Raw genomic sequence first — 56,233 nt, forward strand, 5'->3', positions numbered from 1 at the left:
ACCAACGGCACGGTCAAGACGCTCGATCAGCTCAACACCAAGCTTCAGGCCAACAACCTGACGGCGACGATCGACGCCAACGGCCTGCTGACGGTCTCGACCACCAACGACTACGCGTCCTCGACCATCGGTTCGAGCGCCGCAGGTGGTGCGATCGGCGGTACGCTGACTTCGTCGCTGACGTTCTCGACGGCTTCCACCCCCGTCCAGGATACGGTTGCTCAGACGGCGCGTGCCAATCTGGTGTCTCAGTACAACAACATCCTGAACCAGATCGACACGACCTCGCAGGACTCCTCGTTCAACGGTGTCAACCTCTTGAACGGTGACCAGCTCAAGCTGGTGTTCGACGAAACCGGCAAGTCGAACCTCAGCATCACGGGCGTGACCTACAACTCCAAGGGTCTGGGCCTTGCTGCGTTGACCAGCGGTGTCGACTTCATCGACAACTCCGCGACCAACAAGGTGCTGTCCAACCTGAACGCGGCGTCGAGCACGCTGCGCTCGGAAGCTTCGAGCCTCGGCTCGAACCTCTCGGTGGTGCAGGTTCGTCAGGACTTCAACAAGAGCCTGATCAACGTGCTGCAGACCGGTTCGTCCAACCTGACCCTGGCCGACACCAACACCGAAGCGGCCAACAGCCAGGCGCTGTCGACCCGCCAGTCGATCGCGGTCTCCGCGCTCTCGCTGGCCAACCAGTCGCAGCAGAGCGTGCTGCAGCTGCTCCGCTAACAAGCGGACGACATCGCAAGACGACTACGGCGGCGGGGCTTCGGCCCCGCCGCTTTCTTTTTGTACCGGCATCCAAGTGCCTTTCGGCGAGGTGGAGAGGATGCGTTCGGATGCAGCCAATTGCTCACTCTGAGTTATGGTTGACAAGTCGCAAATGCCTCGCCGCTTCACCAAAAACCATCATGCAATCATGACGATATGACCGAGCACGCTCTTGCTCCGAACGCGGATATGGTGAATCCGGGCAAGGACTGCCGCGACACGCTTCATGCTTTGTTAGCCGTCTGCGTTCACCGTCCCGGCATCGATTAATCCTAATCGAAGTTTGTTTGTTGCGTTGCGTACCAGAAGGGTAACACTCAATGTCCGGTATCGTCCTCTCTTCGTCGGTTCGTCAGAACCTGCTCTCCCTCCAGTCCACCGCTGATCTTCTCGCCACCACACAGAGCCGTCTGTCGACCGGCAAGAGCGTCAACTCGGCCCTGGACAATCCCACCAACTTCTTCACCGCACAGTCGCTCGACAACCGCGCCAGCGACATCAACAACCTGCTCGATGGCATCGCCAACGGCGTGCAGGTGCTGCAGGCGGCCAACACCGGCCTGACCTCGCTGCAGAAGCTGATCGACAGCGCCAAGTCGATCGCCAACCAGGCGCTGCAGACCACGGTCGGTTACTCCACCAAGTCCAACGTCTCCACCACGATCGCCGGTGCGACGGCGGCCGACCTGCGCGGCACGACCAGCTTCGCCAGCGCGACCGCGAGCAGCAACGTGCTGTATAACGGCACGGCCGGCGGCACCACGGCGGCGAACGGCACCACGACGCTCGGCGCCACCATCGGCACCTTCACGGGCACCGCCGGAACGGCCGGCGATGGCACCACGGCCCTGACCGGCGCCATCACCCTGATTGCGACCAACGGCACGACCGCCACCGGCCTGCTCGGCAACGCCCAGCCCGCCGACGGCGACACGCTGACCGTGAACGGCAAGACCATCACCTTCCGCTCGGGCTCTGCTCCAGCGTCGACTGCGGTTGCGTCCGGTTCGGGCGTCAGCGGCAATCTCGTCACCGACGGCAACGGCAACACCACGGTCTATCTCGGTACCGCAGGCACTCCGGCTGCGACCGTCAGCGATCTGTTGACCGCGGTCGATCTCGCCAGCGGAGTCAAGACGGCATCCATCACTGCCGGTGCTGCGACGCTCGCCACCAGCTTCAACCAGACCGCTTCGAGCGTTGGTGCGGGTGCCGTCACGCTGAAGAGCTCGACGGGTGCGGATCTGAGCGTTACCGGCAAGGCCGACCTGCTCAAGGCGCTCGGTCTGACCTCGTCTTCGGGTGCAGGCAATGCCAGCTTGAACGTCAACCGGACTACGACCGCGGGCTCACTGGGTGCGACCATCGCGGATGGTTCGACGCTGAACGTCGACGGTCACGTCATCACCTTCAAGAACGCGCCGATCCCGGGTTCGACCGGTGCTCCGAGCGTTGCGAGCGGCTTCGGTGCGAGCGGCAACGTTCTCACGGACGGCGCCGGCAACTCGACGGTCTACCTCCAGGGCGGCACGATCAACGACGTGCTGAAGGCGATCGACCTTGCCACCGGCGTGCAGACCGCGACGGTCAACGCCAACGGCACCGCGACGCTTGCGACCGCCACCGGCCAGACCAACTCGTCGATCAACGCCTCGGGTCAGCTCAAGATCTCGACCGGCGTCAATGCCGATCTGTCGATCACCGGCACCGGCAACGCGCTCAACGTGTTCGGCCTCGCGGGCAACACCGGCAACGCAACGGCATTCTCCGCCGCCCGCACCTCCGGCATCGGCGGCATTGCCGGCAAGACCTTGACCTTCTCCTCCTTCAACGGCGGCACGGCGGTCAACGTCACCTTCGGCGACGGCACCAACGGCACGGTCAAGACGCTCGACCAACTCAACACGAAGCTCACCGCAAACAACCTCGCGGCGACGATCGACGCCAACGGCTTGCTGACCATCACCGCGTCCAACGACTACGCGTCTTCGACGCTCGGCTCGACGACCGCCGGCGGTGCGATCGGCGGCACGCTGACTTCGGCGCTCACGTTCTCGACGGCTTCCACCCCCGTCCAGGATGGCGTTGCCCAGACGGCCCGTGCGAACCTGGTGGCTCAGTACAACAACATCCTGAACCAGATCGACACGACCTCGCAGGACTCCTCGTTCAACGGCGTCAACCTCTTGAACGGCGACCAGCTCAAGCTGGTGTTCGACGAGACCGGCAAGTCGAGCCTGAACATCACCGGCGTGACCTACAACTCCAAGGGTCTTGGTCTCGCTGCCCTGACCGTCGGCGTCGACTTCATCGACAACGCCGCCGCCAACAGGGTGCTGACCAATCTGAACGCGGCGTCGAGCACGCTGCGCTCGGAAGCCTCGAGCCTCGGTTCGAACCTCTCGGTCGTGCAGATCCGTCAGGACTTCAACAAGAACCTGATCAACGTGCTGCAAACCGGCTCGTCCAACCTGACCCTGGCCGACACCAACGTCGAGGCGGCCAACAGCCAAGCGCTGTCGACCCGCCAGTCCATCGCGGTCTCCGCGCTGTCGCTGGCCAACACCTCGCAGCAGAGCGTGCTCCAGCTGCTTCGCTAATAAGCGGCTGAAATTACTAAATAAAACCGAGCGGCGGGGTCATTTGCCCCGCCGCTCTTTTTTGCGTCCGGAGGCGGGCAGGGGCGTTCACCGGCGGTTAACCCTATCGATTAAACCGGCGTTAACCATACTTTAAAGGACACCTCCTAAAACTGGACAAAAGCCCGCTTTCGAGACCGCGCGGCCGATTCGTATCCGGTTCAAGAGGAAGACTCGCCAATGTCCAACATCGTTCTCTCGGCGTCCGTTCGCCAGAACCTGTTGTCGCTGCAGTCGACGGCCGACTTGCTGGCCACGACGCAGGAGCGGCTGTCGACCGGCAAGAAGGTCAATACCGCGCTCGACAATCCCACCAACTTCTTCACGGCGCAGGGGTTGGACAACCGGGCGAGCGACATCAGCAACCTGCTCGATGGCATCAACAACGGTGTCCAGGTGCTGCAGGCCGCCAATACCGGCATCACCTCGCTGCAAAAGCTGATCGACAGCGCCAAGTCGATCGCCAACCAGGCGCTGCAGACCACGGTCGGCTATTCCACCAAATCCAACGTCTCCACCACCATTCCCGGCGCAACGCCCGCCGACCTGCGCGGCACGACCTCCTATGCGAGTGCGACCGCCAAGAGCAACGTGCTCTATACCGGTGCAGCCGGTGGCACGACCCCGGTCACCGGGACTGCGGCGCTCGGCGCGTCGCTCGGCTCGAGCGCCGGCACCTTTACCGGCACGGCAGCGCTTGCCGCCGACGGCACCACCGCACTCTCCGGCACCGCCACACTGGTCGGCACCACCGCATCCACCACATTCGGGAGTGCGCCTGCGGATGGCGACACCATCACGGTGAACGGCAAGACCATCACCTTCCGCACCGGCATCGCTCCGAGCACGCAACCGACCGGCTGGGGCCTTGATGCCAGCGGACACATTGCCACCGACGGCAACGGCAATTCGATCGTCTATGAAGGAACGGCGGCTGCGCCCGGGGCGACCGTTAACGACGTCCTCACCGCGATCGACCTCGCCAGCGGCGTCAAGACCGCCACGATCAGCGCGAGCGCGGCGACCATCGCGGTCAGCGGTTCGGCGGGTCCCGTCGGTACGCTTCAGGTGGCATCGTCCATCACCGGCGGCCAGGTCACGCTGAAGAGCTCGACCGGCGCCGATCTGAGCGTGACGGGCAAGGCTGACTTCCTCAACAAGCTCGGTCTGACCGCGGCGACCGGCGCAGGCAATGCCGCCGTGACCGCGAACCGGTCGACGACCGCCGGCTCGCTCGGTTCTCTCGTTCAGGACGGCTCGACCCTGAACATCGACGGTCACACCATCACCTTCAAGAACGCGCAGACGCCGCAATCGGCGGCGAGCGTCACGTCGGGTGGCGTCAGCGGCAACATCGTCACCGACGGCAACGGCAACTCGACGGTCTATATCCAGAGCGCGACGCTGACTGACCTGCTCAACGCGGTCGACCTCGCCACTGGCGTCAAGACCGCGAGCATCTTCAACGGCGCGGCGGCGCTGTCGACCACCGCGGGCCAGATCCCGTCGTCGGTCAACAGCAGCGGTCAGCTTGCGCTCTCCACCGGCATCAACGCCGATCTCTCGATCACCGGCACGGGCAACGCGCTCAGCGCGTTCGGCCTCAGCGGCAATACGGGAACGGCCACCGCCTTCACCGCGGCGCGAACCTCCGGTGTTGGCGGTGTCAGCGGCAAGACTCTGACCTTCTCCTCCTTCAACGGCGGTACGCCGGTGAACGTCACCTTCGGCGACGGCACCAACGGCACCGTCAAGACGCTCGACCAGCTCAATGTGCAGCTTCAGGCCAACCACCTGACGGCGACGATCGACGCCAACGGCGTGCTGACGGTCACCACCGTCAACGAATACGCCTCCTCGACCCTTGGCTCGACTGCGGCGGGCGGCGCGGTCGGTGGTACGCTCACCGGCGTGCTCGCCTTCACCACCGCGCAGCCGCCGGTTCAGGATCCCGTCGCGCAGACGGCGCGTTCGAGCCTGGTCAGCCAGTTCAACAACATCCTGGCGCAGATCGACACGACGTCGCAGGACTCGTCCTTCAACGGCATCAACCTGCTCAACGGCGACACGCTGAAGCTGGTCTTCAACGAAACCGGCAGCTCCACGCTCGGCATCAACGGCGTCGTGTTCAACGCGGCCGGCCTCGGCCTCAGCAATCTCGTTCCCGGCACGGACTTCATCGACAACGGTGCCACCAACAAGGTGCTGGCCAGCCTGAATGCCGCCTCGAGCAGGCTGCGCTCGGAAGGATCCTCGCTCGGTTCGAACCTCTCGATCGTGCAGGTGCGTCAGGACTTCTCCAAGAACCTGATCAACGTGTTGCAGACCGGCTCGTCCAACCTGACGCTCGCCGACACCAACGAGGAAGCGGCCAACAGCCAGGCGCTGTCGACCCGCCAGTCGATCGCGGTGTCCGCGCTGTCGCTGGCCAACCAGTCGCAACAGAGCGTGCTGCAGCTGCTCCGCTAATCTCGCAGCGCAAGATCGCCACACGATATATCGCGGCGGGGCTAACGCTCCGCCGTTCTTTTGAGGGAGATCGCTAAGACAAGATTAGCTGAGATCGACACGCATCACGCGAGCGAGTTTACATCGTGCGTGCGTGGATCTAGCGTTGCGCTGACGAAGAGCTCCGCGACCCGTAATTATCCGGAGTGCTTCCAAGCACACATGTAAGCAAATCTTAAGCGGTGCTGCCTAGGGTTGGGAAAGAAATCCTTAAGCGCGTCCAACGCGCTAGGTAACCTCCAGGGTGTGATTGATGTCGAACTCCGCTGCCTCGGCTTACGCGCGCGTTGCAACGACCACTGCATCTCCTCGCGACATCGAGGCGCAGACCCTGCTCAAGGCCGCGAACAAGCTCCAGGATGCGGTGAACAACGCCGATCCGCTCAGCGAGCAGACCATGCAGGCGCTGATGTTCAACCGCAAGCTCTGGACCATCTTCCTGAGCGAGGCGATGCGCGACAACAATCCGCAGCCGATCGACGTCCGGCAGAAGATCGCCAACATCAGCGTGTTCGTGCTGAGCCAGACCGCCGCGCTGCAGATGAGCCCGCAGTTCGATCACTTCCGTCCGCTGATCGAGATCAACCGCAATATCGCTGCGGGCCTGTCCGGACGGCCGTGACGAGGACTCGTGATGGTCGGCGTCGCGAGCATCTTTCGCGCCCGCGCATAGATCGAACGTTCTAGCGAGTGCCTCGGGCCAGCCGCCGTCACAGCGGCGGCATCTCACAATGTGAGCAGGTGCTGATCAACGCCCCGTCGCTTCGCTTCGGCAATACGACGCTCACGCGCCGGTCAGGCGCAGACCAGGAACATCGTCGCCGATCCCGCCACGCTCAATACGCGATCGTCAGGCGCTGACGTCGGTGCTGAGCGGACGCGAGGGCTCGGACTTCATGTCCATTGCATGGAAATAGGCCCGCCGGCGCAGCATCGCTTCGTCGGGGAACTGGTTCACCACCGCGTCGGTCCTGTCGTTGACGACTTGAAAGACGAAGGATGCGGCCGCCTGGTCGAATACGACCTGGCGCGAGACGTTCTCGTGGTTCGGCAGATCGTTGCGCACGGGCGCGCTCGTATCCGCCGCGGCGACCGTCTGGTTCACCGGAAGATCGGTTTGCACAGCCTCGTTCGCCGCCGCATTGGACGTCGTTACGATCTGCACGGGTGCCGGGATCCCCACCGGCCTGATGCTGAAATCTGTACTCATGGCAGCCTCCTGGTTGCCTAACGTGAGTCAAATCCCAACCCCTCTAATAACGCAACCATGGAACACCAGGACTGAAGACCCGGTAAGGAAACGTGACTAACCGCGCGACGATTTCGCCGCGCGGATTTTCGTAAAATTGTCGCTTGTTTTGTGTGCGCTCAGAGCGAGCGGCTGACCGCGAGCGGTGTGATGTGACGCGGACCCGGAGCTGCGCGGCGACCTGCGGCCGTATAGGTGTTCGGCACGTTGCGCTTCTGGATCTCGGCATTGACGCCGCGCACGACGCTTTCGGAGACCGCGTGCGCGGTCGCGAGCACGGTGAGATTGACCTGGAGCATCGCGCGGAAGGCATCGTGGTGGCGATGCAGCGTCGAGAGCAGCTCCGGCGCGGACTTCGCGAGCTGCGCCTGGTTCGCTTTTAACTGGCTGACGGCGCCGACATAGTTTCGCGACAGCTCCTGCTTCTTGCTCTCGAGCGTCATCGCCTCGCGGACCTTGCCGGCGCGAACGAGCTCGGTCTCGCGCTCGATCAGTCCGAGCAGGGCGCTCATCGCGTCCATCAGGTCTTCTGCGAGCTTGCGCGCCTCGGTGCTGCCGGGCGCGGTGTTCGGGCGCTGTTGCATCGGCTGACGTGAGGCGTTGAAATGGTTCATCTCGTTTGACCTTATGCCGTGCGGATCGTTTTCGCCTGCTGCATGATGAGGGTGCGGTAGACTTCGGTGGCGACGCCGACGCCGCCGGCCTTGGCGAAGTTCTTGGAATATTGCTCGGTCAGCATCGAGCGCCACACGCCGGTGCCGGGCGTGTCGCCGAACGGGCCTTCGCCCTTCAGGCCCGAGGTCATCTGCGAGAACATGCTGTTGAGGAACATCGCCTCGAAGTCGGTGGCGGTCTTCTGCGCCCTGGCCTGCTGCTTCGGCGAGACCTTTTGTAGCGCCGCAGCGAGCTCGAAATCGGGCCGGCCGTTGCGGCTCTCGACCGAGAAAGCCGAGGAGGTGGCGAGGCGAGGGATGTTGATCGTGCTGGTCTGCATCACATCACCTCGATGTCGGCTTCGATCGCACCGGCGGCCTTGATTGCCTGGAGGATGCTGATCATGTCGCGCGGACCGATGCCGAGGCCGTTGAGGCCGTCGACGAGCTGCTGGAGCGAGACGCCGTCCTTGACGACGGCCAGCTTCTTGCCGTCCTCCGTGACGGTGACGCTGCTGCGCGGCGCGACCACGGTGCGGCCGCGCGACAGCGGGTTGGGCTGGCTCACCTGCGGGCTCTCGGAGATGGTGACGGTGAGGTTGCCCTGCGCGACCGCGACGGTGGCGACGCGGACGTCGCGCCCCATCACGATGATGCCGCTGCGTTCGTCGATGATGATCTTGGCGGCGAGATCCGGGTCGACCTGGAGCTGCTCGATCTCGGTGAGAAAGGCGACGACGTTGCCCTTGAACTCGGGCGGGACCGAAAGCTGCACCGTCGAGGGATCGATCGGCTCGGCGGTCTTGACGCCGAGATAGTCGTTGACCGCGGCCGCGATCCGTTTGGCGGTGGTGAAATCGGCGTTGCGCAGCGCCAGGCGCACGTTCGGCAGCCGATTGAGCGCGAACTCGATCTCGCGTTCGATGATGGCGCCGTTGGCGATGCGTCCCACGGTCGGAACGCCGCGCACGATCTTGGCCGCCTCGCCCTCGGCCTGGAAGCCGGATATCGCGAGCGAGCCCTGCGCCACCGCGTAGACATTGCCGTCGGCACCTAACAGGGGGGTGACGAGCAGGGTGCCGCCCTGGAGGTTCTTGGCATCGCCGAGCGCAGAGACGGTGACGTCCATGCGCGTGCCCTGGGTGGCGAAGGCCGGCAGATTGCCGGTGACCATCACGGCTGCGACGTTGCCGGTGCGGATGGTGGCGCCGCGGATGTTGACGCCCATGCGCTCGAGCATCGCCTGCAGCGACTGCTTGGTGAAGGGGATGTTGTTGAGCGTGTCGCCGGTGCCGTTGAGGCCGACGACGAGACCGTAACCGATGAGCTGATTCTGCCGCACGCCTTCGATATTGGCGAGGTCCTTGATGCGCGAGGTCGCAGCCGCCGGCGCGAGCGACAGCATCAGCGCCGACAGCGCCGCGCAGGCCACCCCAACAATCCTCACCCAACGAACGCTTGGCATCCTCTGCTCCCCAAGGATCCTCAAAAGGCTCCTCAAATCGGAAGGACCTGCACGACACTCCCATGACGAGCTGGTCCGGCGCTGTCCTTGCGAGGGCTGTGCCAACCCGGGCGGCGTGGATAGGCCGCTGAATAGGTTGAATAAATCTGTTTCGAGCGGTGTCAGCGGGCGTTGTCCCTGAGGAGCGAAACTGCCGCCTGTCGGCAGATTTTGCCGGGCCGTTTACGCGCCGTTAACCATAAGACGGCGAAGGTGACGGCAGTGATCACCCGGATTCCTTCCGATGCGCATCTACGGACCGAACGGCACGACGCTTGGAACGCCGGCCAGCCAGGCCAGGCGGACCGGCTCCGGCACCTTCGTGCTGCCCGACACCTCGTCGGCGCAGGAGACCCGGAGCGCTGCCGCACCAAAGGCCGCCACCAACATCGACGGGCTGCTGGCGCTGCAAGGCGTCGAGGAGGACCCGGTCGAGCGCCGCAAGCGCTCGGTCGTCCGCGGCAGGACCGCGCTCGACGTGCTCGACGATCTCAAGATGGGGCTGTTGGCCGGCAATCTCGACGCCTCGACCGTGATGCGCCTGCGCGATGCTGCGGCGAACCTGAAATCATCCTCCGGCGATCCCGGTCTCGATGCAGTGCTCTCCGAGATCGAGCTGCGCGTCGAGGTCGAGCTCGCCAAGGCCGGACGGGCTTAATCAGACAGGCTGTCGTCGCCCGGCTTGACCGGGCGACCCAGTATTCCAGAGACAGTCATTGTAGAGTCGAGAAGCCGCGGCGTACTGGATGCCCCGGTCAAGCCGGGGCATGACAGCGGAGGTTTGGGGTGCGGAGTGCGCTCCCGCGCGCGCCTACGCCGCTTCCTCCTTCTGCTGCGTGTCGTAGCGGCGCTGGGCGGCGAGAACGTCTTTCAGATTCTGCTCGGCCCAATCGCGCAGCGGATCGACTGCGCCGGCGAGCGTCAGCCCGAGCTGCGTGATCGAATACTCCACCGTGACGGGAACGGTCGCGATGGCATGGCGCCTGATCAGCCCGTCGCGTTCGAGCGATTTGAGAACCTGGCTCAGCATCTTCTGCGAAATTCCTTCGATCGTGCGGCGCAACTGATTGAAGCGCATCGGCTCCTCGCGCAGCAGCAGCAGGATAAGCACCGCCCATTTGTCGCCGATGCGATCGAGAATCTGGCGGGTGGGGCAGTTCGCTGCATAAACGTCGGGTTTCATCGTCGGTCCTCGAAATCCGTTTTCGTCGCTCGCGGTGCGCGTGGCGGTTACCCTTGCGTAATCAGGTAAGCACAAAGTGCTCTCTTAACACCAGCATTCTTTGCGATATCTAGTCACTGTTAGTTACCATAGAAGCAAAGGAGCCTTCCATGAAAATCGCAGTTGCCGGCGCCTCGGGTCGGGCCGGGTCGGAAATCACCAAGGAACTGTCCCGCCGCGGCCATGCGGTCACGGCCATCGCCCGGAACCCCGAGAAGATCGCGGCCCTGCCGAACGTCACGCCGACCAAGGGGGACGTGCTCGACCAGGCGGGGCTTGCCAAGCTGTGGGCCGGGCACGACGTCGCCGTGAGTTCCGTGCACTTCCTGGCCAGCGATGCGCGGAAGCTGATCGGCGCGGCGAAGGACGCCAGGGTTGGTCGTTACCTCGTCGTCGGCGGCGCCGGCAGCCTCGAGGTCGCACCGGGCGTGAAACTGGTCACGACTCCCAATTTTCCGGCCCAATACAAGGCGGAAGCGGAGGCGGGCTCGGTCTTCCTCGACCTGCTGCGGCAGGAAAAGGAGCTGAACTGGACCTTCATTTCGCCGTCGGCCCTGTTCGTCGAGGGGGAACGCACGGGCAAGTTCCGCCTGGGTACCGACCAGCTTCTCGCAGATGCGAACGGCAAGAGCTGGATCAGCTTCGCCGACTACGCCATTGCGCTCGCCGACGAGATCGAGCGGCCGGCCCATCTGCGGCAGCGTTTCACGGTCGGTTACTAGGCTTTCGGCCGCTCCCGGGCCCTCCAGGATAAACCTTCCTGTGCAAGGGCTTGGGGGCGCCGATCGGACGGTGAGGGAAATATTGTCTGTCACAGGTGGCCGCTATATAAGGCCCCGCTCAGCGGACTTCGTTCCGTTGCGCGAGTCGTTGCTTAGACAGATAGGCCGCCCTTGGAAAAGTTGAAAAACTACCGACCGACCGAAAAAGAGCCTTTCATGAACGACCGGCAGAAGGAGTACTTCCGTTTGAAGCTCCTCGCCTGGAAGGATGAGATCCTCAAAGAGTCCAAGCTCACCCTGCAAGCCCTGCAGGAGGAGAACGTGAACCACCCCGATCTCGCCGATCGGGCATCGTCCGAAACCGACCGTGCCATCGAGCTCCGTGCCCGCGACCGCCAGCGCAAGTTGATCGCCAAGATCGACGCCGCGCTCCAGCGGATCGAGGACAACACCTACGGCTATTGCGAGGACACCGGCGAGCCAATTTCTTTGAAGCGGCTCGAGGCCCGGCCCATCGCGACGCTCTCCGTGGAGGCGCAGGAGCGCCACGAGAAGCGCGAGAAGGTCTATCGCGACGAATAGAGCCCGAGCCGCCGCGTGCGGCTCTTTTGTTTTTGGCTCACGGCGTCGCTTGAACGCCGCTGGTCCGGCGCGTAGATTCGCGCCGTCATGATGATTTGCACTCTCAACATCGCATCGGTCTTCTTCCTGGGCTGAGCGCAGGCGCCTCCGCCGCGGAGGCATTGCGTCCCGCAAGTTCGACTTGCGGTTTCCCAACCGATTGAGCCAGCCGGTTCCGCAGTGAGCGGACGATGAGGGCTGGCGAGCCTTTGAGAGATCATCATGACTGCCAATCCGCGCGCGTTCGACGACGCGCAAATAGCCCAATTCATCCGCGACGGCTTTGTCCGGATCGACAATGCTTTCCCTCGTGAGCTCGCCGAGGCCGCCCGCGCCATCATCTGGCGCGATCTGCCATGCAGCGAGCACGACCCCGCGAGCTGGACCCGGCCCGTGGTGCGGCTGCCCTATTATGGCGGTCCGCCGTTCCGGGATGCCATCAACACCGCCGTGCTCCATGCCGCCTTCGACCAGATCGTCGGGCAGGGGCGATGGCGGCCGCGAGGCGACATCGGCACCTTTCCGGTGCGGTTTCCGCATCCGGACGATCCGGGCGACGACGGCTGGCATGTCGATCTCAGCTTTCCCGGCGAGGCCAGCAACCCGAACGAGATGCAGGATTTCTCGGCCTGGCGCGTCAACATCACCTCGCGGGGGCGGGCGCTGCTGCTGCTGTTCCTGTTCTCCGATGTCGGTGACGACGATGCGCCGACGCGGATCCGGGTCGGCTCGCATCTGCCGATGGCGCGCTACCTGGCGCCAGCCGGCGATGCGGGGCGGGCGCACATGATGCTGGAGCAGATGGGGGCCGATTGTCCGGTGGCGCTCGCGACGGGTGCGGCCGGCACGGTCTATCTCTGTCATCCCTTCCTGGTTCATGCCGCGCAGAAGCATCGGGGAACGCGACCGCGCTTCCTGGCGCAACCACCGCTGCATCTCGCCGAGCCGTACCGGCTGGAGCGGAGCGAGGGCGACTACTCGCCGGTCGAGGTCGCCATCCGCCTCGCGCTTGGACGCATTTGACGGAAGCGAAGTCACTGCACGCGGCGTTGTGGCGGGTTCCTGCGCCACAACGCCGCTGTCGTCCGATGCCAATTGCCGGGATCGCGAAAAATGAATCGCGATCAATGGGCTAGAGTCGAATCCTGCATGCTCACGTGAGTTCGCATGAGAAAAAGCCTTCACTTCAGGTGCGGGAAGTTTTGCGAGTCGCATCAAGGAGATCGACCGGCATCTTGAGACGGCGGCGCAGCGGCTTCACGCATCGCTGCAATCAGGGTCTCGTTCCGCGCGGGGCGGGGTGGGCCTGGCGCGTGGCTCCATAAAGACCGGACCAACTCAATATTTCCTTAAGCGGCGGGAGCCCCCCGTATTCGGCCTGGCCGAGCGCCGACCAGCGCTTGTCAGGCGCGGACGGGGATGCTGAACTGAGCCGCAATGTTGCGTAGCGTGGGAGGCGGCGCCGATGGATAAGATTCTCGAATCCGCAAAGGCGATCGCGCTGGCGCGTCGCAATCATGCGCCGCTCGCGGCGCTGGAGCGTCCCCCCATTGATGAGGCCGAGGGCTACCAGGTCCAGCGTGCGGTGCACGATGTGCTGCTGCCGCATCTCGGGCCGCTGGTCGGGTACAAGATCGGCTGCACCAGCCAGGTGATGCAGGACTATATCGGCATCCCGCATCCCTGCGGCGGCGGCGTGTTCCAGAAGGGAGTGCACGACACCGGCGCCAAGCTCGCCGCCTCCAACTATGTCCGGGTCGGGGTCGAATGCGAGATCGCGGTGCGGCTGAAGCGCGACTTGGCCGCCGGCGAGGCGCCGTTCACGGCCGAATGGGTCGGCGAGGCGGTCGAGGCCTATCATCCCGCGATCGAGATCGTTGACGACCGCTACGTGAAGTGGGAGGCGATGGGTGCCCCGATGCTGATCGCCGACGATTTCTTCGCAGCCGGCTGCGTGCTGGCTCCGGCGGTTCCGCGCTCGTCGGTGCCGGACCTGAAGGCGGTCAAGGGCCGCGCCATCCTCAACGGCGAGGAGGTCAGCCACGGCACCGGCGCCGACGTGCTCGGTCATCCCCACAACGCGCTCGCCTGGCTCGCCAACCATCTCGCCGCCGAAGGCAAGAGTCTTCACGCGGGACAGCTCGTGCTCACCGGCAGCCTGGTCAAGACGCTGTGGCTGAAGGCCGGCGACAAGGTGCGGATGGAACTGGACGGGCTGGGGACGGTGGAGGTGAAGTTTACCTGAGAGGCACCGGTAGTCCCCGCAGTCATTCCCCGCGAAGGCGGGGAATCCAGTACGCCGCGCTGCACCAGTACAATCACGAATATCTCGGAGTACTGGATCGTCCGCCTTCGCGGACGATGACAGAGGGGGTGGCTTGAATGCTGTACCCTCATCCACGTCATTGCGAGCGAAGCGAAGCAATCCAGAATCTTTCCGCGGTGACAGTCTGGATTGCTTCGCTTCCGTCTTCGCTCTTTGAGCTTTGGCGGACAAGCCGCTCGCAAGGACGGCATGCGGCGACAGCGTTGCCAAAATGTCGCGAGCCTCTATCGTGATGTGCAGTTTCTGACTCCATCCGACAGAGACATCTTGCGCCCGCCGGCGATCGGGTCTATGAGCCCCGTCCCATTCAACCTGCGCTTCAACAATGAGGAGACCAGCCGTGAACAGTCTGTGGCGATCGACACGCTCCGTGCCGACGCTCTCGCTGCGTCCGGCTGACAGTCATCCAATCATGTTGAACGACAATGGCACATTCATTGATTCAGCGCCGGCGGGAGGCCGAGCGCGCGCGGGTTGAAGCCTACGAGCTGTCGCTGCGGCATGTGTCGCAGCGGACGCGTCCTCCACCGGATTTCGAGACCGCGATCTACGACGCCAGGCGTGGCTTCGAGGCCGACATCGTGCGCGATGCCGAGGCCTGGAAGCCGCGGATGAAGACTCGCGATGCCGCGCGTCTTCGTCTTGCCGCGGCTCGCTATCTCTTTGCGCGTTATCCTGTCGCAGAACATCTGGAGCATATCTGGATCGACGGCGCGGGACTGGGCGCCGGCGAGATCCATTTGCGCAAGCGCTGGTACATCGCGGCGGCCGGCGGCGGTTCGCTCTACGCTGCCGGTGCGGCCGAATGGCTGTCTCGCAAGGAGGTCCATGCGTTCCTCAATCCTTTGGGGAGCGTTGGCTTCGAGGCTGCGGTCTGGCAGGCCATCGCGCGATCCTATGCGAACGATCCCGCCGTTGCGATGCGGATCGCGCGCACCAGGATCACGCAGACGCCGCGCGCTCAGCATCGCTTCTGGCGAGATGTGGTGCGCTTCTTCTGCGCGCATCCCACCACGGTCGAGGACATGGATGACTTCCACGATTACCTCGCCGATTGCCACCGGCGTGATCCGGAGTACACCCCTAAGGGGCGTTCACTGATCTCGCTTGGTCGGCAGATGCGCGATTGGCATCGCGATCTCGATGCGATCGCTCGTATCGAGGCCGCACGCCGTCGCGCCGAGGCTGCGCGAAACCGTGCGCGTGGGCTGGCAGCAAGCCCCGAGCAGATCGAGGACCGTTGGCTCGGTGTAGCGATCGCGGACTGGTCATGGACGACGTCGTCCAAGGACCGGGCCAAGCGTGAGGAGTACGTTGTGGTCCAGTTGCGGACCGCAGCCGCTCTCGTGGCTGAGACGCGGGGTATGCGTCACTGCGTCGCCACTTACGCGACAAAGTGCATTGCCGGGCATGCGTCGATCTGGTCGCTCCGTCGCCGTGCCTCGGGCGATGTCCAGCGGCTGCTGACCATCGAGCTGGATACCCGTTCCCGGGCGGTTCAGGTTCGCGGGTTTGCAAACCGTCCGCCGCTAGCGGAGGAGAGTAAGATCCTGGAGCGGTGGGCGCAAGCACGCGGGATCATGCTGCTGTGAGAGTTGCCTGCGCCGCTTTCCGCGGCGCAGGCAAAATACATGCGGCCCTCGCCAGGGGAGCTAGCGAGGGCCGCGTAGTACATCGTCGTTCGCGCCTTAAGTTCGCGAACACGATGTGGGAGCTCGGGAGAGACTTAGAAGGGCAGCAGCACGTCCATCACTTGCTGGCCGTAGCGCGGCTGCTGCACGTCCGTGATCTGGCCGCGGCCGCCATAGGCGATGCGGGCCTGCGCGATCTTGCTGGAATCGATGGTGTTGTCGCTCTGGATGTCTTCGGGGCGGACGATGCCGGCGACCACGAGCTCGCGGATCTCGTAGTTGACGCGAATCTCCTGCTTGCCTTCGACCACGAGATTGCCGTTCGGCAGCACCTGGGTGACGACCGCAGCGACGTTGGTCTGCAACGCTTCCTGGCGATTGACCGAGCCCTTGCCGTCGGCTGAGGAGGTGGAGTCTGTGGTCAGGATGCGGCCGGGCAGGATCTTCAGTGGCTGCGTGACCGTCTGGCTGCCGATGAAATCGGTAATCCCCGAATCTTCCTTCGCGGTTCGGCTGCGCTGGGTCTCGTTGGCGATGTTGGCCTTGTCGGTGAAGTTGACGGTCACCGTGAGGAGGTCGCCGACCTGGCGGGCGCGCTGGTCCTTAAAGAAGGCGCGGCTGCCGTTGCGCCACAGCGAGTTCGGATTGTAGGAGGCGACCTCCGGCTTCGGCATCGGCATCTGCACCGGCTTGTAGCCAGGCTGCGTCGTCGGATTGTCGATCGCGGACAATTTCGGCTGCTCGCCGATCTGCGACAGGCGGTCGATCGAGGAGCAACCGCCCAGCGCGCAACTGGCCAGCAGCAGGGCAGAGATCGCGATGCGACGAAGACGGTAAGCCGAACTGAAAGCGGACATGACGAACTCTTACTTGGCTTGAGCTTGCGAGACGCGAGCTTGCGGGATCTGGGCTTCTGCGATCTGGGCCGGCGAGGCGGGGGCCTGCACCAGGTTCCGGACGAGGGCTGCGGTGTCGACGGGGGCGGGCGCCTCATCACGCTTGAGCGAGGAGGTCTGCTCGACCGCGGGCGCCATCGGTGCGGATTGGCTTGCGCCCTGGATCGTCACCTGGCCGCGGCCGGTGACGACGCCGGTCAGCGTCCGCTTGGATTGCACATTGAGCACGCTGACGGTGTCGCCTTCGGCGCCGCTCTCGATCGCCTTGCCGCGCGAGGTGAGATAGAGGCCGGGCACCTGGTAGATGATTGTGACGTTCTGATCACGCACCACGAAGTCGGGCTTGACGATGTCGGCGGCACGGAGCGGGGTGCCCGCGCGCATCGGCCGGCGCAGCTGCATGCCGAGGCTGCGGTCGCGCGAAGCGGGCTCGCCGGTGACCTCGGCCTTCGGCCGGCGTTCCAGTGCGACGTCGGAAGACTTCAGGAGATCGAGACGCTCGATGTCGCGCGTCAGCACGGCCACTTCCACCGTCTCGATCGCGGTCCCGGTGAAGCGCAGCTTGGTCGGGGTCGGATTGCTGTCGTTGGCAATCTCGAAGGCGATGTCGAATCGGCCGCTGCGGGCGTCGTAGCGGGTCGCGACCGGCTGCAGCGTGCCGGAGTTGGAGGCGTCCAGCCGCATCTCGGCGACGCCGCGGTCGAGCGTGACGGTGATGTTGGCTGCGTCCCCGAGGCCGAAGCGGCGCTCGAGCGCCGAGGCGACCGCGGTTTCGAGATCCTTGTTCGCGAGCGTGCGGGCGAGGCGGGTGACCTGGACCTCCTTGAGGTCGCCGGTCATCACGCCGATCACCTGCTTGGCGCGGAGCACCGACAACACCTGCGCGACCGTCAGCGTGCCGGTGGTGCCGAGATCGGGCGAGCGGTAGACCGGGATCAGCGCGGCCGATCCGGCATTGTCGATGAGATCGCCGACCCGCACCACGTCCGAGGTCACGGTGACGCTCGCGCGCAGCATCGGCGAGGCGATGAAGTCGTCCGCGGCCGCTGCCGGCAGGGCCAGCGCGAGCAGGGCGGAGATTGTGGCGAGGGTGGTGCGGATCATCGTCATCACCTCAGCGGAACAGCGCCGTGGTCGATTGCATCATCTGGTCGGCGGCGCTGATCACCTTGGCGTTCATCTCGTAGGCGCGCTGGGCGGCGATCAGGTCGCTCATCTCCGAGACGACGTCGACGTTGGCCTGCTCGAGGCTGCCCTGGGTGATCTTGCCGTAGCCCTCGGAGTTCGCGGTGCCGTCCTGCGGCGGGCCGGACGACGGGGTCTCGGTGAATTGGTTGCTGCCGACCGGCTGCAGGCCCGCCTTGTTGATGAAGCGGGTCACGCCGATCTGGCCGACGATCGAGGAGGTCGACGAGCCCGGCAGCGTCACCGAGACCTGGCCCTGCTCGCTCACGCTGATGCCGGAGGCGTTGTTCGGGATCGTGATGGTCGGCTGCACCGGGTTGCCCTGGGCGGTGACGACACGGCCCTGATTGTCCATCTGGAAGGTGCCGTCGCGGGTGTACTGGTAGGTGCCGTCGGGCATCAGGATCTTGAAGAAGCCCTCGCCAGACATCGCGAGGTCGAGATCGTTGCCGGTCTGCGACAGCGTGCCCTGCGTCATGCTGCGCGGGGTGCCGACGGTCTTGACGCCGCCGCCGATGTCGACGCCGACGGGCAGGATGGTGCCCTGGTCCGAGGCCTGCGCGCCGACGCGGCGGACGTGCTCGTAGATCAGGTCCTGGAACGCCGCGGTCTGCTTCTTGAAGCCGGTGGTGCGCAGGTTGGCGATGTTGTTGGAGATCACCTGAACGTTGAGTTCCTGTGCCGCCATTCCGGTCGCTGCGGTGTGAAGCGCCTGCATGTCAGTTCTCCCTCAATCAGGCCGGAACGTCGGCGAGCTTCTCGATCGCCGATTTGTGGAGGTCGCTCTGCTGCTGGAGCAGATTGGCGATGGCGGTGTAGCTGCGCATGACTTCGACCATGCGGGTCATCTCGCCGACCGAATTCACGTTCGACTTCTCGACATAGCCCTGGCGCACGCTGCTGGATTTGGCATCGGGCTGCTGGGTGGCGGAGCCGGCAGCATAGAGATTGGCGCCGAGCTTGGTCAGCTTGGTCGGATCGTCGAACGAGGCCATGCGGATCTTGCCGCGGATCGAGTCGGTCTTGGCGGTGCCCTCGAGCACCGTGATGGTGCCGTCGGGCGCGACGTTGATGTCGTGATCGGTCGGCTGGAAGGTGATCGGGCCGCCGGTGCCGAGCACCAGATTGCCGTCCGGGGTGACGAGCTGGCCGGTGCTGTTGAGCGAGAACTTGCCGTCGCGGGTGAACAGCTCGCCGCCATTGGCCTGCACCGCGAAATAGGCGTTGCCGTCGATCGCCATGTCGAGGGGGTTGTTGGTCGGCTCCATCGGCCCCTGGCCGATGTCGCGATAGGTGCCGCGGTCCTGCACGTAGGAGACACGGCGGTCCGCGCCGATGAAATTGTCCTCACGCGCGTTCGAGTTGAGATACTCCTCGAACAGCGAATGGTCGGCCTTGAAGCCGTTGGTGTTGGCATTGGCGACGTTGTTGGCGATGACATCCATCTGCCGTTCCAACGTCATCTGCCGTGACAAGCCGATCAGAAGCGCGTTCTGCATCGGAAATCTCCCCTGAGCGGATCTGCCATTTCGCTCTCCCAAGCGCCTTGGCGGACCCCGTGAACGAGACCGTCGGGTTCTCCCAAACCGTCGGGTCTCGGTCCTTTCTCAGCGAAAGCCGTGCCAACCTGGAAAGCGTCGTAATTTCAGTGGCTTGTCGATTTCGAAGGGGCGCAGGAGGGCGGCAGAAAGGTTCTGTTAGCCATGTCTGCCCGGCAGATTTTTCCTAGTGGAGGCCCAATCGAAAGATTCCGTTAACCATTATTACCGTAGCGTTTGCCATGAAGAGGAGCGCATTGCGCCGGGGCATTTGTATCGCGTCCTTGTCTTAAGGCTTCGCTCTTTCGACCCCTTTGAGAGATCCGGGCGCGGCGACCATGGCAGAGAATGAAGCGGAAGGCGGCGCGGCCGCTGAAGGCGCGGAAGCCGCTCCGCCGAAGAACAAGCTGAAGCTCATCATCATGGCCGTCGGCCTGCTCGCCGTGCTCGGCGGCGGTGCTGCGACCTGGTTCTTCTTCTTCCGGCACGGCGACGACGAGCATCATGCCGAGGCCGCGCCTCCGCCGAAGCCGCCGTCCTTTGTCGACGTCCCCGACATCATGGTCAACCTCGCCGGTGCGCCCGGCGAGCGCGTACAATATCTGCGGCTGAAGATCGTGCTGGAGCTGAAGGAAGAGAAGCAGATCGAGGCGATCAAGCCGACGATGCCGCGCGTCACCGACATCTTCCAGACCTATGTGCGCGAGCTGCGCCCCTCCGACCTCAACGGGTCCGCCGGCATCTTCCGCCTCAAGGAAGAGCTGACCAAGCGCGTCAACGCGGCGGTCGCCCCGGTGCAGGTCAGCGCTGTGCTGTTCAAGGAAGTCGTGATCCAGTGACGGCTTGCGGAAGGTAACGGGCTAGCGTCATGGCCAGCAACGAACAAATGGACCAGGATGCGATTGCCGCCCAATGGGAGGCGTCGCTCGATTCCGAGGATCCCGCCGAGGCCGCGAAGGCTGCGGCCGAAAACGAACTCTCCGAGACCATGGCGCTGCAATGGGCGGCCATGGTCGAGGACGGCAGCCGCGATCTCGGCAGCGGCAAGAACTCCGGCGAGCGGGTGCTGTCGCAGGAGGAGATCGACAACCTCCTCGGCTTCGCCGTCGGCGACGTCACCCTCGACGACCATTCCGGCATTCGCGCCATCATCGATTCGGCGATGGTCTCCTACGAGCGTCTGCCGATGCTCGAAATCGTCTTCGACCGCCTGGTGCGGTTGCTGACGACAAGCTTGCGCAATTTCACCTCCGACAACGTCGAAGTCTCGCTCGACCGCATAACATCGGTGCGCTTCGGCGATTACATGAATTCGATCCCGCTGCCCGCCGTCCTCACCGTCTTCAAGGCCGAAGAGTGGGACAATTTCGGCATGGCGGTGGTCGATTCCAGCCTGATCTACTCGATGATCGACGTGCTGCTCGGCGGCCGCCGCGGCACCAGCCAGCTCCGCATCGAGGGGCGGCCCTACACCACGATCGAGACCGAGCTGGTCAAGCGGCTGGTCGAGGTGGTCATGGCCGACGCCGAGCAGGCATTCCGGCCGCTGTCGCCGGTGACCTTCACGATCGACCGGCTCGAGACCAATCCGCGTTTCGCCGCGATCAGCCGTCCCGCCAATGCCGCGATCCTGGTGCGCCTGCGCATCGACATGGAGGACCGCGGCGGCAACATCGAGCTGTTGCTGCCTTATGCGACCATCGAACCGATCCGGGGCGTCCTGCTCCAGATGTTCATGGGCGAAAAGTTCGGCCGCGATCCGGTCTGGGAAGGCCATTTCGCCACCGAGATCGTGCAGGCCGAGATCGCCGTCGATGCCGTGCTCTACGAGGCCGACATTCCGCTCAAGCAGCTGATGCGGCTGAAGGTCGGCGACACGCTGCCGCTGGACATGCGCGCCGACGCCAACGTCACCGTGCGCTGCGGCGACGTCACGCTGACCGAGGGGCGGATGGGCCGGGTCGGCGACCGCGTCGCGATCCGCGTGACGAAACCCTTGCGCAAGCCGAATACGACACTTGCGATGTTCGAGAAGGTAGACGAGCAGAACAAGATGATGGAGGCCCCATGAACCACTCCCTGGGAATGGCGATCGAGACGCTGGTGGCTATCCTGCTGATGCTGACGATCTTCTACTGTGTCATGCTGAACAAGCGGCTGACGCGACTGAAGGCGGACGAGCATTCGCTGAAGGCGGTAATCGGCGAGCTGATCACCGCGACCGAGATCGCCGAGCGCGCGATCGGCGGGCTGAAGCTCGCCGTGCGCGACGTCAACGAGAACCTCGGCAGCCAGCTCGCCGCGGCGACGCAGATGTCGGACCAGCTCTACAAGCAGCTCGGCGAGGCCGACAACGTGGTGCGGCGGCTGTCCAAGATCGCGATCGCCGCGCGCCCCATGACCGGTCCGGAAACGGTCGTCGCGCCCGCAGCCAAGCCGTCGACGGCGAAGGCGGTGGCGGCTGCGGCCGAAGCCTTCTCCGAGCGCCGACGATCCAACGGCCTTGCCGCATAAAGTCAGGGTATGAAGTCCTTTCGTAATATCCGCGTCATCCCGGTCGTCCTGGTTGCCGTCGCAGGCCTCGCCACGCTGAAGGTGGCGGGCCTCGTGATCAATGGCGGCTATGTCTTCGACTACAAGCCGAACCAGACCAAGAAATCCTGGGCGCAGGAGAATCTGAACTTCCCGACCGGCCGCGAGGAGCCGGAGATCATCACCGGCTCGACCCATGGCGCGCCGAAGGAGGCGCCCAAGCCCGCCGCGCCGGAGACCAAGCCGGAAGGCACCGTGGTCAAGGTCGACGAAGCCCAGCCGCAGGTCTCGGCCTCCGAGCGCGCGATCCTCGAGCGGTTGCAGGCGCGCCGCCAGGAGATCGAGGCCCGCCAGCGCGAGATCGACATCCGCGAGAGCCTGTTGAAGTCGGCCGAGAAGCGCATCGAAGGCAAGGTCGAGGAGATGAAGGCGGTGGAAACCCGCATCTCCGCGACGCAGGCCGAGCAGAAGGCCGCCGAAGCCCAGCGCATGAAGGGCCTCGTGACCATGTACGAGGGCATGAAGCCCAAGGACGCCGCACGGGTGTTCGACCGGCTGGAGATGGGTGTGCTGATCGAGATCGCCTCGGCGATCGCGCCGCGAAAGATGTCGGACATCATGGGACTGATGTCGCCGGAGGCCGCCGAGAAGCTGACGGTCGAGATGGCCCGCCGTGCCAATGGCGGCGGCGATCAGTCGGCCTCCGCCGGCGAGCTGCCCAAGATCGACGGCAAGCCGACGCAAAAGCCGAATTGAGGGCGCGAGGCGAAGAGTGCCATCGCGACCTGGCGCGTTGGCGCGTGGCCAGTTCGACTGGCGCCCAGCGAGAGGCCTTGCGGGTCTAGTTCGCGAAGACCTGTTCCACCCTGCGAACAGGCGGGTGCAACTGCTTCTCCACCCGCGGAAGAGTATCGGCCTGCTGCTTGATCAGCGCTGCCTTCGTGACCCGAGTCACGAGCTGCAGGGTGCTATGGCAACAGGAGCACTCATATATTTTCAGGGCATATCCTCTGGCGATCGGAACGATCGCTACGACCGCTCTTGCCCTGCTACACACAATGCAACCGGCTTCTCCGCTCATTGATTACCCCCAAAGCTAACCAATGCGAATCGCATCGCCGAGGTCACATCTGATTCAGAGTCGCGCGAAAACCGCAACGCTCCGAAGGTTGTGAGTGCGCGCGCTCAGCAACTCCTCAAGGCGGCAGATCAAGCTCCCGTGGCGGATGCAGTCGAAGCTGGCGGCACCTTCTGAGACTGCGATGAGTTGACGCGCGCAGGTGTGAAGTGGCGTACAGTGGTGCTCAAGGCCCGGTCCTACGCTTTGGCTAGTCGCAATCGGCAGCGCAGGAGGAGGCCATGAACTACTCGTCCGCAGCAGAACGCGTCATCGAGGCCATCAACCGGCTGCTCATAGCGGCGATGACATCGGCGTGGACATCCGCCCTCAGCCATCAGCATGCAGCACCGCCAGAAGGCGACGACGGCAACGATGATGAATCTTCTCTCGACGAAGACAGCTCCTCGGCGCCGGAAGGCGCCGGCAAGCAACATTGAAGCCGCAATCGGCTCGAGGCCGTCACACGATCAGATCGTGCGACACATGGCCGTGAACGGTACCTGCCGAGAAAGGTGGATCAACATCGGACGGCGATGTTTCAGGCATGAATGCCGGCTCGGATCCACGGAATTCCCGAGCGTGCTCGTGATGACCGACGAAGTCTGAGAGATGATCCAACATTGCGCCGTGCGGTGAGCCCTGCGACGCGTCATCCCTGAACTGGAACGAGTCGCCGAGCTGCTGCGGATTGGCAGGCTTTGATCCAGACGCTCCCCCCGACGGGTTGTGCTGGTCCGCCTCGCTTGAGAGCGAATGGTTGGCACCGCCGGTCGATGACTTCAGAAGGCTTGGGTTGAGCGAAGTGTCTGCCGTTTGATCGCTGGTATGACCGTGGGCATGAGCCGCCTGGGCGGCGCCTCTTGATGACGCGACGCCGTCATTCCCTGCATCATGTCCGAGCGCAAGCCCGCCCCCGGCGTGCTGTTCGGCAGCGCCGTGGGCAAAATTCAGCATGGCGACGTCAGGCACCTGGCCGCTTGCGGCAATCGCGCCATTTTTGCCAGCCAATGCTGCGTCGAACCCGGTCGGGTTGTTGAAGACAAAGGTGGCCTCGGTGAGTGGGGCCACGTGCTGCACGATCGGAGACAATCCGCCGGCCGAGGGAGCTGCCGGGTCGCTGCGGGGCGTTTCGATCGCGAGCGTTTGCACTTCGTCTGAACTGGAGAAGCTGAAATATCCGGTCTGTCCGATCTGGTCCCAGTTCGAATCGAGGCTGGTGGCCGCCTCGGTCGATTGGATGGTCGAACTCCCTGCAGCGAGAAGCGAGCCGTCGCCGCTGCCGGAATCGGACGAGACTCCGGAAGTGGTCGTCATCACGGCGGTCGCGTCAACCTGCGAGGTTGCGATGGGGTCGAGCAGTTCGCCGGCAACCGCCGTCACAGGCGCCGCTGCCGGCGCCGTGATGAAGTCCGACGCGTCGATGGTTGCAATCCCCTGCAAATGAATTTCGAGCAGGCTGGAATCGCCGACGTGCAGGGTCTGGTCAGTTGGATTGACGTACACGATCGTTTCATTCGCCGCACTGTCATACAGCCAGGCGATCGTATGTGCCGGTACGGCCGTGCTGGTCGAGCTTAAGGCCAATATGACAAATCCAAGCGCGCCAATAGCAGTCAAGTCGATCTTGTCAGCCCCTGAGGCGAAGTCGGTGATGGTGTCGAACTGGCCTGCGCGAGAATCGGCTACGAACAAATAAGCGAAGCGGTCGTTTCCATTGCTACCGGTGAGCTGATCCGCGCCAAATCCGCCGGTGATGGTGTCGCCGCCATTGTTGCCGTTGATTGTGTCGTTGCCCGAGCCGCCGTAGATGGTGTCATCCCCATCATTGCCTTTGATCGTGTCATTGCCTGAGCCGCCATAGAGAACGTCGGCCTTGCCGGTCCCGTTGACCGTGTCGCTGCTCGCCCCCGCGTAGATGATCTGACCTGTGTTGCCGCCGCCGGCAATCGTTTCGCTCCCCGGCGTTCCATACACGTTGGGGGGATCGGAGATCACGGCAGATCCGGTGGCCAAATTATCAAAATCGTTGGGGTCTGCGTCGCTGGCTCCATGAATGGCAACGGTCACCGTCTGCGTCGTACCGTCGATGGCAGTTATCGAGAAGGTGTCGGTCAGGGTGTCGCCGACCTCGAGCGCCTGAACCACGGTGCTGTTGTTATCGAGGGTGTAAGTCCATACGCCGGCTGCGGTCATCGTGAAGGCGCCGTATCCGCCGTCACTCGCAGCCGGCGAAGAGATTGCGGTGAACGAGTTCGGAGCGTTGTCGACGTCCGTATCGGTGAGCGTGCCGGTCGCGATGGGAATGCCGGGTGAGAAAGTTCCTGCCTCTGTCACTGAGCCGGTCGTGGTGCCGGAAATGAGGGCGGCGTCGTTGCTGCCCTGAATGGTGATCGTCACCACCTGCGGCGTACCGTCGAGGGTGTTGACGGTGAAACTGTCGGTGAGCGTGCCGCCGACATTGAGCGCCTGCACCGCGCCGCTGGCGTTGTCGAGCGTGTAGGTCCACACGCCGGCGGCGGTTATCGTAAAGGTGCCATAACCATTCGTGCTTGCCTTGGGCGAACTCACCGCGGTGAAGGTATTGGACGGATTGTCGACGTCGGCGGCAAAGAGCGTGCCCGTTGTGCTCGGGCTGCCGGGTGTCGCGTTGGCAACGCCTCCGGCCTCGGTCACCGAGGCGGTCGTGGTGCCGGAAACGATGGCAGCATCGTTGGCGCCATGGATGGTGATCGTTACCACTTGGGCAGTTCCGTCCAGAGTGGTCACTGTGAACGTGTCGGTCAGTGTCTCGCCGGTATTGAGCCCCTGCACCGCGCCGTTGGCATTGTCGAGCGTGTAGGTCCACACGCCCACTGCCGTCATGGTGAAGGTGCCATAGCCGGCGGCGCTCACCGTCGGCGAGCCGACGGCCGTGAAAGCATTGGCGGTCGTGTCGACGTCGGTGTCGTTGAGGGTGCCGGTCGCGGTGGGTGTGCCGGGGTTTGCATTGGAGACGTCGCCGGCCTCGATCACGTCGCCGGTCGTCGCGCCGGAAATGATCGCGGCGTCACTGGCTCCGAGGATGGTGATCGTCACGACCTGGGCGGTTCCTCCGATCGTAGTCACTGTGAACGTGTCGGTCAGTGTCTCGCCGGCATTGAGCGCCTGCACCGCGCGGTTGGCATTGTCCAAGGTGTAGGTCCACACGCCTGCCGCCGTCATGGTGAAGGTGCCATAGCCACCGGTGCTCGTTGTTGGCGAGCTTACGGTCGTGAATGTATTGGGCGGATCGTCGACGTCGGTATCGGAAAGGGTGCCGGTCGCAATCGGCGTGCCGGGCTTTCCATTAGCGATGCCGCCAGCCTCGATGACCGAACCGGTCGTGGTGCCGGAGATGATTGCAGCGTCGTTGACACCGTTGATGGTGATCGTGAAGGTCTGGGTGACAGAGGTGAATCCGTCGGAGACGGTGACGACGAAACCGTCGGTCGTGGGCGCCTTCAGCGCGTTGATTGCGGCACTGTCAGGCACGAACGTATAAGCGCCGCTCGTGCTGTTGACGTAGAGAATCCCGTAGGCGCTTGTCTTCGACAGATCGTACGTCACTCCATCCAGAACCGTATTGCCGGCGCTGGCCCCGATGACGCCGAAGGTCAGATTGCCTCCGCTGTTGGTGCTACTGGCACTGAAAGTTCCCTTCGTCGCAGTGAATGTGTCAAATATCACCGTGTCGCGTTCAGTTGGCCCGGCTCCCGTGCTGAGAGTCGGAGGTAGACGTCCCAGAGGCTCGGGAATGACGAATGGCAACACAGTCGGCGAAGCCTGCAGCGTGGGCACGTCAGGTTGAACGAAATTGATCGGCTGCGGCCGCTCGGATTTGACAAAGGGAGGCGTGCTCGAGCCGTGCGGCCCTTGCCCTTCGGTGAGATTGGCGAGGACATCCTGTTGGGCGGCGCGCAACTCGTCCATGCGAGCCGCCGTGTTCGCGACCTGATTGACGCTGATAGTGGATCCCACCTTCTTGATGACGATCGTCTCGCCGGGATCTTCGACGATGATGTGTCGCGGGACCCGCTCCTTGGTCACGAGCTCAAATGCGCCGTGCGCAAGGTCCTTGTAGGTAATGGAGTCGTCATCCAGGAATGTGACATCCGGATCCGCGGCCTCGGCAGTTTGCACAGCCGAGAAAGTCAATGCTGCAAGCGTCAGCATCCCGAAACCGCCCGCGTGGCCCCGGGCGCGAATGCCTGCAATGGGCGTATTCAGCTGGAGCGCCCCGGTTTCGGCCAGCCGGCCCGGTACGAAACTGAAGGTCCCTCGGGTCACGTCGAACGAGGCTGCAGGTGGCATGCCTTCGACGTCGAAGACGAACTCGCTCAGCACAACGTGAGTACCGCAGGCGATGTTGAAAAAAGTACCGTCGATGAAGCAGATCGTGGTCTGCCCGTCGGCATCGGTCTCCAGCAAGTCGCCCCGGTAGATAGGCGCACCCGTTACCGCCTGTGTGGCGACTCCGCTCGCTCGCGTAAGCGCACAGGAACCGATCACTCTATGAATATGGCCGATGAGTTCCACGGGCAGGGCCATGGTGGCCCCGCTATCAAGCTGGACGCCGGATGCAACTAACATGGCTAGACCTCGCCTGGGTGATCGATTCAGGCTCGGCGTGCTGCCAAAACCGAGTTCGGGCCCTCGCCAAGGCACAAAATTTCCTGGGCGCTGGCAGCCCCGAAGGCTTGCCCGCCGAAATAATCAAGTCGATCGAGAGAGATGCATTGCGCGGGAGACGGCGACGCGTACCGCCATTCCAGCCGTGCCCCCTCCCGCCAATGTGATTAAATTTACAAACGAGACAGATTAATTTGTGGCGCCCGCGTAGCGCTGGAGATAAATTAGACTGATTAATAAAATTAAACAACAATTATAGTTATTGTGGCAGCGCTGCGCGGTTCAAAAATGGGCCGCCGATAGCGACAAGATCTTCTCAGAAAGGGGGGATCATGTGCAGACCTACGATAGCCGCTTTGACAGCCGGCCTTGTTTTGGCCCTTGCCAATTTCTTGCCGAGTGCGGCTCGAGCGCAAATCGATTCCGCCAAGCCCGCCGTCGCTGCCTCGTCATCAAAACCGATTGGGAAGGTGGTGGTGGCCACAGGCTCGGTCACGATCGAACATGCGGGCGCCGTGGTCGTTCAGGCGAATGTCTCGAGTGACCCTGGCCGGGCCAACACGGGTGATCCCGTATATCTTGGTGACGTGGTGCAGACCGGGGCCGACGGCCGCGTCGGCATCAACTTTACCGACGGCAGCTCATTCAATTTATCGAGCAACGCCCGTATGGTGTTGGATCATTATGTGTATGAGCCGGCCGGCAAGTCCAACGCGACCATGTTCAATCTCGCCAGGGGAACGTTCACTTTTGTTGCGGGCGGTGTCGCAAAGACCGGCGACATGAAGGTCGATACTCCCGTCGCCACGCTGGGGATCCGAGGCACGACGCCGCATATCGAGATTTCGGATGATGGGTCGGTCAAAATTTCGACCCTGATCGAAGAGGGCAAGAGTAAGCTCTTGAAGAAACCGCCGACATCGGCGGCGCCGGAGCCTGATCGAAGCAGCAATCGGAGGCTCAACATCTGTCGGGGATGCTGAGAAACTTGCTTGGGAAGGGAGACCAGGATTGGCGCTTCGTTCGCTGTCGGTGTGGACACTTGGTGTGGAAATGACCGCAAGAGCCAGTTTCATCAAGGCCGTGATGCTCATTCTTGTCCTTGTGCTGTCCAATTCGTCGGGCTGGGCGCAGAAGAAGGGCAGCTCCCTCAAGAATGTTGAACTGTGTAACGGCTCAGACCGCGTGTCACCCGAAGCGCGGATCGATGGCTGCACGGCGTTTATCGATGCGGGCGAGGGAGCGGTGAACGGCTTCGTTGTCGCCTACAACAACAGGGGGAATGCCTATAGCGCTAAAGCCGACTACGAACGCGCGATCAAGGATTTCGTTGAAGCGACCAGGCTTGATCCGAATTATGCGAAAGCGTTCAACAACCTCGGCGTGGCCTATCTGAGAACGGGGGCGCGCGAAGTGGCGATCGGCGCCTTTGATGAGGCGCTCAAGCTCAACCCGAACTACGGCGCCGCTTTTGCCAACCGTGCGGCGGCCCACCTGCAAGGGAACGCGTACGACCGCGCAGCGCGGGACTATGACGAGGCAATTCGCCTTGATCCGAAGCTGGAGGTGGTCCGGAGCGGACGCTGTTGGACCCGAGCCGTCCTTGGCGCTTTGCAGGCTGCGCTGGAAGACTGCGATATTGCGCTTCGATCGGGAGCAAACAATGCGGCAACATACGACTCGCGCGCTCTCATAAATCTGAAAATGGGGCAATTCTCCGCGGCGATGGATGACTACAACTCAGCGCTGCGGTTCGCGCCCAAGCTTGCGAGCGCGCTCTACGGCCGAGGGATTGCCAAATTCAAGCTCGGCGACACAGATGGTGGCCGTAGCGATATCTCGGCGGCCAGAAAAATCGACGCTGGAATCGACCAGGCCTTTGACCGCTATGGGGTGCCCGTGAAGGGACTGGTCAACCGCGACGGCACCGTTTTGCAGGTGTTAACGAGTCCTTAACCATCGGCGTCTCAAATTCAAATCCGGCGGATCCCCCACGCTCGATGCGGCACAGCGTGCTGCCTCCAAAGCAAATCAAGATATAGCATTAACAAGTCCTTAATTGGCGAGACCTACAGTCGACGGCATGGGTCGGCCGTAGTGCCGGCATGGACCGCCGAACCGGAAGAAATGCCGCCAATGGCGCGAAAGGCTGCCGCTGGATTTGTATCGGGAGCCCGCGCCTTGGCGCCGGGGCTGTCGCGTCGTGTCCGAACAGCGGGCGTGCTGGCGGCCTGCCTGCTGATCGGTCTCGGTGCGCCTGCCCGGGCGGCCGATCCGATCAGGGGCGAGGCGAGCTTTTCGGCCGGCGGCGGCTTTGCCCGGCTCGTCATCAAGCTCGGCGAGGACGTTCCCTCCGAGGTGACGACCGCAGGCTCCATCCTCATCATCCGCTTCGACCGGGCGGTCGACGTTCCCGTCGACCGCGTTCCCGAAGGCGCGCCCGATTACGTCAACTCCGCGCGCCGCGATCCTGATGGGGGCGCCATCCGCCTGTCGCTCGCGCGGCGCGTCACCGTCAACACCATGAATGCCGGCGAGCGCACTTTCGTCGACCTGTTGCCGGAGGGCTGGAAGGGACCGCCGCCGAGCCTGCCTATGGACGTGGTCAAGGAGCTCGCCGAGCGCGCCCGCGTGGCCGAGCGCGCGCTGCGTGCCCAGCGCGCCGCGGCGGAGACCAAGAAGCGTCCGCAGATCCGCGTGCGGGCCTCGGTGCAGCCGACCTTCGTGCGCTTCGTGTTCGAGATGCCCGACGGCGTCGGCGTCTCCTCCGTGCTCAACGAGCAGAAGCTCACGCTCGCTTTCAACGCCAACCTCAATTTCGATCTGGCGGACGCGGTCGTCGCGGCGCCGCCGAACGTCGCCTCGATCAAGCAGAAGGCCGACATCGACCAGACCAATGTCGAGATCGCGCTGATCGGCGATTCCGACGTGCATTCGTTCCGCGACGAGAAGAATTACGTCGTCGACGTCTCCTTCCAGCCCGACAAGGGCAAGACGGCGGCAACGCCCGAGGCGGCGATCGCGCAGATGAAGCCTGCCGGTCACGCACCGACGCCCGACAAGCCCGCGGCCGAGAAGCCGAAGGAAGCCCATCGCGAGGTCGCGCCGCCGACCTCCGAGACGATCGCGCGCGAAGCCAAGATCGAGGTCAAGCCTGAGGTGAAGCCCGAAGCGCCCGCCGCGATGCCGCCCGCTGAAGCGCCGAAACCGGCGCCGGCTGCCGCGACTGAGCCTGCGCACGCTCCGGAGGCCCCCAAGGAAACTGCGAAGGAAACTTTGAAGCCCGCGCCGCCGGTTTCCGAAGCTGCGGCCGCGCCTGCCAAGCCGGCGCCTGCCGAAGCACCCAAAGAGGCCGTCAAAGAAGCCGTCAAGGCTGCGTCCGCTGAGGCGGCGGCCGCGCCGCAACCCACGATCGCCAGCGTCGATGCGCGCCGCGACAGCGACGGGTTGCGCGTGACGTTCCCGCTTCAGGTCGCAACACCGGCGGCGGCGTTCCGCCGAGGCGACACGGTGTGGCTGGTGTTCGATACGCCGAAGCCGATCGACGTCGAGCCGATCCGCGCCAGGGGCGGGGCAATGATCGGCGAGGTCGGCCGCATCCCGCTCGACAAGGGGCAGGCGGTGCGCATCCGTCTCACCCGCCCGCTGGTCTACTCGCTGGCGAGCGAGGAGGTCGGCAAGGAGACCAACTGGCTCCTGACGCTCGCCGACAAGATCCAGTCGACGCCGCTGCCGTTGATGATGTCGCGCAACATCACCGACCCCGCGCTCGCCAACATCGCCATCCCCTTCGCCAATCCGGGCCTGCTGCACAAGCTCACCGATCCTGATGCCGGCGACACGCTCTATGTCGTCACCGCGCAGCGGCCGGTGCGCGGCTTCATCAAGCGGCAGGACCTCGTCGATATCTCGCTGCTGGAATCCGCGCACGGCATCGCGATCCGGCCGAACTCCGATGAGGTCGGCGTCGAGGTCGGCGCCGACAAGGTGATCCTCGGCAAGAAGGGCGGACTGACGCTGTCGCCGGTCGACATCTCGGCCGAGCGCGCGCCGACCGCGGTGCGCCCGATCTTTAGCCCCGAAGGCTGGCGCAAGGGCCAGTCGGACAACTTCATGGGGCGCCAGGCCGAGCTGATGACGGCGATCTCGGCCGTCGAACCGGCGCTGCGTTCCCTGCCGCGGCTCGATCTCGCGCAGTTCTACATGTCGCGCGCGATGTATCACGAGGCGAAGGCCGTGACCGAGCTGATGCTGAGCGATCCGCTCAACAAGGAGGAGAGCGGTGCGCTGATCATGCATGCGATCGCGAGCATCCTGATCGGCTGGCCGGCGCAGGGCCTGAAGGATCTCGCCAATCCCGTGATCGGCAACAGCCACGATTCCCAGCTCTGGAAGGCGCTCGCCTTTGCGCGCCAGGGCAAATGGGCCGATGCGCGCGAAAAATTCAAAAACGTCGAATTCGCCATCGCCTCGCTGCCGCTCGACATCCAGCGCATCGTGACGATGGACGCGATGCGCGCTTCGCTCGAGGTGAAGGACTATGCCGGCGCCTCCAAGCGCCGCAGCGAGCTCGAGGTGGTCGGCGTCTCGCCCGAGGCCGCGCCCGGCTTCGCCGTGCTGCGCGGCCGGCTCGCCGAGGCGCTCGGCCACGACAAGGATGCGCTCGACGACTACAGGTTCGCGGCCGCCTCGGCCGATCGGCCGGCTGCGGCCGAGGCCAAGCAGCTCGAAGTCGCGCTGCGGCAGAAGCGTGACGAGATCAGCAAGGAAGACGCGCTGCGCGAGCTCGAGACCCTGTCCATGACCTGGCGCGGCGACGCGATCGAGGTCAAGACGCTGCAGATGCTCTCGCAGATGTTTGCCGAGAACGGGCGCTACCGCGATGCGCTCACCGCGGCGCGCACCGCGACCAGGCTGCAGCCGAACGCCGAAGCCTCGCGCCAGGCGCAGGATCTCGCCTCGGACCTGTTCACGAAGATCTTCCTGGGACCGAAGGGCGACGAGCTGCCGCCGGTCGAGGCGCTCGGGATGTTCTACGAATTCCGCGAGCTGACGCCGATCGGCCGGCGCGGCGACGAGCTGATCCGCCGTCTCGCCGACCGTCTCGCCTCGATCGACCTGCTCGACCAGGCCGCCGAGCTGCTGCAATACCAGGTCGACCACCGCCTCGAAGGCGCCGCGCGCGCCCAGGTCGCCGCGCGCCTGTCCATGATCTATCTTGCCAACCGCAAGCCCGACATGGCGATCACCGCGCTGCGCGCGAGCCGCATCAGCGATCTCTCCGGCGAGCTCAGGCAGCAGCGCCTGCTGCTGGAAGCGCGCGCGCAGAGCGACGTCGGCCGTCACGATCTCGCGCTCGACATCGTCTCCAACGTTTCCGGGCGCGAAGTGCTGCGCCTGCGTTCCGACATCTTCTGGGCGGGGCGGCGCTGGCGCGAGTCCGCCGAGCAGATCGAGCTCTATTACGGCGAGCGTTTCCGCGACTTCAAGCCGCTCAACGCGGTGGAGAAGAGCGACATCATCCGCGCCGCCGTCGGCTATGCGCTCGCCGACGACTCCATAGGCCTGTCGCGCTTCCGCGAGAAATACGCACCGCTGATGAGCGAGAGCGCCGACCGTCTCGCCTTCGACATCGCCAGCAAGCCGGCCGCGGCCTCCAGCTCCGAATTCGCCGAGATCGCGAAGTTGGCTGCCAGCGTCGACACGCTCGACGGCTTCCTGCGCGAGATGAAGCAACGCTTCCCCGACGCCACCGCCCGCGCGCCCGGCTCACCGCAGGCCAGGGAACAAGTCGACCACACCGGCTCGCTGCCGACGATCCCGGTCGTGCGGCAGATCAAGACGACGCGGTAGGGAGGCTGCCGCGCCAAGCGCGGCCCGTGACGGCTCCACGTTCTCGTAATCGCGAGCGCAGCGAAGCAATCCAGAGTCTATCCGCGGAGGCGGTCTGGATTGCGTCGTCGCAAGAGCTCCTCGCAATGACGGGGAGAGAGCGGAGGCAATCGTGTGGGCGAGGGATGCGGGCAGCGAACGGGGCGCGCCTCACCCCCCGTAACTCTGCACCAGACTCCCCGCCACCAGCGACCAGCCGTCGACCAGCACGAAGAAGATCAGCTTGAACGGCAGCGAGATCGTTGCCGGGGGCAGCATCATCATGCCCATCGACATCAGCACCGAGGCGACGACGAGGTCAATGATCAGGAAGGGCAGGAACAGCAGGAAGCCGATCTCGAAGGCGCGCTTCAGCTCGGAGATCATGAAGGCGGGGACGAGGATGCGCAGTGCGAGGTCGTCGGGGGTGGCCGGCGGCGCCTCGCCCGAGAGATCCAGGAACAGCTTGAGGTCCTTCTCGCGCACGTTCTTCTGCATGAAGCCGCGCAAGGGAACGGAGGCGCGCTGCAGCGCGTCCTCGACGCCGATCTGGTTGGCGACCAGCGGGCGGATGCCGTCGTCGTAGGATTTTTGCAGGACCGGCCCCATCACGAAGAAGGTGAGGAACATCGCTAGCGCGATGATCACCGAGTTCGGCGGCGCGGTCGCAGTGCCCAACGCGGTGCGCAGCAGCGACAGCACGACCACGATGCGCGTGAACGACGTCATCATGATCAGGATCGACGGCGCGATCGACAGCACGGTGAGCAGCGCGATCAGCTGGATCGCGCGCTCGGTGACGCCGCCGCCGCCAGCGCCGCCGCCGAGATTGATGCTGATGTCCTGCGCATGCGCCGGCATCGCTGCCGATGCCGCGCCGATCAGGACAGAAAGGAAAACAACTCTACGCGGGAGGGACGGCAGCCTCACGAAGACGGCTTCGGACGGCCAAGCAGGGAGGCCATCTCGTCTTCGAGATTTTCAAAGCTGGTCTTTTCCGCGGCTGGTTTCGCCGGCGGGGCCGGTGGTGCCGGCGGCTCGCTGCGTGCGGCGCGGGGCGGCGGCGCAGGCGGTTCGGGCGCAACCGGAGGCGCGACCGTTTCGCCGGCCGGGCGACGTAAGGCAGCCTCCAGCCGCTGCGCCATTTCGGCGAGATTCTGCTCGGCGTTGGAGGGGGCCGCGGCGGGAGCCGGCGGCGGAACGGGGGGAGCCTGCGGCACCGGCGGAGGCGGCGGCGGCGCAGCGGCGCGCTCGGCGCGGACCGGCGGCATCTTCGGCGGCTCACTCTGGCGCGGCGGCCGCGGCATCAGTGGCGGCTCGCTGCGCGGAACGCGCGGCGGCAGCGGCTCGGGCCGCGGTTCGCGCTCGGGGCGCGGCGCGATCGGCTCGGCCGTAAAGCCGGCGAGGGGATCGCTGCGGCGTTCGGCCAGCGCGGGAGCGGGCCGGCGCACCTCGTCGGCGAAGGACGGGCGCGCGGGCCGCGGCGGCGGCTCGGGCATCTGCGGCTCGGGATGATCGAGCAGCTCCGGCCGCGGTGCTTCGTCGGCCCAGCTGCTGGTATCCGGCATGGGCGCGAGCCGCGGCGGTTCCGCGGCGTTCGGACGCTGCGGAAGCTGGTCGCGGCCGGGCGCGGCGCGAACGATATTGGGCTCGACGACGATATCGGTGGGCCCGCCGATCATCAGGAGATGCTCGACATTGTCACGCCGGACCAGCACCAGGCGGCGCCGACCGTCGACCGCGGCAGCGTCGATCACCGCGAGCCGGGGCATCCTGCCGCGCTGGGTGTTGGCGCCGACCCGGCTGCCGGCGAATCGGCGAACCAGCCAGGCAGCGACGCCGATCAACGCCAGGACGACGATGAACGCGACGATGAAGGTGATAGGGCTGCCTTGCATACTTGTCCCCGACAAATGGCGCTGTTCTCGTGCCCGTGGTCAGACGCGCCAACCACCGGCTTAACGATGCCCCAAACTGCGATCTCTTAACGTCCCACGGCAAGTTTTGCCGTCCCCAACTCCTAATAACCTATGAATCGCTCGATCCAAAACGACTTCTTGGCCCGTGAATGCGCCGCCAAATGGTTGGGTTAATGCCATTTTTGGAGGCGTAGAATCACGGGCGCAAAATAGTGTTCCGCCCGGGGACACGCCTCGAGGGCGTCCTTAACCAGCTGTTAACCATACACGCGGCAAATTCTGCCTAGTAGCGGACCTCAAGGTTCGCAAGAGGCGGAAGGAGCCGCGACGATGTCCATCAACGACCTCCCGGTACTGTCGGCGCTTCGCACCAAGATGCAGTGGCACCAGGAACGCCAGCGCGTCCTGTCCGAGAACGTCTCCAACTCCGACACGCCCAAATTCCGGCCGCGCGACCTGGTCGAGCCGAAGCTCGACAAGTCCGGGGCGGTCACCGGCTCGATGGGCCCCCTCGCGCTCGCCCGCACCAGCGGTTCTCACATGACGCCGTCGGGGGCTGCTTCCGGATTCGACCAGAACAGGAACGCGGGCTTTGAGACCCGCCCCGCGGGCAACGCCGTCAATCTCGAAGAGGAGATGATGAAGGCGGCCAGCAACCAGATGGACTACGCGGCGGCGACCTCGCTCTATTCGAAGAGCCTGCATCTGCTCAAGACCGCGATCGGCAAGGGCTAGCGACATGATCCGGGAACAGAAGAGCTAGAGGAGGCGCATCATGGCCAATGACAGCAGCGACTTTGCCCGCTCGATGGCGATCGCGACCTCCGGTCTGCGGGCGCAAGCCGGCCGCATGCGGGTGATCTCGGAAAACATCGCGAACGCGGATTCGACCTCGCAGACATCAGGCGGCGATCCCTACCGGCGCAAGGTTCCCACCTTCTCCTCCGCGCTCGACCGCACGCTCGACGCGCAGGTCGTCACCCTCGGCAAGATCAAGCCCGACCAGTCGAACTTCCGCGTCAAATACGAGCCGAGCAATCCGGTCGCGGACGCCAGCGGCAACGTCAAATATCCCAACGTGAACTCGGTGGTCGAGATGACCGACATGCGCGACGCGCAGCGGTCCTACGAGGCCAATCTCAACATCATCAGTGCGACGCGCCGGATGATCCAGCGCACGCTCGACATCCTCAAGAGCTGAACAGGACAATTGAGCCATGGCATCACCGACAATCGCCGCCAACGCTTATGCGAACCTCGCCCGGGTACTGGAGAACAGCGGTGCCGGCAAAGCCACCGAGGCCGGCGGGCAATCCTTTGCCTCGATGCTGAAGGACGCCGTCGGCAGCGTCATGGAGTCCGGCCGCAAGTCGGACGCGCAGACGGTGGCGATGGCCTCCGGCAAGGCCAACGTGATGGACGTGGTGACGGCGGTGGCAGACACCGACGTCGCGGTGTCCACCCTGGTCTCGGTCCGCGACCGCGTGATCGCAGCGTATGAAGACATCATGAAGATGCCGATCTGATTTTGGCGAATGGTGAGTAGCGAATGGCGAATGGGGACGTCTCCGATTCGCCATTCGCTACTCGCCACTCGCATTTCCCGGCACGTCAGACAACCAAGAGCGAGTATCAAACAATGACCGGACCCGAAACCCTCGACGTTGCGCGCGATGCGATCTGGACGATCGTGATCGTGTCCTCCCCCCTGATGGTGGTCGGTCTGGTGGTCGGCGTCATCGTGTCGCTGTTCCAGGCGCTGACGCAGATCCAGGAGCAGACGCTGATCTACGTGCCGAAGATCCTCGCCATCTTTGCCACGATGCTGCTGGCGCTGCCGTTCATGGCCGACGCGCTCCACGCCCACATGCTGCGGATCTCGTCGCGAATCATCGGCGGCTGAGGCAAGATGCGTCAATTATGCGCATCGACGTCTCGCTGCTGCCGGCGCTCGCCGCCTCCTTCATGCTCGCCTTCGCCCGGGTCGGCGCGATGGTGATGCTGTTGCCGGGGCTGGGCGAGACCAATATTCCGACGCGGATCAAGCTGTCGATCGCGCTGCTGCTGACGCTGATCATCCTGCCGCTGCATCGGAACGCCTACCAGGTCGACATGGGCTCGCTCGCGCCGCTCCTGGTCCTGATGCTGCATGAGATCGCGATCGGAATCGTGCTGGGTGCGACCGCGCGCGTGACGCTGTCGGCGCTCCAGGTTGCGGGATCGGTGATCGCACAGCAGATGGGACTCGGTTTCGTCACCTCGGTCGACCCGACGCAGGGCCAGCAGGGCGTGCTGGTCGGCAACTTCCTGACCATCCTCGGGGTAACGCTGCTGTTCGCCACCGACAGCCATCATCTGGTGATCGCGGCGCTGAACGACAGCTACACGATCTTCTCGCCGGGCGAGACCATATCAAGCGGCGATGTGGCCTCGCTCGCAACGCGCGCCTTTGCCGCCGCGTTCCGCCTGGGCCTGCAGCTCTCGGGGCCGTTTCTGGTGTTCGGCCTGGTCTTCAACATCGGCCTTGGTGTGCTGGCGCGGCTGATGCCGCAGATGCAGGTCTATTTCGTCGGCGTGCCGCTCTCGATCTTCGCGGGCTTCCTGGTGCTCGCCGTGGTGCTCACGGCGATGATGGGCACCTATCTGGATTACTTCATCGGTGTCATGCACCAGTTGATGCCGCTGAGGTCACGGTAGATCGATGTCAGAAGACAAGGACCCAGAGAGTCAAACAGAAGACCCGACGCAAAAGCGTCTGGACGACGCGCTCGAACGCGGCGACGTCGCCAAGAGCCAGGAGATCAACACCTGGTTCATGATGGCGGGCGGCACGCTCGTGGTCTCGACCTTCTCGGGGTCGGTGGGCAGCGGGCTGCTGACGCCGATGCGCAACCTGCTCGCCAATTCCTGGATGATCAAGACCGACGGCAAGGCTCTGCTCGCGCTGATGCAGCAGATCGAATTCGCCCTGCTTGCCGCGATCGGCGTGCCCCTGTTGATGCTGATGCTGGCGGCGATTGCCGGCAACATGCTGCAGCACCGCCTGGTCTGGTCGGCCGAATCCCTGACGCCGAAGTTCAGCAAGATCTCGCCCGGCGCCGGCTTCAAGCGCATCTTCGGCAAGCAGGCGGCGGCCAATTTTCTCAAGGGCATCGGCAAGCTGGTGCTGCTCGGCGTGGTCATGACCATGATCCTCTGGCCGGAGCGGCATCGCATGGAGGCGATGGTCAGGCTCGATCCGGCTGCCATGCTCGGCGCCAGCACCAGCATGACGATCCATCTGCTCGGTGCGGTGGTCGCCGCGCTCGCGATCGTCGCCATTGCCGACTATTTTTTCCAGTACCGCAGCTGGTTCCAGCGGCAGAAGATGTCGCTCCAGGAGATCAAGGAAGAGTTCAAGCAGTCCGAAGGCGATCCGCACATCAAGGGCAAGATCAGGCAGTTGCGGCAGCAGCGCGCCAAGAAGCGCATGATGGCGGCGGTTCCCAAGGCCTCGGTGATCATCACCAACCCGACCCACTATTCGGTGGCGCTGTCCTACGAGCGCGGCATGACGGCTCCGATCTGCGTCGCCAAGGGCGTCGACAATCTCGCCTTCAAGATCCGGGAGATCGCGCGCGAGCACGACATCCCGATCGTGGAGAACGTGCCGCTCGCCCGCGCGCTCTACGCCACCGTCGAGATCGACCAGGAAATCCCGACCGAGCACTACCATGCGGTCGCCGAAGTCATCGGCTACGTCATGCGGCTGAAGCGCGGATTCGGCGCCGGGCGAGGATAAAACACCCGAAAAGTACCGGAAATGGCCGTAATCTGGGAATCAGCGTACCTTTCGCCCTTGCTGCCCTTGCGCCTGCGGGTCCGATTCAGGCAGGGAGGACCCCACGCGCCCCGTAGCGCGTTGATTCTCTGCCGACAGGCTGCGCCAGCTCGAGAATGACCGCCGAGACCGACCACGACCTCACCCGCGAGCCCGTTGCGACGCACGAGCCGTCGCCGCGCTCGGGCAGCATTGCGCTGGTGCTGCTGGTGGCCGCCGGCCTCGTCGCCGTCGCCGTCGGGCTGATGACGCTCGGGCGGGCGCAGGCGCAGCCCTATATCCTCGGCATCCTCGCCGTGCTGGCCATGGTCGGCCTGTTCAACCTGTTCGCCTTCGCCGCCGGGATCATCCGCTTCGCCGACCGCAGTCTCGATGATCCGGTCGTAGGCCGCATCGCCGATCATGGGTTCGACGGCCTCGCCGTGACCGATCCGCGCGGCCACGTGGTCTATTCCAACGCCGCCTATCTGACGCTGACCGGCGCGACCGGTCCGCAGGACGTGCGCCCGGTCGAGCGTGTCTTCATCGGCAACCCCGACGTCTCCGAAGCCGTGTTCCGCCTGCTCAAGGCCGCGCGCGAAGGCAAGCGGCAGCAGGAAGAGGTCCGCATCTCCGGCCAGGACGGCAGCCAGGGCCGTTGGCTGCGCATGCGGGTGCGCCCGCTCGGCACCGGCAAGCGCGAGGCGAAATACGCGGTGTGGTCGATCGCCGACATCACCCGCGACCGCGAGCGCCAGGAGGACGTGTTCCAGGAGCTCCAGCACGCCATCGAATATCTCGATCACGCGCCGTGCGGCTTCTTCTCGGTCAATCCGGCCGGCGAGCTCGCTTATGTCAACGCGACGCTGGCGAACTGGCTCGACTACGACCTGGCCGAGATCGGCTCGGGCGGCCTCAAGCTGACCGACATCGTTTCCGGCGACGGCGCCTCGCTGCTCACCGCGATCGTGGCGGTGCCGGGCGAGGTGAAGACCGAGGTCTTCGACATCGATCTGCGGATGCGCACCGGCAAGACCATGCCGGTGCGGCTCTATCACAAGCTCGCCTTCGGCGCCGACGGCGCGCCGGGGCCGTCGCGCACGCTGGTGATCAGCCGCGCCCGCGACGAGCGCAGCGATCCCGACCGCGCGGCCGAAGTGCGCTTCATGCGCTTCTTCGACCATACGCCGATGGCGATCGCGACCGTCGATCGCGGCGGCAACGTGGTGCGCGCCAATGCGCGCTACGCAAAGCTCGGCCAGGCGCTCGGGCTCGACAGCGCCTCCAAGTCGATCTTCCGCGCGGTCAATGCGCGCGACCGGCACCTCCTGATCGCGGCCATCAACCAGGCCGCCGACGGCCAGGCCGACATCGCCCCGGTCGAGGTGGCGCTGGAAGGGACCAAGGAGCGCTGGGGCCAGTTCTTCGTCACGCCGGTCGATGCCGCCGAGAACGAGGCGGAAGCCGCCATCGTGCACATGCTCGAGACCACCGAGCGGCGCGCGCTGGAGAACCAGATCAATCAGTCGCAGAAGATGGAGACGGTCGGCCAGCTCGCCGGCGGCATCGCCCACGACTTCAACAACGTGCTCTCCGCCATCATGATGGCGAACGACTTCCTGCTGAACGCGCACAAGCCGACCGACCCGTCGTTCCAGGACATCATGCAGATCAAGCAGAACGCGACGCGGGCCGCGACCCTGGTGCGGCAGCTGCTGGCGTTCTCGCGGCGGCAGACGCTGCGGCCGCAGGTGCTCGATCTCGGCGACGCGCTGTCCGATCTCGCCATGCTGCTGCGCCGCCTGATCGGCGAGAAGGTCAAGCACGAGACCATCCACGGCCGCGATCTCTGGCCGGTCAAGGTCGACGTCTCCCAGTTCGAGCAGGTGATCGTCAATCTCGCGGTGAACGCGCGCGATGCCATGCCCGACGGTGGCAAGCTGATCATCCGCACCGCCAACGTCACCGCGGAAGAAGCGGCCAAGCTCGCCTACAAGGGCATGCCGGCCGCGGATTATGTCCGGATCGAGGTCGCCGATACCGGCACCGGCATTCCCGCCGACATCCGCGACAAGATTTTCGAGCCGTTCTTCTCGACCAAGGAAGTCGGCAAAGGTACGGGTCTTGGCCTTTCCACGGTCTACGGCATCGTCAAGCAGACCGGCGGCTTCATCTACGTCGATTCCGAGCCGGGCCAGGGCACCTCGTTCCACATCTTCCTGCCGCGTCACCATGCCGAGCCCGAAGCGCAGGTCGAGCAGCCGGCGGCTGTGGTGAGCGCGACCAGCGGCGCCGGGAAGGACGCCGCGGCGGCCGAGGCCAAGCCGCGCACCGATCTCACGGGGCAGGGCACCATCCTGCTGGTCGAGGACGAAGAGGGTCTGCGCGCGCTGAACGCACGCGGCCTGCGCTCGCGCGGCTACACTGTGGTCGAGGCCGAGAACGGCGTCGAGGCCATGGAAGTGCTGGAGGAGCAGAGCGGCGCGATCGATCTCGTCGTCTCAGACGTCGTCATGCCTGAGATGGACGGCCCGACGCTTTTGAAGGCGATGCGGGAGCAGAATCCTGACATCAAGTTCATCTTCGTGTCCGGCTATGCCGAGGACGCCTTCGAAAAGAGCCTGCCAGAAGGCCAGCAGTTCGACTTCCTGCCGAAGCCGTTCACGCTCAGCCAGCTCGTGGCGGCGGTCAAGGAGACGATGGCGAAGCAGGGGTGAGGGCTCCTCGCAATGACGAGGAAAGAGCGGAAATCTCATCCCAAAAACCGCCGGTATCCCGCGACCATGGTTCCCCGGCGCGCCCGGCCAAGCCCCCGCCAAATATGGGCTTTTGCCACAACCCCGCGACTGAGGGCCGCAGCCATAGGTTCCGAAACCGGCTTCACTTTTCGGGAAGTCTGCCCATCTTAGGCGGACGTCCCCATGCCGGGGATTTGGGAAACGCACATGAATTTCTCGCTACGCTCCCGCAGGCTCTTCAAGACGATCGCTGTCGTGCTGGCGCTTGCGCTGCCGACTGCGCTGGCGATCTCGTCTGCCGACGCGCGTGTCGGCGGCGGCGGCTCGTCGGGTTCGCGCGGCTCGCGCACCTATTCGGCCCCGCCCTCGACCACGACGGCGCCCGGCTCGGCCTCGCAGTTCAACCGCACCTACACCCAGCCGGGTGCAGGCATGAACTCTGCTGCCACCGCGCCCGCGCGCGGCGGCCTGTTCGGCCGCGCCGGCGGCTTCATGGGCGGCCTTGCGGCCGGCTTCCTCGGCGCCGGCCTGCTCGGCATGCTGTTCGGCGGCGGCCTGTTCGGCGGCCTCGGCGGCCTGTCCTCGATCCTGGGCCTGATCATCCAGATCGCGCTCGTGGTGCTGGTGGTGCGGCTGGCGATGTCCTGGTGGCAGCGCCGTCACACGCCGCAGGCGGCCTATGCCAATGCCGATGCGGGCGCAGGTTCCGGACCGCAGCCGAACCAGCGCGGCGGCCTTGGTGGTGGGCTTGGCGGCTTCGGCTTCGGCGCGAATGCCAATAACGCGCCGCTCGAGATCAAGCCGGACGATTACGAGGCGTTCGAGCGCCTGCTCGGCGATGTCCAGACCGCCTGGTCGAACGAGGACGTGGCCAAGCTGCACACGCTCGCGACGCCGGAGATGGTCTCCTATTTCGAGCAGGACCTCGCCCAGAACCGCGCGCGCAACGTCGTCAACAAGGTGACTGGCGTCAAGCTGCTGCAGGGCGACCTCGCGGAAGCCTGGCGCGAAGGCGAGACCGACTACGCCACGGTGGCGCTGCGCTTCGCGCTCACCGACAAGACGCTCGACCGCAACAGCGGCACGGTCGTCGCCGGCAGCGAGCAGCCGGGTGAAGTCACCGAAGTCTGGACCTTCGCCCGACGGCCCGGCAGCGGCTGGGAATTGTCGGCGATCCAGCAGACCAACTGATCGCAAAGCGATGGAGAACAAAGGGCGTCGTGCTCCGGCACGGCGCCCTTTTCTTTTGCGCCCCCTTTCACCGTGGCATCGGAATAAGTGGGGGCGCATCGGGTTGAAATCAGGCGGCCAACGACAAACACAACGGGAGGACAAGATGATCCGTATCAAGAGATCCGTGACGATTTCAGCGCTCGCTGCGGCCTCGCTTGCATTGCTTGCGGCGCCAGCCGTGCAGGCGCAGTCGGCCGACATGACGTTCTTCGTGACGTCCAATGGCCCGGGCAAGGGCGCCGATCTCGGCGGCCTGGAGGGAGCTGATGCGCAGTGCCAGAAGCTCGCCCAGACCGCCGGCGCCGGTGCGAAGACCTGGCGCGCCTATCTCTCGACGCAGGCCGCCGATGGCAAGCCGGTCGTCAACGCGCGCGATCGCATCGGCAAGGGACCGTGGCAGAATGCCAAGGGCGCGGTCATTGCCAAGGATGTTGCCGAGCTGCACGGCCCCGCCAACAACCTCACCAAGCAGACGGCGCTCAGCGAGAAGGGCGAGGGTGTCAACGGTATGGGTGACCAGCCGAACCGGCACGACGTCCTCACGGGATCGCAACCAGACGGCACCGCGTTTGCCGGTCCGGACGATCGCACGTGCAAGAACTGGACGTCGAGCACGCAAGGCACCGCGATGGTCGGCCATTTCGATCGCAAGGGCCTGCGCGATGACGAGCCGTCAAAATCCTGGAATAGCTCGCACCCCTCGCGCGGTCCCGATGGTGGCTGCTCGCAGGCCGATCTGAAGAGCACGGGCGGCGACGGGCTGCTGTATTGCTTCGCTGCGAATTGAATTAAGGCGCGAAGCTCCTTCCGTTCGTCATCGCGAGGAGCCCTTGCGACGAAGCAATCCAGAGTCTTCCGCGGAGGCAGTCTGGATTGCTTCGCTGCGCTCGCAATGACGGAGCATGTTGAACCGCTATTCCGTCTCACCCTGCCGGAACTCCGGGCTACATGTTACATTGGTCCTAACGCATCCACGCTAACGGACCTCTCCCATGAAATACGAGCTCTACTACTGGCCCGAGATCCAGGGCCGCGGCGAATATGTGCGGTTGGCGCTGGAGGAGGCGGGCGCCGCCTATGCGGACGTCGCGCGCGGGCCGCGCGGCACGGCTGCGATGATGAAGATGATGGATGCCCAGAAGGGCAGGCCGCCCTTTGCGCCGCCGTTCCTGAAGGCCGGCAAGCTCGTCATCGGCCAGACCGCCAATATCCTGCTCTATCTCGGCGCACGCCATGGGCTCGCGCCGAAGGCGGAGGCCGGGCAACTCTGGGTGCACCAGCTTCAACTCACCATCACCGACCTCGTGGTCGAGATCCACGACACCCATCATCCGCTCGGACCTTCGCTCTATTACGAGGACCAGAAGCCGCCGGCGAAGAAACGCACGGCCGATTTCTGGGACGAGCGGGTGCCAAAATATCTCGGCTATTTCGAGCAGCTTCTCGCCCAGAATGGCGGCGCCTATGTCACCGGCCGGCGGCTCACTTACGTCGATCTCTCGCTATTCCAGATCGTCGCGGGGCTGCGCTATGCCTTCCCCAAGCGCATGAAGGCATTCGAGACTGACATTCCAGGCCTCCTCGGCCTGCACGACCGCATCGCCGCGCGGCCGAACATCAAGGCCTATCTGGCGAGCGAGCGCCGCATTCCCTTCAACGAGCAGGGCATCTTCCGAAGCTATCGCGAGCTCGATGGCTAAAGCGTTCTCGAGCGAAGTGGATACCGGTTCGCGTCAAGAAAACGCGTCCAAAGAAGAAATTTTAGCCGGTCCGGAGGGAGGCTGGCGGCAGCCCCCGTTCCGGACCGGCCGCTTCGGGCGCGATCAATCGCCCGAACGCGTCGTGGCCGGCCAGCGTCTGTGGACGCTCCGGCCAGAGCGGTCGTCTGAATTATCGGGCACGGGCGAGAGGTCATGCTCGTCGGGGCAGGGCGGCTTGCAGAACATCGTCGCGTCTTTCATTGCGTGGCGTGCCGCCGCTGTCTAGCGAAGTCCGCATTCCCAGGCGTCAGCCGTTCGGAGGAGGACAGCGATGCGCGCTCACCAAACGCCGGGCATCAGGCGATAGCGCACCCGCGCCGCATAATCGGCATAGCCCGGCAGGCCCTCGCGCAAGGTGCGTTCCTCGATTCCAATGCGGATCGCGAACAGGAGGACCAGGAGCGGGACCATCACGAGTCCCCACCACGAGCCCAGCAGCAGCGGCACGCCGGCGAAGAACAGGACCATGCCGCTATACATGGGATGACGCACATGGGCGTAGGGACCGGTCGAGATCACGCGCTGGGCGCGCTCAGCCTGCAGCTTCACCACAGGCGCAGCGAACGAGTTTTCGCGGAACACCCACATCGTGAACAATGTCGAGGCGAGGAACAGCGCGAGGCCGAACGCCTGGAGCGCGACCGGCATGTCGGACGATTGAAGGCGCCGGTCGATGCCGATCAGCACCAGCCAGGCCAGCATCGCGACGACGAAGACGCTCATGAACAATTTGTCGGCTGCGGGCTGATCCTTCTGCAGCACCGGCCGCAGCCGCTCGGCGAGCAGCGCCGGATCGATCCGGTAGAGCCACCAGCCGCAGAGCGGGCCGAGCAGGGTGCATGTCGCGAGGAACACCCAGGCCGAGGGCCAGCGCAGCGTCCCTGCGGAGGCGAACAGCAGCGCGCCCATCGCGGCGGTGGTAATCGTGTTCTGCAGCAGCAGCCTGGCGATCATTGTCGATCTTGTTCTACCCCACGCCGGCGCATTGATAGCGTTCTTTCCGGCAAACATGCGGCGTGACGCGACAGAGACCAGTTCAGACCTTGATGGGCGGTGTAAAGGCCGCGATGAGCCGAACCAGATCCGCCTGTCGTTTGGTTCCAGTCTTGGCGAAGATCCTGGCGAGATGGGTCTTGATCGTCGATTCGGCAATGCCCATGCTCCTGGCCACATCGGGAACCCCGCCGATCTCGACAATGGACAGGAAGACGCGCAGCTCGGTCGGCGTCAGCTTGAACAGCTTGCGGATGAGGTCGGGCGCGACGACGGTATCGAGCGCTGCCTTGCTGACGAACAGGACGGCGCAGGCGTCGTAGCTGGCTGCGAAGCTTTGCCGGCGCCCGGCGGTCAGCGGCAGGAGATGCGCGACAAAATGCGAGCCGTCGCGGGCCGCCAGATGCAGCGAGATGCTTGCGCTCGTCATCGCGCGGTCGCCGACAACCGTGCCCGCCAGCGCCTGCCGCAGCACGCGATCGGCATTCGGGTCGGACGTCACCAGCCGGCCACGGACCGAACGAAGCACGTCGGCCTCGTCCAGAATGTCGCGCGCGCTGGCATTGGCGTGCGTGATATGAGCCTCGGCATCGAGCAGCAGGACGGCGGTTCGCAGGGCGTCGAGCGTGCGGACCGAAATCGTCTCCAATGCGTTCTGCTGCTGCAGTTTCTGTCTGACGACCATGGCCCGTTGCACGTGCGGCGTGAGGTGGGAGATCACCTGATACATCCTGCGGTCGACGGGACCGCCGGCCTTCATGATCGAGAGGCGGGATATTCCCTCGGCAGATTTGTCGAGCAGGAGATTGGCGGCATCCTCGAGGCCCTGCGGCCGCGTCCATTCGTTGTAGAACATGGTGGTGCGGAATTCGTCGACGTCGATCCAGTCCCTGATGGTCTGGATCTGGCCGACCGGCGCGTGGAGCACGCTGCGCGACGGATCGAACGGTTCATAGGTTTCGATGTAGGACTGAACATAGGCGGGCTCGACACCGACGGCATGCGCGATCACGGCCTCGCCGGCTGCTCCGATCCGGACCAGACCGCCGCTTTGGCCACCCGCCAGGTCGACGATGCAACGAAGCGTCGCCGACCATCGGGAATCGTCGAGCGCTGCATCGTAGATGTCCGCCACCAGCGACAGCAGCTCTTCATTCAGTTCCATTGGTTTGTCCCATCGACGCATGCTCGTTCGGCCTCGCAGATGAGCACGCCGCATGCGGAAATTTGATGAGCCGGATCACACTTGAAGGGCGCGCTCCGAGCCGGAGCGGTGGTTTATGGCCCAATCGTGCGCGAAGGGGGAAATGGCCGCGCTGGGGTAGATGGGCTGGGTGCAACGTTCGCGTGGACGCGAACGATCGCGCGCCCATGGCGGCAACGAGCGTGGTGTTAAGGAAGGGCCGTCGTGCGATCATGCGTAGGCCGCGCATGATGTTCCCGCTATCCGGCGAAGATGCGGCCGGACGCGAAACAGGCCCGATCGACCGGATCGGGCGATTCCACTTCGAGAGGATCGATCAGGCGAGCTGATCGATCCGCGTGCCCTGACCCGGCGGCAGCGGCGCGGGCGGCTGCGGCTTGTAGGTGGGGTCGGCGTCCTTGGTCTTGGTCTGATCGTCCTGCTGCTTGGTCGTGTCGTAGCTCGGAACCACGATCGCGATCGGCGGCGGCGCAACGGTGGAAACCTTCATCCGCAAATCCTCACACATGGAAACAACTGACCCTGCGCTGCGAGGAGCGAAAATTCCTTCAAGGCAATCGTTAAAATGCGAGCGATTGGTGTGGTAAGAGGCGCTGTTCGTGCCCCGCATCGTGCCTTATGCGAGCGACGACTAAACCCTCCTCGTCATTGCGAGGAGCTCTTGCGACGAAGCAATCCAGACCGTCACCGCGGAAGGATTCTGGATTGCTTCGCTCCGCTCGCAATGACGGAGCGAGTGGCGGACAGCGTCGCGATAGGTAGGCCGCCGAGCGCGTGGAAAGCGCGAGGAGGCGACGTCCCCTCTATTCGTCCTTGCCGCGCGTGATCGCGATGGACGCGTCCTTCTTGGTGCGGGTGCATTCCATGTTGAGTCGCCGATAGCGCATGCTGATCTTGTCGCCGCGCAGCAGACCCATCCGCTTCAGGCAGCGTGTCGCGCCCGTCGTGGTGTCGTCCTTGGTCACGGTGAAGACGATCGCCGCCATCGATCCCACCAGCGCATAGAATTCCGGCGTCGGCTTGCGATCACCCTTGGCATAGAGCTCGATGGAATATTTGTCGCCGCGGCAACCCACGGACAGCTCCTTGGCCGCCGGGTGTGTCAGATAGACGGTGTTCGCAGCACGAAAGTTCACCTTGAGGCGATCGACCTGGTTCGCCAGCTCCTTGGCACTGTCGTCGCAGCGGTCGGCGCGTGCGGGCGAAATGAGGGTCACAAGGCCGGTGATGGCGGCGGCGACCAGGATCGCGCCGCGGACGTTCAGTTTCAATGTCATGATGAAAAGCCCCTTAGGGCGCGCATTCAAGCGTCGTCGGGCGCGAAGCGCAAGGGTGGGAACGGCCTTTCCACGTGCTGTGTCAGTGCCTTCCCGAGCCCTGGGTCGGCGTCCCCCATGCGTGCCGCTCCCTTTCCTTTCCGCTCAAAATGAGCTTAGAACGCTTCTATGCTGAGAGGCCCGCCAGGGCTCCAAAACCCCGAGATTCGCCCCATGAACGCTCCGACCGCCTTCCCCGACCCGTCAAAGCCCGTTCCGCCCTACAAGCACACCCCGCTGTTCCCGCTGGGCAAGGACGAGACGCCCTACAAGAAGATCATGGCCGAGGGTGTCAGGGTCGAGAAGGTCCTGGGCAAGGACATGCTGGTGGTGTCGCGCGAGGCGCTGCGGGCGCTGTCGGAGGCGGCTTTCGGCGACATCAACCATTATTTGCGTCCCGGCCATCTGAAGCAGCTCCGCGCCATCCTTGAGGACGGCGAGTCCAGCCCGAACGACAAGTTCGTCGCGCTGGACTTTTTGAAGAACGCCAACATCGCCGCCGGCGGCGTGCTGCCGATGTGCCAGGACACCGGCACTGCGATCATCATGGGCAAGAAGGGCTGCAACGTCATCACCGACGGCGACGACGAGGCGGCGCTGTCGGAAGGGGCGCGCGACGCGTACCTGCGCCGCAATCTGCGCTACTCGCAGGTCGCACCGCTCTCGATGTACGAGGAGAAGAACACCGCCAACAACATGCCGGCGCAGTGCGAGATCTACGCCGAAGGCGATGACGCCTACAAGTTCATGTTCATGGCGAAGGGCGGCGGCAGCGCCAACAAGAGCTTTCTGTTCCAGGCGACGCCCTCGGTGCTGACCAAGGACCGGCTGCTCGCTTTCCTGAAGGAAAAAATCCTCACCCTCGGCACCGCTGCTTGCCCGCCCTATCACCTCGCGATCGTGATCGGCGGCACTTCGGCCGAGCTCTGCATGAAGACGGTGAAGCTCGCCTCCGCCCGCTATCTCGACGCGCTGCCGACCCAGGGCTCGCCCGACGGCAATGCCTTCCGCGACGTCGAGATGGAGAAGGAAATCCACAAGATGACGCAATCGCTCGGCGTCGGCGCGCAGTTCGGTGGCAAGTACTTCTGCCACGACGTGCGCGTGATCCGCATGCCGCGTCACGGCGCCTCTCTCCCCATTGGGCTCGGCGTGTCGTGCTCGGCCGATCGCCAGGTGCTCGGCAAGATCACCAGGGACGGCGTCTATCTCGAGGAGCTCGAGCACAATCCGGCGCAATATCTGCCTGAGGTCGAAGAGGCGCTCGGCGGCGAGGTCGTCAAGATCGATCTCAACCAGCCCATGAAGGACATTCTGGCGACGTTCTCGAAGCACCCGATCAAGACCCGGGTCTCGATGACCGGCACCATGATCGTCGCGCGCGATAGCGCCCACGCCAAGCTGCGCGAGCGGCTGGAGAAGGGCGAGCCGCTGCCGGATTACTTCAAGAACCATCCGGTCTACTACGCCGGCCCGGCCAAGACGCCCGAGGGCTACGCCTCCGGCGCGTTCGGTCCGACCACGGCGGGCCGCATGGATTCCTTCGTCGACCAGTTCCAGGCCGCCGGCGGCTCGATGGTGATGGTGGCCAAGGGCAACCGCGCCCCGGCGGTGCGCGAGGCCTGCAAGAAGTATGGCGGCTTCTATCTCGGCTCGATCGGCGGCGCCGCGGCGAACCTTGCCGAGCACTGCATCAAGAAGGTCGAGGTGCTCGAATATCCCGAGCTCGGCATGGAAGCGATCTGGCGCATCGAGGTCGTCGACTTCCCGGCGTTCATCATCGTCGATGACAAGGGCAACGACTTCTTCAAGGAGTTGAACCTGGGCTAGTCCAGTCTTGCGTCGTCTGCCGGTACTCGGACCGGCGGACGACTTACGCAGCGCGCTCAGCGCTTTATTGTGAACGACATAGCGCCGCCATTTTCGGCGCTGTCGAACATGACAAGCACGCGAATGTTGGCTGCGTCTTCCTCGAGGGGAAGCAGAATTTCCGCTTTCGCCTCTTTTGGGGCTGAGCTCAGATCGAGCGTCGCCAGGGATTTGGCAGTCTTGCTGCTGCCGTCCCACAGTCAGACGCTATAGGGAACGTCTTCGTCACGCGTTGGCCCTGCGAGGATCAAGATGCCGTTGTTCACCACGGCAAGGTCGCGGATGCCGGTATTCTCCCCGAGATCGAACGGCGTCGAGTCGGGTTTGAGATCGTCGTCCTTGGTAAAGAGCGCGTTTGCATCGACGCTGAGCACAAAGGCCTGACGGTTCAACGATGGACCTCGCAGCCCGAAATAGATGCGGTCGTTCCTGACTGCAATCCCTTCGACATTGACACCGCCTTCCGCGAGCGGCTTGTTGAATTTCGACCCGACGTCCTTATTCTTTTCAATCACCTCACGCAGCCGCGGGCTCGGCTCGACGCCCTCGACCTTCTTGGCGTTGGGTTCGGTCTTGGGAGCGCCGGTTTGCGGATCCACGGCAATCCGAAACACGACATAGCTCGATAAATTCTCCTTGTCGCTCTTGCGGCTTCGGCCGTGCGAGCCGGTCACGTAGAAGAAGCCCTTTTCATACGCGACGCCTTCGGCATCGGGGTCCTTGTCGTCATCCGACAGCCGGATGAGCTTCCGGGGAACGAGGACGTTGCCTTCGATCGAGAAGAACTGCGCGTATTTCTTCTCATCATTGGCAATCAGGCATGACGTGAACTTCGGCGTAGTGGGCACGCACGCCGCTCCGCTCAGGTTCATGCGTGGCTGATCCTTGAACTTGTCGTCCTTGTCGTCTTTTTCGAAGATCGAGGCGGGCTTCCAGGCGGTTGCCTCCGGGGCAATCTTCGGCGGCAATTGTTCGCCGCGCCCGGGCGACATCGCTGCTCCCAGCAGAATGCAAACGAACGCGGCTGTCAGTGATCGATGAAATGCATGCGTGATGCTGTACGGCATTTTTCCCTCCCGGGTGCAATGCTCAAATTCAATCCGGAGTTGTTAAAAGACAAGAGCGAGAATGTCGCGGGAGCCGCTGTCTTCTCAGCTGCAATTGGTGACCTGGTTGGAGCACAACGCGCGCCACCAGCCGCGAACGCCGTCGTGGCTCTCGACCAGACCCCAGAAGCCGCTGCAGGCGAGCAGGCGCTTCGGCCCGCCGTCACCGTCGATCGGGCCGCCGAGCTCGCGCTGTGCCGGCATCCATTTGGCATCGACGAAGGGAGCCTGGAACAGCCCGCCCGCGCGCGTATAGCCGTTGGCGAAGCTCGCGCCGACCTTGTTGGAGGCGACCCAGCCGCGCCCGGCATAGGGTTTGGGCGCGCTCCGCGGATATCTCTTCTCGTCCTCGTAGTCCTTGCCCGGCGGCTTGGCGCCTTCGATCAGAAACCAGCCGTTCTTGAAGCCGATGATGCGGAATTCGGTGAGCCAGCCGCCGTCGGGCGTGTTCTCGGCGCCGCCTAACTTCAAGCGGTAGGGCGAGGGCAGCGTGCCGAGCACACGCGCCGTAGCTGACGGTTCGGCGCGCACGTTGAGGCCGTTGGGGTCCTTGTCGATGGACCAGGCGCCGAGACTGCAGGGCTCGGTGCCCTCGGGCAGCTTTGCACGTCCGGCGGCGAGATCGGCATGCAGTTTTGCGAAATCGCTGTCGTCATTGTCGGGATCGGGCTCTGTGCGCGGCTTCAACTCGGCGGACACCGCGCGTGTCGCATCCGGTGTCAGCATGACCGCGAGGGCCTGGCGCGCAGCGAACACGCTTGCCGGTGTTTTTGGATCGTTCGATGGCGCGGGATAGACGGCGAGATATCCTATCGAGCCATCGGTTCGATAAGCGGCGCCGGCGACATAACCTGCCGGGACCAGGGCGAGCGCGCTTGCGCGCCACGCCGGTTCGGTGTCATCCGCGCGCGCCGCTTGTGTCGCGACGCACAGCATGGTCGCCGCGATGAGACGAAGCACGCGCATGATGCTGCGCGGCCTTACGCGCGGGCGCCCGTGAACGGGAAGCTGCCCATCGGGCCGATGCCCATCTCGCCGTTCATGCTGTCGCCGGAGACGGTGCCGGCGAATTCGAGCGTGAGCGGCATCGGGTTGGTGATCGAGACCTTCCAGGAGACGTTGTCGCCAGAGACGGTGCCGTCGAAGATCTCGGCGGTATTACCTTCCGCACCTTGCGTGCCCGTGAGCGTGCCGCCGGCGGCCTTGAGGTTCAGCGTCGCCTGGCGCTCGCCCATCGGCGTCGTCATGGTCAGATTCCAGTTGCCGTCTACGGCCATTCCCGTCTCCCGAACAAATCCCGGCGGACCGCGACGATCCGCGGCCAGTCCCGGACGAGCCTATAGCCCAACTCGCAGCTCCTGCCTAACGCTCCATTTGAGGCATAGAAGCATGATCCCGAAAAGTGCGTAGCGGTTTTCGGAAAAGATCATGCTCAGACAACAACCTAAAGCGCGATCACATCGCGCTTTAGGCGCGGGCCGCAGCGCGACGGCGACTGGTGACGATGAGCCGGAGCACGACGTACTGCACGGCGAAGGCGAGGATCTTGGCGCCGCCGGCGACCACCGTGAGGTAGAACGCCCACAGCTTCAGATCGCCCGTGGAGGCGACGACGATCATGCCGACACCGATCACGAACATCAGCGCCGCCCAGGCATAGCCTGCAGCCGTGACATATTCCGGAACGGTCTCGACGACGATCGGCGGCATGTAGCGCAGCATCCAGCCGCGCTTGAGCATGATCGCGCCGATGGCGAAATGCGCGATCGACGGCTTTGCCATCATGAAGCGGGGATCATTGGTCAGCAGTGTGATCGCGCCCAATCCGACGACGAGCGCGAGGCTCGCATACGTCATGTAATTGAGTTGCTGCCCCTTGATGCGGGCGTAGATCACCTGCGCGATCGCGCCGGCGACCGCCACCGATGTCGCCAGGATGACGTTGTCGGTGACGAGATAGATGACCAGGAAGAGGATGGCGGAGAAGAGATCGGAGCCGAGGCGGGCGAATACGTCCTTCATCGTCAATCCTGTTCAGCGGGAGTTGGGCAATGCGCGGGCGGGCGTACCGTACTTGATCTGGCGATACTCGGGATACCATTTTGTGAAGTAAATCGCGCAGTTGCGGGCGGCGAAGGCGACCGCGAGGCTCGACCAGAGCGGCACGCCGGGGACGTAGAGCAGCACGAGATTGCCAGCCGCCATCAACAGCGCGGCCACGGTCCAGGCGCCGGTGATGACGTAATTGGCATAGAGAAAGCCGGGCATCGCCGCGGTCTCGGCCGGAACCGCTTCAAGCGCGTATTGCAAAGTGAGCAGCCAGCCATCGCCCTCAGTCGCATCCTTCGATCGCTCGACGAACACCGGCTCGGAGATGGTGTCGCCGGCGGGCAGCAGATAATGGCCGAGACGCCTTCCGTTGCCGTCGACATGGACGACGCCGGAGAGCGCGCCGAACATCGGCTGGCGCGGATTGGCGCAGGCGTACCAGCCGTGGCGATTTTTCAACCCGGCGTGGCGGTCATCGATGCGCGGGAATTCGCCGGTGAGATCGTCGAGATAGGTCTGCTGGAAGCGATCGGTATTGCCGGAGAGATCGAACGTCCAGCGGCAGTGCCGGGCGCGCGACTTCTCCGGATCGGTCGGCCGGCCGTCGGGATGCGGAAACAGCGGCGCTTCCTCGAACTGCATGACGTCGGCGATGATGCGGTTATCATCCTCCCACGCGTTCATGATGTGGAAGACGTAGCAGGCTTCACCGCGAAACCAGACGATGTCCTTTGCCGTGCCGCTCCGCTTCATCACGCCGACATAGGCGCCCTTGTCCGGCTCCCAGGCATAGGGCGGCCGTCCGCTCATCGCGCGCTCCATGCTGCCGGTGATCGGCAGGATCGGAAACAGCACATGGTTCGCGGTGACGATGAAGTCGTGCACCATGCTGGCATAGGGCGCCTCGAACCGCTCGAAGCGCGTCGCCTTGCCGGCGGCATCGATCGAGCCGTAGGAGAGGGCAGGGGTCAGCGGCCCCGCCGCGTTGTAGCCGAAGAACACCAGCTCGCCGGTCACGGGATCGATCTTCGGATGAGCGGTGAAGCTGCCGGCGACACGGCCTTGATAGTTGTGATAGCCGCGCGTCGCCAGCGTGCCCGGCTCGATCTCGGTCGGCAGGTGCGCTTCTTCCAGCGCCAGCAGCTTGCCGGCATGGAAAATGATGTTGGTGTTGGCGACGCCGCCGTCGGTGAGATCAGTCGGCGCATCCGGCAGCTTGCGGCCGAAGCCGCCGAACAAGGCGCGGCCGGCATCGTGCTCGGCGAGCCATTTCGGCGTGCGGACCCAACGGTTGCGATAGCTGGCGCGGCCGTTCTCGAGGTGGAAGGCGTGCAGCATGCCGTCGCCGACGAACCAATGCGCGCCGGGGGAATCGAACTGCGGATTGGGACCGTTGCGATAGAGCACGCCATTCAGCTCGCGCGGCAATTCGCCAATGATCTTCAGGAATGGCGCGTCCGCTTCGAACGGGATCGGCGCGATATTGTTGCGGCGCTCGGCGACGGCGTCGTGCTGCACGGCGTATCCCTCCTTATCTTTACATCGTAAAGATCAAATAGAGCCGATCGTCGCGTCGGTCAAGCAAAATCTTTACACTGTCAATATTGCGTCATATAGCTTGCAAATGGCCAAGACCGATACCAAGAGCGAAACGGCGCGAAGTGCGCGTGCCCCCAGAAAGACGATTTCGAATGCGGCATCGCGCCCAAGGCGCGGCGCGGCGAGCGCTAAGTCCGAGACGCCGTATCACCACGGTGCCTTGCGCGAGGCGTTGCTGCAGGCTGCCGAACGGGTGCTGGAACGCGACGGGCTCGCTGGCCTCACATTGCGCGCGGTGGCGCGCGAGGCGGGCGTCTCGCATGCCGCGCCCACCCACCATTTCGGCGATCTTACTGGCCTGCTCAGCGAACTCGCGGCGGTCGGCTTCCGCCAGTTCAACGCGGCGATGGCGTCGTCATGCGACGCCGCCACCACGCCGCTCGAAGCCGCGCTGGCGCGGCCCAAGGCCTATGTCGCCTATGCGCAGGCGCATCCCGGCATGTACGGCATTATGTTCCGTACCGAGCGGCTCGATTATTCCAGGCCCTCGCTGCACGAGGCGGCCGAAGCCTCTTTCGCCGGGCTTGCAAATGCGATCGGCATGATGCGGCAGGAGCAGATCAGCGAAGACGCGCTGACGCTGAGCCAGGGCGCCGCGATCGCCCGTGCCTGGTCGATGGTGCATGGCTTCACCATGCTGCTGCTCGACGGGCGGCTCAAGGATATCTTGGGACGTCTGCCCGAGGGGACGACGGCCGAGCGGCTGCTCGAGGCGATGCTGACGGCGCCCATCACCACGAAACTCCCCGCATAGCGGCCGTTTGAGCCCGCCAAGGCCTAGCGCATCGTCGCCAGCTCGACGGCGCGGCCGCGCGTGCCGATGATCTTCACCTCGTCCTTGCCGCAAGCGAAGCCGCGGGCGAAATCGTCCGCGGCCTTGCGCGCAAGCTCGTTGGCGGTGGGGTTTGCGATCGCATCGACATAGGCAACGTGACAGACCGGGCCCGGCGGCAGCCGGGTCACGACCAGCATGGCCTTGGTGTTCGGGCGGCCCTGCTTGTCGGGATCGG

General features: G+C 64.5%; 53 protein-coding genes (1 of these 53 cut by a window edge). 31 read left to right on the forward strand and 22 right to left on the reverse strand.

Annotated elements, in window-relative coordinates:
• The 4 genes from GA0061098_RS31830 to flaF all read left to right on the forward strand — a co-directional run.
• A partial coding sequence (locus GA0061098_RS31830; protein ID WP_283808016.1) for a flagellin occupies positions 1-732 on the forward strand: 732 nt, incomplete at its 5' end.
• Between the two features lie 362 nt (positions 733-1,094).
• On the forward strand, positions 1,095-3,374 hold the full coding sequence (locus GA0061098_RS31835) for a DUF1522 domain-containing protein (protein ID WP_091965423.1): 2,280 nt from the start codon (positions 1,095-1,097) through the stop codon (positions 3,372-3,374).
• A gap of 219 nt (positions 3,375-3,593) precedes the next feature.
• A complete protein-coding gene (locus tag GA0061098_RS31840) occupies positions 3,594-5,882 on the forward strand; it encodes a DUF1522 domain-containing protein (RefSeq protein ID WP_091965424.1) in 2,289 nt (762 codons plus the stop codon).
• Positions 5,883-6,174: 292 nt separating this feature from the next.
• Positions 6,175-6,543, forward strand: coding sequence for a flagellar biosynthesis regulator FlaF (flaF, locus tag GA0061098_RS31845; RefSeq protein ID WP_008554779.1), 369 nt, complete (start codon positions 6,175-6,177; stop codon positions 6,541-6,543).
• Between the two features lie 228 nt (positions 6,544-6,771).
• Here flaF and GA0061098_RS31850 read toward each other — a convergent pair whose 3' ends face one another.
• The 4 genes from GA0061098_RS31850 to GA0061098_RS31865 form a co-directional block, all read right to left on the reverse strand.
• A complete protein-coding gene (locus GA0061098_RS31850) occupies positions 6,772-7,131 on the reverse strand; it encodes a hypothetical protein (RefSeq protein WP_091965425.1) in 360 nt (119 codons plus the stop codon).
• A 158-nt stretch (positions 7,132-7,289) separates the two neighbouring features.
• On the reverse strand, positions 7,290-7,784 hold the full coding sequence (locus GA0061098_RS31855; protein WP_091965426.1) for a hypothetical protein: 495 nt from the start codon (positions 7,782-7,784) through the stop codon (positions 7,290-7,292).
• Between the two features lie 11 nt (positions 7,785-7,795).
• Entirely contained in the window at positions 7,796-8,164 is a 369-nt protein-coding gene (flgJ, locus tag GA0061098_RS31860; RefSeq protein WP_165637728.1) for a flagellar assembly peptidoglycan hydrolase FlgJ, read from the reverse strand.
• On the reverse strand, positions 8,164-9,288 hold the full coding sequence (locus tag GA0061098_RS31865) for a flagellar basal body P-ring protein FlgI (RefSeq protein WP_091965428.1): 1,125 nt from the start codon (positions 9,286-9,288) through the stop codon (positions 8,164-8,166). Before GA0061098_RS31865 ends, flgJ begins: the two co-directional genes overlap by 1 nt.
• A gap of 283 nt (positions 9,289-9,571) precedes the next feature.
• On the opposite strand from GA0061098_RS31865, the gene GA0061098_RS31870 reads away from it, so the two are divergent.
• Positions 9,572-9,985 (forward strand): flagellar assembly protein FliX, encoded by a 414-nt coding sequence (locus GA0061098_RS31870; RefSeq protein ID WP_091965429.1) that lies wholly within the window; start codon positions 9,572-9,574, stop codon positions 9,983-9,985.
• A gap of 153 nt (positions 9,986-10,138) precedes the next feature.
• Here the strand turns inward: GA0061098_RS31870 and GA0061098_RS31875 are convergent, their stop codons facing one another.
• Positions 10,139-10,510 carry a winged helix-turn-helix transcriptional regulator gene (locus tag GA0061098_RS31875; RefSeq protein ID WP_091965430.1) on the reverse strand — a complete coding sequence of 124 codons (372 nt, stop codon included), beginning with the start codon at positions 10,508-10,510 and terminating at the stop codon, positions 10,139-10,141.
• A 149-nt stretch (positions 10,511-10,659) separates the two neighbouring features.
• Here GA0061098_RS31875 and GA0061098_RS31880 point away from each other — a divergent pair, with 149 nt between their 5' ends.
• From GA0061098_RS31880 to GA0061098_RS31905, 5 genes are all read left to right on the forward strand, one after another.
• Positions 10,660-11,271: an NAD(P)-dependent oxidoreductase gene (locus tag GA0061098_RS31880; RefSeq protein WP_091965431.1), complete on the forward strand. Its 612-nt coding sequence runs from the start codon at positions 10,660-10,662 to the stop codon at positions 11,269-11,271.
• Between the two features lie 216 nt (positions 11,272-11,487).
• Positions 11,488-11,853: an RNA polymerase-binding protein DksA gene (dksA, locus tag GA0061098_RS31885; RefSeq protein WP_008554760.1), complete on the forward strand. Its 366-nt coding sequence runs from the start codon at positions 11,488-11,490 to the stop codon at positions 11,851-11,853.
• A 261-nt stretch (positions 11,854-12,114) separates the two neighbouring features.
• Positions 12,115-12,915: a phytanoyl-CoA dioxygenase family protein gene (locus GA0061098_RS31890; protein ID WP_091965432.1), complete on the forward strand. Its 801-nt coding sequence runs from the start codon at positions 12,115-12,117 to the stop codon at positions 12,913-12,915.
• A 442-nt stretch (positions 12,916-13,357) separates the two neighbouring features.
• Positions 13,358-14,137 (forward strand): 2-keto-4-pentenoate hydratase, encoded by a 780-nt coding sequence (locus GA0061098_RS31895; protein ID WP_091965433.1) that lies wholly within the window; start codon positions 13,358-13,360, stop codon positions 14,135-14,137.
• 506 nt (positions 14,138-14,643) lie between these two features.
• Positions 14,644-15,810, forward strand: a complete 1,167-nt coding sequence (locus GA0061098_RS31905) for a PcfJ domain-containing protein (protein ID WP_091965435.1) — start codon at positions 14,644-14,646, stop codon at positions 15,808-15,810.
• A gap of 134 nt (positions 15,811-15,944) precedes the next feature.
• On the opposite strand, the gene flgH is transcribed toward GA0061098_RS31905, so the two are convergent.
• Genes flgH through flgF form a run of 4 tightly spaced genes read right to left on the reverse strand, consistent with a single transcriptional unit; the run spans position 15,945 to position 19,429 of the window.
• A complete protein-coding gene (flgH, locus tag GA0061098_RS31910) occupies positions 15,945-16,706 on the reverse strand; it encodes a flagellar basal body L-ring protein FlgH (RefSeq protein ID WP_091965436.1) in 762 nt (253 codons plus the stop codon).
• Between the two features lie 9 nt (positions 16,707-16,715).
• On the reverse strand, positions 16,716-17,849 hold the full coding sequence (gene flgA, locus GA0061098_RS31915; protein ID WP_165637729.1) for a flagellar basal body P-ring formation chaperone FlgA: 1,134 nt from the start codon (positions 17,847-17,849) through the stop codon (positions 16,716-16,718).
• 10 nt (positions 17,850-17,859) lie between these two features.
• Positions 17,860-18,648, reverse strand: a complete 789-nt coding sequence (gene flgG / locus GA0061098_RS31920; protein ID WP_091965437.1) for a flagellar basal-body rod protein FlgG — start codon at positions 18,646-18,648, stop codon at positions 17,860-17,862.
• Positions 18,649-18,664: 16 nt separating this feature from the next.
• Positions 18,665-19,429, reverse strand: a complete 765-nt coding sequence (gene flgF, locus GA0061098_RS31925; RefSeq protein ID WP_091965438.1) for a flagellar basal-body rod protein FlgF — start codon at positions 19,427-19,429, stop codon at positions 18,665-18,667.
• 377 nt (positions 19,430-19,806) lie between these two features.
• Here flgF and fliL point away from each other — a divergent pair, with 377 nt between their 5' ends.
• The 5 genes from fliL to GA0061098_RS31955 all read left to right on the forward strand — a co-directional run bounded on the left by fliL (position 19,807) and on the right by GA0061098_RS31955 (position 23,557).
• Entirely contained in the window at positions 19,807-20,307 is a 501-nt protein-coding gene (gene fliL / locus GA0061098_RS31930) for a flagellar basal body-associated protein FliL (RefSeq protein ID WP_018321851.1), read from the forward strand.
• 29 nt (positions 20,308-20,336) lie between these two features.
• Positions 20,337-21,539, forward strand: coding sequence for a flagellar motor switch protein FliM (gene fliM / locus GA0061098_RS31935; protein ID WP_091965439.1), 1,203 nt, complete (start codon positions 20,337-20,339; stop codon positions 21,537-21,539).
• On the forward strand, positions 21,536-21,982 hold the full coding sequence (locus GA0061098_RS31940; RefSeq protein ID WP_091965440.1) for a DUF6468 domain-containing protein: 447 nt from the start codon (positions 21,536-21,538) through the stop codon (positions 21,980-21,982). The genes fliM and GA0061098_RS31940 overlap by 4 nt, the downstream gene beginning before the upstream one ends.
• Positions 21,983-21,991: 9 nt before the next feature.
• Positions 21,992-22,756, forward strand: coding sequence for a MotE family protein (locus tag GA0061098_RS31945; RefSeq protein WP_091965441.1), 765 nt, complete (start codon positions 21,992-21,994; stop codon positions 22,754-22,756).
• A gap of 603 nt (positions 22,757-23,359) precedes the next feature.
• Entirely contained in the window at positions 23,360-23,557 is a 198-nt protein-coding gene (locus GA0061098_RS31955) for a hypothetical protein (RefSeq protein ID WP_091965443.1), read from the forward strand.
• Positions 23,558-23,579: 22 nt separating this feature from the next.
• Here GA0061098_RS31955 and GA0061098_RS31960 read toward each other — a convergent pair whose 3' ends face one another.
• Positions 23,580-27,728, reverse strand: coding sequence for a VCBS domain-containing protein (locus tag GA0061098_RS31960; RefSeq protein WP_245323714.1), 4,149 nt, complete (start codon positions 27,726-27,728; stop codon positions 23,580-23,582).
• Between the two features lie 395 nt (positions 27,729-28,123).
• Between GA0061098_RS31960 and GA0061098_RS31965 the strand changes: the two genes are divergently transcribed.
• From GA0061098_RS31965 to GA0061098_RS31975, 3 genes are all read left to right on the forward strand, one after another.
• A complete protein-coding gene (locus GA0061098_RS31965) occupies positions 28,124-28,750 on the forward strand; it encodes a FecR family protein (RefSeq protein WP_347337547.1) in 627 nt (208 codons plus the stop codon).
• Between the two features lie 28 nt (positions 28,751-28,778).
• Positions 28,779-29,723, forward strand: coding sequence for a tetratricopeptide repeat protein (locus GA0061098_RS31970; RefSeq protein ID WP_245323716.1), 945 nt, complete (start codon positions 28,779-28,781; stop codon positions 29,721-29,723).
• A 180-nt stretch (positions 29,724-29,903) separates the two neighbouring features.
• Positions 29,904-33,620, forward strand: a complete 3,717-nt coding sequence (locus GA0061098_RS31975; RefSeq protein ID WP_165637730.1) for a tetratricopeptide repeat protein — start codon at positions 29,904-29,906, stop codon at positions 33,618-33,620.
• Between the two features lie 189 nt (positions 33,621-33,809).
• On the opposite strand, the gene fliP is transcribed toward GA0061098_RS31975, so the two are convergent.
• Together fliP and GA0061098_RS31985 are read right to left on the reverse strand one after the other, a co-directional pair.
• A complete protein-coding gene (gene fliP / locus GA0061098_RS31980) occupies positions 33,810-34,568 on the reverse strand; it encodes a flagellar type III secretion system pore protein FliP (protein ID WP_028142765.1) in 759 nt (252 codons plus the stop codon).
• Positions 34,565-35,536 (reverse strand): flagellar biosynthetic protein FliO, encoded by a 972-nt coding sequence (locus GA0061098_RS31985; protein WP_091965447.1) that lies wholly within the window; start codon positions 35,534-35,536, stop codon positions 34,565-34,567. The genes fliP and GA0061098_RS31985 overlap by 4 nt, the downstream gene beginning before the upstream one ends.
• 351 nt (positions 35,537-35,887) lie before the next feature.
• Here GA0061098_RS31985 and flgB point away from each other — a divergent pair, with 351 nt between their 5' ends.
• From flgB to GA0061098_RS44180, 11 genes are all read left to right on the forward strand, one after another.
• Positions 35,888-36,292: a flagellar basal body rod protein FlgB gene (gene flgB, locus GA0061098_RS31990; protein ID WP_018321862.1), complete on the forward strand. Its 405-nt coding sequence runs from the start codon at positions 35,888-35,890 to the stop codon at positions 36,290-36,292.
• Positions 36,293-36,332: 40 nt separating this feature from the next.
• Positions 36,333-36,758, forward strand: a complete 426-nt coding sequence (gene flgC, locus GA0061098_RS31995) for a flagellar basal body rod protein FlgC (RefSeq protein WP_091965448.1) — start codon at positions 36,333-36,335, stop codon at positions 36,756-36,758.
• A 16-nt stretch (positions 36,759-36,774) separates the two neighbouring features.
• Positions 36,775-37,083 (forward strand): flagellar hook-basal body complex protein FliE, encoded by a 309-nt coding sequence (gene fliE / locus GA0061098_RS32000; protein ID WP_018321864.1) that lies wholly within the window; start codon positions 36,775-36,777, stop codon positions 37,081-37,083.
• A 113-nt stretch (positions 37,084-37,196) separates the two neighbouring features.
• Entirely contained in the window at positions 37,197-37,460 is a 264-nt protein-coding gene (gene fliQ, locus GA0061098_RS32005) for a flagellar biosynthesis protein FliQ (RefSeq protein WP_018321865.1), read from the forward strand.
• Positions 37,461-37,477: 17 nt separating this feature from the next.
• Entirely contained in the window at positions 37,478-38,254 is a 777-nt protein-coding gene (fliR, locus tag GA0061098_RS32010) for a flagellar biosynthetic protein FliR (RefSeq protein WP_018321866.1), read from the forward strand.
• A 4-nt stretch (positions 38,255-38,258) separates the two neighbouring features.
• Positions 38,259-39,338, forward strand: a complete 1,080-nt coding sequence (gene flhB, locus GA0061098_RS32015) for a flagellar biosynthesis protein FlhB (RefSeq protein WP_091965449.1) — start codon at positions 38,259-38,261, stop codon at positions 39,336-39,338.
• Positions 39,339-39,493: 155 nt separating this feature from the next.
• Positions 39,494-42,073: a cell cycle histidine kinase CckA gene (gene cckA / locus GA0061098_RS32020; protein WP_091965450.1), complete on the forward strand. Its 2,580-nt coding sequence runs from the start codon at positions 39,494-39,496 to the stop codon at positions 42,071-42,073.
• A 204-nt stretch (positions 42,074-42,277) separates the two neighbouring features.
• Positions 42,278-43,285, forward strand: a complete 1,008-nt coding sequence (locus GA0061098_RS32025) for a Tim44 domain-containing protein (protein ID WP_091965451.1) — start codon at positions 42,278-42,280, stop codon at positions 43,283-43,285.
• Between the two features lie 145 nt (positions 43,286-43,430).
• Entirely contained in the window at positions 43,431-44,114 is a 684-nt protein-coding gene (locus GA0061098_RS32030; RefSeq protein ID WP_091965452.1) for a lectin, read from the forward strand.
• Between the two features lie 205 nt (positions 44,115-44,319).
• The gene (locus tag GA0061098_RS32035; protein WP_091965453.1) at positions 44,320-45,027 is read left to right on the forward strand and encodes a glutathione S-transferase; all 708 of its coding nucleotides are present in this window, start codon (positions 44,320-44,322) and stop codon (positions 45,025-45,027) included.
• The gene (locus tag GA0061098_RS44180; RefSeq protein WP_129591000.1) at positions 45,020-45,313 is read left to right on the forward strand and encodes a hypothetical protein; all 294 of its coding nucleotides are present in this window, start codon (positions 45,020-45,022) and stop codon (positions 45,311-45,313) included. The genes GA0061098_RS32035 and GA0061098_RS44180 overlap by 8 nt, the downstream gene beginning before the upstream one ends.
• A 53-nt stretch (positions 45,314-45,366) precedes the next feature.
• Here the strand turns inward: GA0061098_RS44180 and GA0061098_RS32040 are convergent, their stop codons facing one another.
• The 4 genes from GA0061098_RS32040 to GA0061098_RS32050 form a co-directional block, all read right to left on the reverse strand.
• Complete coding sequence (locus GA0061098_RS32040) at positions 45,367-46,041, reverse strand: methyltransferase family protein (protein WP_091965454.1); 675 nt, start codon at positions 46,039-46,041, stop codon at positions 45,367-45,369.
• An 82-nt stretch (positions 46,042-46,123) separates the two neighbouring features.
• Complete coding sequence (locus GA0061098_RS32045; RefSeq protein WP_091965455.1) at positions 46,124-47,245, reverse strand: helix-turn-helix transcriptional regulator; 1,122 nt, start codon at positions 47,243-47,245, stop codon at positions 46,124-46,126.
• A 355-nt stretch (positions 47,246-47,600) separates the two neighbouring features.
• A complete protein-coding gene (locus GA0061098_RS45265; RefSeq protein ID WP_018321873.1) occupies positions 47,601-47,774 on the reverse strand; it encodes a hypothetical protein in 174 nt (57 codons plus the stop codon).
• A gap of 313 nt (positions 47,775-48,087) precedes the next feature.
• Complete coding sequence (locus GA0061098_RS32050) at positions 48,088-48,561, reverse strand: hypothetical protein (RefSeq protein ID WP_091965456.1); 474 nt, start codon at positions 48,559-48,561, stop codon at positions 48,088-48,090.
• 213 nt (positions 48,562-48,774) lie between these two features.
• On the opposite strand from GA0061098_RS32050, the gene GA0061098_RS32055 reads away from it, so the two are divergent.
• Positions 48,775-50,430, forward strand: coding sequence for a fumarate hydratase (locus tag GA0061098_RS32055; RefSeq protein WP_091965457.1), 1,656 nt, complete (start codon positions 48,775-48,777; stop codon positions 50,428-50,430).
• A 239-nt stretch (positions 50,431-50,669) separates the two neighbouring features.
• On the opposite strand, the gene GA0061098_RS32060 is transcribed toward GA0061098_RS32055, so the two are convergent.
• The 5 genes from GA0061098_RS32060 to GA0061098_RS32080 form a co-directional block, all read right to left on the reverse strand.
• Positions 50,670-51,461 carry a DUF3616 domain-containing protein gene (locus GA0061098_RS32060; protein ID WP_165637731.1) on the reverse strand — a complete coding sequence of 264 codons (792 nt, stop codon included), beginning with the start codon at positions 51,459-51,461 and terminating at the stop codon, positions 50,670-50,672.
• Between the two features lie 159 nt (positions 51,462-51,620).
• Positions 51,621-52,541, reverse strand: coding sequence for an SH3 domain-containing protein (locus GA0061098_RS32065; RefSeq protein ID WP_091965459.1), 921 nt, complete (start codon positions 52,539-52,541; stop codon positions 51,621-51,623).
• Positions 52,542-52,555: 14 nt separating this feature from the next.
• Positions 52,556-52,852 carry a hypothetical protein gene (locus tag GA0061098_RS32070; RefSeq protein ID WP_091965460.1) on the reverse strand — a complete coding sequence of 99 codons (297 nt, stop codon included), beginning with the start codon at positions 52,850-52,852 and terminating at the stop codon, positions 52,556-52,558.
• Positions 52,853-53,042: 190 nt separating this feature from the next.
• Positions 53,043-53,597: an inner membrane-spanning protein YciB gene (locus tag GA0061098_RS32075; protein WP_091965461.1), complete on the reverse strand. Its 555-nt coding sequence runs from the start codon at positions 53,595-53,597 to the stop codon at positions 53,043-53,045.
• A gap of 12 nt (positions 53,598-53,609) precedes the next feature.
• The gene (locus GA0061098_RS32080) at positions 53,610-55,142 is read right to left on the reverse strand and encodes a carotenoid oxygenase family protein (protein ID WP_165637732.1); all 1,533 of its coding nucleotides are present in this window, start codon (positions 55,140-55,142) and stop codon (positions 53,610-53,612) included.
• 106 nt (positions 55,143-55,248) lie between these two features.
• On the opposite strand from GA0061098_RS32080, the gene GA0061098_RS32085 reads away from it, so the two are divergent.
• The gene (locus GA0061098_RS32085) at positions 55,249-55,977 is read left to right on the forward strand and encodes a TetR/AcrR family transcriptional regulator (protein ID WP_091965462.1); all 729 of its coding nucleotides are present in this window, start codon (positions 55,249-55,251) and stop codon (positions 55,975-55,977) included.
• A 23-nt stretch (positions 55,978-56,000) separates the two neighbouring features.
• Here the strand turns inward: GA0061098_RS32085 and GA0061098_RS32090 are convergent, their stop codons facing one another.
• Positions 56,001-56,233 carry the final stretch of a hypothetical protein gene (locus GA0061098_RS32090; protein ID WP_091965514.1) on the reverse strand. 373 nt of this gene lie beyond the right edge of the window, so only the last 233 of its 606 coding nucleotides appear in the window; the start codon falls outside the window, past its right edge; the stop codon is at positions 56,001-56,003.

Source organism: Bradyrhizobium shewense (assembly GCF_900094605.1).
Lineage (GTDB): Bacteria > Pseudomonadota > Alphaproteobacteria > Rhizobiales > Xanthobacteraceae > Bradyrhizobium > Bradyrhizobium shewense.

Excerpts from the sequence above, each read along its gene's own strand:
- GA0061098_RS31835 (WP_091965423.1), top strand. The coding sequence starts at position 1,095 with ATGTCCGGTATCGTCCTCTCTTCGTCGGTTCGTCAGAACCTGCTCTCC.
- GA0061098_RS31840 (WP_091965424.1), top strand. The coding sequence starts at position 3,594 with ATGTCCAACATCGTTCTCTCGGCGTCCGTTCGCCAGAACCTGTTGTCG.
- flaF (WP_008554779.1), top strand. The coding sequence starts at position 6,175 with ATGTCGAACTCCGCTGCCTCGGCTTACGCGCGCGTTGCAACGACCACT.
- GA0061098_RS31850 (WP_091965425.1), bottom strand. The coding sequence starts at position 7,131 with ATGAGTACAGATTTCAGCATCAGGCCGGTGGGGATCCCGGCACCCGTG.
- GA0061098_RS31855 (WP_091965426.1), bottom strand. The coding sequence starts at position 7,784 with ATGAACCATTTCAACGCCTCACGTCAGCCGATGCAACAGCGCCCGAAC.
- flgJ (WP_165637728.1), bottom strand. The coding sequence starts at position 8,164 with ATGCAGACCAGCACGATCAACATCCCTCGCCTCGCCACCTCCTCGGCT.
- GA0061098_RS31865 (WP_091965428.1), bottom strand. The coding sequence starts at position 9,288 with ATGCCAAGCGTTCGTTGGGTGAGGATTGTTGGGGTGGCCTGCGCGGCG.
- GA0061098_RS31870 (WP_091965429.1), top strand. The coding sequence starts at position 9,572 with ATGCGCATCTACGGACCGAACGGCACGACGCTTGGAACGCCGGCCAGC.
- GA0061098_RS31875 (WP_091965430.1), bottom strand. The coding sequence starts at position 10,510 with ATGAAACCCGACGTTTATGCAGCGAACTGCCCCACCCGCCAGATTCTC.
- GA0061098_RS31880 (WP_091965431.1), top strand. The coding sequence starts at position 10,660 with ATGAAAATCGCAGTTGCCGGCGCCTCGGGTCGGGCCGGGTCGGAAATC.
- dksA (WP_008554760.1), top strand. The coding sequence starts at position 11,488 with ATGAACGACCGGCAGAAGGAGTACTTCCGTTTGAAGCTCCTCGCCTGG.
- GA0061098_RS31890 (WP_091965432.1), top strand. The coding sequence starts at position 12,115 with ATGACTGCCAATCCGCGCGCGTTCGACGACGCGCAAATAGCCCAATTC.
- GA0061098_RS31895 (WP_091965433.1), top strand. The coding sequence starts at position 13,358 with ATGGATAAGATTCTCGAATCCGCAAAGGCGATCGCGCTGGCGCGTCGC.
- GA0061098_RS31905 (WP_091965435.1), top strand. The coding sequence starts at position 14,644 with ATGGCACATTCATTGATTCAGCGCCGGCGGGAGGCCGAGCGCGCGCGG.
- flgH (WP_091965436.1), bottom strand. The coding sequence starts at position 16,706 with ATGTCCGCTTTCAGTTCGGCTTACCGTCTTCGTCGCATCGCGATCTCT.
- flgA (WP_165637729.1), bottom strand. The coding sequence starts at position 17,849 with ATGATCCGCACCACCCTCGCCACAATCTCCGCCCTGCTCGCGCTGGCC.
- flgG (WP_091965437.1), bottom strand. The coding sequence starts at position 18,648 with ATGCAGGCGCTTCACACCGCAGCGACCGGAATGGCGGCACAGGAACTC.
- flgF (WP_091965438.1), bottom strand. The coding sequence starts at position 19,429 with ATGCAGAACGCGCTTCTGATCGGCTTGTCACGGCAGATGACGTTGGAA.
- fliL (WP_018321851.1), top strand. The coding sequence starts at position 19,807 with ATGGCAGAGAATGAAGCGGAAGGCGGCGCGGCCGCTGAAGGCGCGGAA.
- fliM (WP_091965439.1), top strand. The coding sequence starts at position 20,337 with ATGGCCAGCAACGAACAAATGGACCAGGATGCGATTGCCGCCCAATGG.
- GA0061098_RS31940 (WP_091965440.1), top strand. The coding sequence starts at position 21,536 with ATGAACCACTCCCTGGGAATGGCGATCGAGACGCTGGTGGCTATCCTG.
- GA0061098_RS31945 (WP_091965441.1), top strand. The coding sequence starts at position 21,992 with ATGAAGTCCTTTCGTAATATCCGCGTCATCCCGGTCGTCCTGGTTGCC.
- GA0061098_RS31955 (WP_091965443.1), top strand. The coding sequence starts at position 23,360 with ATGAACTACTCGTCCGCAGCAGAACGCGTCATCGAGGCCATCAACCGG.
- GA0061098_RS31960 (WP_245323714.1), bottom strand. The coding sequence starts at position 27,728 with ATGTTAGTTGCATCCGGCGTCCAGCTTGATAGCGGGGCCACCATGGCC.
- GA0061098_RS31975 (WP_165637730.1), top strand. The coding sequence starts at position 29,904 with ATGGCGCGAAAGGCTGCCGCTGGATTTGTATCGGGAGCCCGCGCCTTG.
- GA0061098_RS31985 (WP_091965447.1), bottom strand. The coding sequence starts at position 35,536 with ATGCAAGGCAGCCCTATCACCTTCATCGTCGCGTTCATCGTCGTCCTG.
- flgB (WP_018321862.1), top strand. The coding sequence starts at position 35,888 with ATGTCCATCAACGACCTCCCGGTACTGTCGGCGCTTCGCACCAAGATG.
- flgC (WP_091965448.1), top strand. The coding sequence starts at position 36,333 with ATGGCCAATGACAGCAGCGACTTTGCCCGCTCGATGGCGATCGCGACC.
- fliE (WP_018321864.1), top strand. The coding sequence starts at position 36,775 with ATGGCATCACCGACAATCGCCGCCAACGCTTATGCGAACCTCGCCCGG.
- fliQ (WP_018321865.1), top strand. The coding sequence starts at position 37,197 with ATGACCGGACCCGAAACCCTCGACGTTGCGCGCGATGCGATCTGGACG.
- fliR (WP_018321866.1), top strand. The coding sequence starts at position 37,478 with ATGCGCATCGACGTCTCGCTGCTGCCGGCGCTCGCCGCCTCCTTCATG.
- flhB (WP_091965449.1), top strand. The coding sequence starts at position 38,259 with ATGTCAGAAGACAAGGACCCAGAGAGTCAAACAGAAGACCCGACGCAA.
- cckA (WP_091965450.1), top strand. The coding sequence starts at position 39,494 with ATGACCGCCGAGACCGACCACGACCTCACCCGCGAGCCCGTTGCGACG.
- GA0061098_RS32025 (WP_091965451.1), top strand. The coding sequence starts at position 42,278 with ATGCCGGGGATTTGGGAAACGCACATGAATTTCTCGCTACGCTCCCGC.
- GA0061098_RS32030 (WP_091965452.1), top strand. The coding sequence starts at position 43,431 with ATGATCCGTATCAAGAGATCCGTGACGATTTCAGCGCTCGCTGCGGCC.
- GA0061098_RS32035 (WP_091965453.1), top strand. The coding sequence starts at position 44,320 with ATGAAATACGAGCTCTACTACTGGCCCGAGATCCAGGGCCGCGGCGAA.
- GA0061098_RS44180 (WP_129591000.1), top strand. The coding sequence starts at position 45,020 with ATGGCTAAAGCGTTCTCGAGCGAAGTGGATACCGGTTCGCGTCAAGAA.
- GA0061098_RS32040 (WP_091965454.1), bottom strand. The coding sequence starts at position 46,041 with ATGATCGCCAGGCTGCTGCTGCAGAACACGATTACCACCGCCGCGATG.
- GA0061098_RS32045 (WP_091965455.1), bottom strand. The coding sequence starts at position 47,245 with ATGGAACTGAATGAAGAGCTGCTGTCGCTGGTGGCGGACATCTACGAT.
- GA0061098_RS45265 (WP_018321873.1), bottom strand. The coding sequence starts at position 47,774 with ATGAAGGTTTCCACCGTTGCGCCGCCGCCGATCGCGATCGTGGTTCCG.
- GA0061098_RS32050 (WP_091965456.1), bottom strand. The coding sequence starts at position 48,561 with ATGACATTGAAACTGAACGTCCGCGGCGCGATCCTGGTCGCCGCCGCC.
- GA0061098_RS32055 (WP_091965457.1), top strand. The coding sequence starts at position 48,775 with ATGAACGCTCCGACCGCCTTCCCCGACCCGTCAAAGCCCGTTCCGCCC.
- GA0061098_RS32060 (WP_165637731.1), bottom strand. The coding sequence starts at position 51,461 with ATGTCGCCCGGGCGCGGCGAACAATTGCCGCCGAAGATTGCCCCGGAG.
- GA0061098_RS32065 (WP_091965459.1), bottom strand. The coding sequence starts at position 52,541 with ATGCGCGTGCTTCGTCTCATCGCGGCGACCATGCTGTGCGTCGCGACA.
- GA0061098_RS32070 (WP_091965460.1), bottom strand. The coding sequence starts at position 52,852 with ATGGCCGTAGACGGCAACTGGAATCTGACCATGACGACGCCGATGGGC.
- GA0061098_RS32075 (WP_091965461.1), bottom strand. The coding sequence starts at position 53,597 with ATGAAGGACGTATTCGCCCGCCTCGGCTCCGATCTCTTCTCCGCCATC.
- GA0061098_RS32085 (WP_091965462.1), top strand. The coding sequence starts at position 55,249 with ATGGCCAAGACCGATACCAAGAGCGAAACGGCGCGAAGTGCGCGTGCC.